We start from the raw sequence: 57252 nt of genomic DNA, 5'->3' as shown, positions 1-57252 counted from the left end.
AGTGCGCGGCTTCGCGCGCCTGCTCGCGCTGGTCCTCGGGCACGTCCTCGTGCACCGGGGTCGAGTGTCCGTCGATGTCGCTGAGTTCGAACAGCTTCGGGGCGATCATCGCGCACAGGGTGTGACCCTGGCAGCGGCTCTGGTCGACGTGGACCTTCACGATGGCTCCTCTGGCGGGGGGTGATGTCGGACGGCGCGAGCCGGGTCAGGTGTTGCGTCCGCCGTTGACGCCGAGGATCTGGCCGGTGATGTAGCCGGCCTCCTCGGAGATGAGGAACGCGCACGCGGCGGCGATGTCCTCCGGCCTGCCGATGCGGCGCACGGGGGTGCGCTGGATGTGGTCCTCGACCGAGCCGCCGAGCTTGCGGGCCTGCTCGGAGCGGCGCAGCATCGGGGTGTCGATGAAGCCCGGCGGCACCGCGTTGACGGTGATGCCCGACGGGCCCAGTTCCAGCGCAAGCGATTTGGTGAGTCCGTTGACCGCCGACTTGGCCGCGACATAGTGCGACATGAACGGCTGGCCGGAGTGCGTGCTCGACGAGGAGATATTGACGATGCGGCCCCACTCGGCGGCCAGCATGTCCGGCAGGACCGCCTGGATGGTGTGGAACACGCCGTCGAGATTGACGTCGATGACCCGGCGCCATTCGGTGTAGTCGATGTTCGCGAAGCGCTTGAAGCCGTCGACGCCCGCCGCGTTGACCAGCACCGTGACCGGACCGAGCGCGGCGCGCACCGACTCGAGCGCGGCGGCGACCTGCTCCGGGTCCGAGACGTCGGCGCGGTAGGCGAACTCTTCCTCCGACGGCGGCGCGAGATCCAGTGTGGCGACGTGATATCCGTCGCTGCGCAGGCGTTGGGCGATGCCGAGTCCGATGCCGGACGCGCCTCCGGTGACCAGTGCGGTTTTCACGGCGGGGATCCCCTCTCCGGCCGACGACAGCCCGGCCGCGTTCGCTCGCAAGAACACTATTTGCGGAATGAGAGAACCGTACTCTCATACGATTGCAGGATGCAAGAGATGTGGGCGCGCGGCGGGTCGGCGGATCGTCGGATTCGGGATTGACGATGCCCGGCGCCGTGCGTAAAGGTAGCATTCTCCGAAATCGAGAATGTAATTTCCATGAGGCGAGGGAGACGGGATGTCGACGCAGGAACGGGCGGTAGCGGTGGCACGGCGGCTGCTGATCGACGGCCGGCTGGTGGAAACCGGTGCGACGCTGGCCTCGATCAACCCCGCCACCGGCGAGGTGTACGGCTACGCACCGGAAGCCGGTGTCGCCGAAGTGGATTCCGCCGTCGCTGCCGCCAGGCGTGCGTTCGACAGCACCGGCTGGTCGCGTGATCACGCCCTGCGAGCACGCTGCCTGCAGCAGCTCTACAAAGCCTTGCGCGACAACGTCGAGGAACTGCGCGAACTGACCATCGCCGAGGTCGGCGCGACCCGGATCCTCACCCACGGCAATCAGCTGGAGACGCCGTTCGAGATCGTCCGGTACTACGCCGAGCTGCTCGAAGGCTACGAGTGGAGCGAGGATCTCGGCCCGGTGGAGATTCGCGGGCAGAAGCATCAGCGCTGGGTGGAGAAGGAGGCCGCGGGCGTGGTCGCGGCGATCTCGGCCTACAACTATCCGCATCAGCTGGCGCTGGCGAAGCTCGCCCCGGCACTGGCGGCCGGCTGCACGGTGGTGCTCAAGGGTGCTCCCGACACGCCGCTGTCGACGCTCGCGCTGGGCGAGATCATCGCCGAGCACACCGATATCCCCGCGGGCGTGGTGAACGTGCTGGCATCCTCGGATGTGGCGACCGGCAGGCGGATGACCACCCATCCCGATGTCGACGTCGTGTCGTTCACCGGCTCGACGCCGGTCGGCAAGCAGATCATGGCGGCGGCCGGGCAGAGCCTGAAGAGGGTGTTCCTGGAACTCGGCGGCAAGTCCGCGCTGATCCTGCTCGACGACGCCGACTACCGGACCTCCGCGCAGTTCGCGGCGTTCAGCGTGGTGACCCACGCCGGTCAGGGCTGTGCCCTCACCACTCGGCTGCTGGTGCCGCGCGCCGATCACGACGAGATCGCCGCGCTCGTCGCGGCGAACTTCGCGCACGTCTCCTACGGTGATCCGGGCGATCCCAAGACCTACATGGGCCCGCTGATCAGCGAGCGGCAGCGCGACAAGGTCGACGCACTCGTGCGCCGGGCGGTCGCCGATGGCGCGACGCTGGTCACCGGCGGCGAGAAGATCGACCCGGGCTTCTTCTACACCCCGACGCTGCTGGCGAATGTCGACCCCGACAGCGAGATCGCGCAGGAAGAGGTCTTCGGGCCGGTACTGGCGATGATCCCCTACGACGACGTGGACGACGCGGTGCGCATCGCCAACAACTCGATCTACGGACTCTCCGGCGGAGTGTTCGGTGCCGACGCCGAGCGCGCCAGGTCGGTGGCCCGGCGCATCCGCACCGGCACGTTCAGCATCAACGGCGGCAACTACTTCCACCCCGACGCGCCCTTCGGCGGCTACAAGCAGTCCGGCATCGGCCGGGAGATGGGCCGGGCCGGGCTCGAGGAGTTCCTCGAATCCAAGACGCTCGCCGAAGTCGTCGGCTGAGGCGGACCGGGCGAGGACAGGAGGCGGCCATGCCGTGCGTGATCTCGATGGGAACCTATCTGCCGTGCTGGGGCAGTGCGCGCAGCCGGGTGCTCGGCGACGACGAGGACGCGGTCACCCTCGCGGTGCAGGCGGGCCGAGCGGCGGTGGCGGCCGGTGAGCCGGTCGAGCGGGTGGTGCTGGTCAGCCGGGATCTGCCGCTGACGGAGAGCAGCAATGCCGCTGTCCTGCTGGCCGGGCTCGGACTGGATCCCGAGCTGGAGGTGATCGAACGGCTCGGTGGCGCGCCCGCGGCGCTCGACGCGCTGAGTTCGGCGCGCCCGCGCACGCTGGTGATCGGCGTCGACACCGAGCCCGCGGGCGCGGCGGCGGCTTACGTCAGCGATCACGGTGGGGCGCAGGTCCGCACGGCGGCCAGGGTGACGCGCAGCCTGCCGGTGCGGACCCGCAACGCGGTGGGCGCGGTGCACGACTACGGCGATCCGCGGCTGCTGCGCGAACGCGGGCTGGTGGCTTCTCTGTCGGCGGCCTGGGTGGACACCCCGGTCGCGGTGGCGGGGGTGGACGAGAAGCAGGCCGCGGGCCTGTGCCGTAGCGAACCGCCACGGCTGCCGACCCTCGGTGCGAGTGCGGGCCTGTTCGCCCTGGCGTCGATGTCGGAGTGGGGCGCGGCGGGGCTGCTGGTGGGCGTGGAACAGGCGAATCTGTCAGGGATCTCGGTGGTGCCCGGGCCGGTCGAGGTGCGCCGGGTGGAACCGCCCGCGCGTCCGCTCCCGGAGGGGGACTTCCTTCCCGCCGCCGACCTGCCGATCTCGCTGGCGGCCTACGATCGTGCTTTCGAGGCCAAGGTCCGCTGGGAGGCGGGGCGTCACGAGGGCCGCGAGGAGCTGGACTTTCCGCCGCGCTATCGCCTGGCCGAGGACGGCACGCTGAGTACCGGCTACAACCTGGTGCCGCTGCCGCGCACCGGCACCGTGTACACCACCACGACGGTGCGAATCCCGGTGCCCGGATTGAAGACTCCGTATTCACTCGTCCTCGTCGAACTGGACGACGTGGGAGTGCGGGCGCTGGCACGGGTCACCGGCGCGGACCCGGGCGCGGTCGGGATCGGTGACCGGGGCCGGATGGTGTTGCGGCGGGTGGCGGTGCGCTCCGGGGTGCCCGACTACGGATACGCGTTCGAACCGGAGACGGAGGCGTCATGAGACGTGTGGCTGTCGTCGGCGCCGGGATGACCCCGTTCGCCGAGCATTTCGCCCTGGGGATCAAGGATCTGCTGCCGATGGCGTTCGCGGATTGTGCGGCGTCGGTGGACAAGGGGTTCCGGCTCGCCGATCTGGAGGCCGCCTGGTTCGGGGCGATGGGCACCACCGACGGATTCCCGGCCGGTGTGCTCGCCGATGCCCTCGGCCTGCCCGACCTGCCGGTGACCCATATCGAGAACTCCTGCGCGACGGGCAACGACGCGGTGCGTAACGCGCTCTACGCCATCGCGTCCGGCGCGGTGGATGTCGCCCTGGTGATCGGCGCGGACAAGCTGCGCGAGACCGCGCAGAAGGATCTGCTGGGGGAGTGGGAGTCGCTCAACCGGGACAAGACCTGGGATGTGCAGCTGGGCATGTTCGCCCCCGCAGGCTTCGCCCTGCATGTCAACCGCTATCTCTACGAATCACACGCCACCCGTGAGCATCTGGCGATGGTCGCGGTGAAGAACCACCGGCACGGGGCGCGCAATCCCAAAGCCAGACTACGGTTCGAGATCACCGTGGAGCAGGCCTTGTCCGCGCCCGTGGTGGCCGATCCGTTCGGCGTCTACGACTGCGTGCCCCAGAGTGATGGTGCCGCGGCATTGATCCTGGCGTCCGAAGACGTGGCCGACCGGTACACCGATCGTCCGGTGTGGGTGCGCGGCGTCGGGCTGGGGCTGGATTCGGTGATGTATCAGCACAAGCGGGACATGACGAGCTTCCCCGCGACCGTGCGGGCCGCCCGGCGCGCCTTCGGCATGGCCGGGCTGCTGCCCTCGGACATCGATGTCGCCGAGGTGCACGACTATTTCACCGGCATCGAGCTGATGAGTTACGAGGACCTGGGCTTCGCCGATCGATTCGAAGCCCGCAAGTTGCTCGAGACCGGGGCGACCTCGGTGGGCGGTGCGCTGCCGGTGAACCCGAGCGGCGGGCTCAAGAGCAAAGGGCATCCGCCGGGGGCGACCGGCGTGGCGCAGTGCGTGGAGCTGTTCGAGCAGTTGCGCGGGCAGGCGTCGAATCAGGTCGACGGAGCGCGGATCGGTCTGGCGCACAATCTCGGCGGTCCGACAGCGGTGGCCGCCGTGACGATTCTCGAGGGGCCGGGCCGATGACACGGGCGAGAGCGCCGATCTGCGCCGGAGAACAGCGACGGGTCGCCCTGGTGACCGGTGCGGCCAGGGGCATCGGGGCCGCGACGGTGCTCGGGCTGGCCGCACGGGGCTGGTCGGTGCTCGCGGTGGACTGTGTCGCCGACGAGCCGGTGCTGCGCTACCCCATGGCCACACCCGCCGACCTCACCGAAGTGGCCACTCGCGCGGGTGGATCGGTGAGCAGACGCGGCGCGGTCCGGTCCTTCGTCGCCGATGTGCGCGATCCGGACGCCCTGCGCGCAGCGGTGGAGTTCGCCGTAGGCACTTGGGGTGGGCTCGACGCCGCGATATCGGCGGCAGGCGTCATCGCAGGCGGGATGCCGTTGTGGGAGATGCCGGCCGAACAGGAACGCGCCGTGCTCGATATCTGCCTGGGTGGGGTCTCGAATCTGGCGCGCGCCGCCATTCCCGCTCTGCTGGCCCGCCCGGTTCCGCGCTCCGGCCGCTTTCTCGCGGTCTCGTCCGCCGCGGCCATCGAGGGCGTGCCGATGCTGGCCTCCTATTGCGCGGCCAATGCGGGGATCGTCGGCATGGTCCGCGCGCTGGCCGCCGAGCTCGGCGGCACCGGCATCACCGCCAACGCGGTCGGCCCGGGTGCGACCGCGACGACCATCCTCACCGAATGCGCCAGGCTCTACCGGGAGTCCGGGGGCGATCGGCGTGGGCTTCCGCGTACCGGCCGGGTGCTCGATCCCGCCGAGGTCGCCGCGGTGCTGGCCTTCCTGGCCGGGCCCGACAGCGGCGCCGTCACCGGCAGCGTCATCGCCGCGGACGGCGGCCTGAGCGCCCCGATGCACAGTGTGGGCGCCGGGTACGGGCCCGGGGCGGGCGTTTCGGCCTGACGGCTCACGGCGAGCAGGCCGACGACCTCGCGCGAAGGCCCGCCGGTGTCGTGCGCGGAGGCTGCTCATGATGCGGAAAGCCATTGCACCACTTAACGTTCCACAGGAGACGTTGGGAGGTGAGCCGATATCGGATTCCGTGGCTCAGGTTTTCGGAGGGCCGGCTCCGGGCAGGAACCGCCCGCGGCCGCAGGGGAGGTCACCGCGGGCAGCCGCCCGGATCGCGGCACGCTGCTGGCGGTCCAACGCCGTACCGCGCGCCTGCAGCCGTTCACACTGTCGGAGTTCGGCCGCATCATCTCCGTGGTGAGCAAGGTTCCGATCCGCATCGCGGCCAGCGCCGAACTGCCGCCGGCCGTGGCGGGCAGATGGTTGCGCACCGAGTCGGGCGATGTCATCGAATACGATGCCGGGCTGCCGGAGATCGCTCGCATCAATACCGTGCTGCACGAGGCCGGTCATATCCTGTTCGGCCACGACACCGTCGAGCACAGGGTCGACAGCGGTCGGGCGTTGTGTTCGGTCATCGGTCCCGAAGCGATCGGCCACTTCGCCCACATCCGATATCGGTCGGCATACGACACGAGTTGTGAACGGGAGGCCGAGACCTTTGCCCGGCGGACCCTGCGCACCATTCTGTGGAGCGACATCGGGACCGGGGCATCCGCGGAACTGCGGGCTGGGTTGGGGTTTCCCCGGACCAGAATCGGATAGCCGATGGCGCAGTTCGTCGCGGTCGTGGCGGTCCTCATCCTGGCAGGGGTGTTCGCACTGTCGCGGCAACTCGCGTTGCAGGGCGCCCGCGCGCAGCGGACACCGCTGAGCATCCTGGTCATGATCGCGCTGAGCTACCTGCTGCTCACGCCGCCGGCCGAGGCCGCGTTCGCGGCGGTTCGGATGAATTCGGCCTACCTGCTCAGTCACCTGTGTGTGCTGGCCGCCGTCGCGACCACCACGCTGTACTGGAGGCGAACGCTTTCGCCCGTGGCGCCTGGTCATCTGCGGCCGATGGTGATCGTCGTGTTCTACTGTTCGGCCGCGGCCGTGCTGGTGGCGCTGTTCGTCGCATCGCCGCAGCAACCGTACGGGGCGGGGTTCGCCCGGGAGTTCGCCGGGAAGCCGTGGATGCAGCTCTACTGGATCATCCAAGCGGTGGTGATGATCCCCGCGTTGGTCACTCTGGCCGGGGTGGCGGTGCGCGCCCGGAGGCAGGAGCGCAAGTGGCGGCGGGGGCTGATGAGCGCACTCGCCGGTGCCGCCTCGATGCTGACCGCGTATGAGATGTGGGTGATCGTCGTCGCGGTCACCTGGCCCGCGATGCCGCCGCAGTGGGCGCAATATCTGACGACTGCGCTACAACTGGGGATGAGCACGCTGCTGGTCGTCGGGGCGACCGGTCCGGTCACGCTCGGCACGCTTCGCAGCACGCGTCTGGCCCGTTCGTATGCCGGGCAGCTCGCGCCGCTGCACGAATGGCTGACCGGGCGCTATCCGCAGGTGCGTTTCCGCGCGCCGATGAGCAGACGGGCCGAAACCCGTGTGACCGACATGTTGATCGAAGTCAGTGACGGTTTGCGCTTGCTGCAACGGGCGGATCCGGCGACGGCAGCGGTGCACGGACTCGATCACGACACGATCGTCGCCGCAGCCGGCGGCGATTTCCGGCACGCCGCCTATGAACTCGCCGCGGCGCGACTGTTCCGCACCCCTCCGGCCCGGATTCGGGCTCCCGATGTCGATGCGACCGATCGTGCGGTGTGGTCATCGGGCGCGGTGGTCGCGGAACCGGTACCAGGTTCGCAACAGCGGGGCGATGGATCGCTGGATCCGGATTCCGAATCGGAACAGCCGTCCTCGCGGATCGGGAAGCATTCCGAACTGCCTACCGAGGTCGAGAAGGTCGAAGGTGCTCGTCCATCGGCACAGCAGACCATCGCGTAGTTCGTAGAGATCGATGCCGTGGTTGTCGAATCGTCGTCCGGTCGGCGCGATGCCCAACGGCGAGCAACCGCCGCCCATGTCTCCGGCGAAGGTGCCGCGCATGCGCCAGGGAATCGCTACCCCGGTTCCGGCGATCGCCAGATGCGGGGTGCCCGCGATCTCCCATCGCACGTCGGGAAACGCGCGCAAAAGCGTTGTGACGGCTTCCCGCAGTTCGGATCTGCCGACGGCCGGCTGCCCGCACAGCCCGGGGTCCTCGAGCACGACGTCATCGGTCATGAGAGCGAGCACGGCTTCGATGTCGTAGTGGTCCCACGCGGTGATCCAGCGGCTGAGCCAGTCTCGCCACACCAGCGCTTGCGCCTGGGCGTCCTCGGTGAACGCCGTGGCCAGGGCGGGTAGTGCGCACGCCAGTTCGGCAGAAGTCATGCCCGAAACCAATGTCGGCTCGAGGTCGGCCGTCTCCGTGCTCATCGTCGGTCCCTCCGATTGCTTCATCGAACGCCGCCTATTGCGCCGTGCCACAGCATAATCTGTATGCTGTGGCACGGCAACGGGTTCATCGTGTGACAGCTGTCGCCAGCGTGAGAGATACCGCCAGGAGGAACAGTGTCGGACGAGCGCGGCAGGGCGGGCGTGATCGGCGGCGGAATCGCCGGATTGGGCTCGGCCATCGCGCTGCGAGCTGCGGGCTGGGATGTCACCGTCTACGAACAGGCGCAGCGGTTCACCGAGGTCGGCGCGGCCATCTTTCTGGCGGAGAACGCTTTACGTGCGATGGATGTGCTCGGTGTCGGGGATCGCGTGCGCGAATACGCGGTCGGTAGTCGTCCGTGCACGGTTCGCAACGAACGCGGACGAGTGCTGATCGAAGCGCACCTCGACGATTTCGTCGGCAACCTCGTCGCGATCCACCGTGCCGACCTGATCGCGATACTTCAGGCCGCCGTGCCCCCGGACTGCGTGCGCTTGGGCGCGCGCGTGGAATACGTGGACGCGGAGGGCTGGGTGCGCACCAGCTCCGGCGAGGCCTCCCGATACGACCTCGTCGTCGCCGCGGACGGTGTTCACAGTAGGGTTCGGCAGCTGTTGTGGCCGCGATCCGGCCCGGCCCGCACGACGCGGATCACCTCCTGGCGGTGGATACTCGACACTCCGGCATCGGAGGGCATCGGCTTCGTCTGGGGCACAGGCGCGGAGTGTGGCGTGATTCCGATGGCAGGCGACCGGACGGTCGTGTATGCCGCAGCCCGGGACGGTTTCGCCTCGCTGGAGTACTTCTCTGATTGGCCCGACCCCGTTCCTGCGCTGATCGCGGCAGGCCGTGACCGGATGGTCTGCCACGAATTGCTCGAGGTGGCCGTACCGCGTCGCCTCTGGCACGGGCGGGTGGCCTTGGTCGGGGACGCGGGGCACGCGATGATCCCGACTCTCGGGCAGGGGGCGTGTCAGGCACTCGAGGATGCGGTGGTGCTGGCCGGGTACGCGCCGGATCTACGCCGGTATTCGGTCGCCCGACGCAATCGCACCGTGGTCATGGGCGCGCTCGCCCGGCACGGGATGTTGCTGACAGGGCCGCATTCGGCCGCGGTAGCGGCGCTGCGGGACACCGTCCTGTCCGCGACGCCCGATGCTGTGACATTGCGCCTGCTGCGGCTCGGGAGCGCGCGGGCGATCGGTCGATGGCGGCCGCCTATCGAGGGGTCAGGACGGTCTTTCCGGTAGGTCGGGCGGGTCGGCGGGAAGGCCCTCCTGCACGCGAAGGAACTTGAGGTAGTCGATGAGGGAGGCCAGGGATTGCTGTGACAGGTCCATGGCGCGGAACGCGACGGCCTGGAGGTCCGGCGCCGTGCTCAGCCGCAGGTATTCGATCTCCTGCCTGCCTTGCTGCCAGGCCTGCTCGTCGGTGAAGAACCGGATGTCCACGCCGAAGGCTGCGGCCAGGCCTGCGGCGTGCTTGAGGGACGGGTTCTGCTTGAGCCCCGACCGCAGCTGGGATACGTAGACGGCGGAGATGGGATACCCGGCTTCTGTTGCGCGGCGCGCGATTTCGTCGGCGGTGTAGCGGCGGCCGTCGGGGTTCGGCATCGTGCGGAACAGGTACTCGAGCCGGTCGGAGAAGGCGCCGTCGGCCATATCGCACTCCTTGCTGACTCGGGTCGCGCTCCGCGGAGTTCGATGCTTCCAGGAGACCGAAATGCTACCGCGCAGCGATTTGTGAGCTGAAACACAGTGTAGGAAAACCTCCGCACATATGCTGTGGCATAAGAGCTATGCTGTGGCATAACAGATCGAGAGGCGGGACCGTGACATACGCGAAGTCCTGCGCCGGGGGTGCCACATGACTGTTCAGTTCCGGGACGAGACGCAAGGGGGCGTCGACAACGCCCACATCGCCGAGATCTGCCGCCACGATCCGATGCTGGCGCGCTCGGTGCACCACGGAATGGGCCGGATCGAGACCCTGCTGCTGGCATCGTTGTCCGAAGGCGAGGACTTCCTCGCCGAGCCGGCCATGCACCTGTTCAAGTCGGGAGGAAAGCGGTTCCGTCCCTTGGTGACCACGTTGGGTGCGCACTTCGGTGAGCGGCCGGCCGACGAGAGTGTGATCGCTGCGGCTGCCGCCGTCGAGATGCTGCATCTCGCGACGCTGCATCACGACGACGTCATGGACGAGAGTGTGACCCGCCGGGGCGTCCCGACCGTCAGTACCCGCTGGTCGAACACGGTCGCCATTCTCTCCGGCGACTATCTCATCGCCCGTGCCGGACACCTGCTGCTCGGTCACGCCGAACACGTCAGCGCGCTGGAGAAGATGTACGAGACGGTGACGATGCTGGTCACCGGGCAGATGCGGGAGGCATCGCGCGCGGACGGCTGCTACGACTCCCAGATATACCTACGCACAGTCCAGGAGAAGACCGCCTCGTTGATCAGCTTGTCGGCCTGGCTCGGCGCGACCTCGGCCGGAGCGCCGCCGGAGACCGTCGACACCCTCGAGCGCGTCGGTGATCTGCTCGGCGTTGTCTTCCAGATCGCCGACGACATCATCGATCTCACCGTCCCGACCCACCGGCTCGGCAAGCCCCAGGGCCTCGACTTGCGCCAAGGTGTCGCCACACTGCCGGTCATCTATGCGCTCGACGAGGACACGCCTGCTGCCCGCGATCTCGCCGCGCTGCTCGCCGAGCCTTTCGACGACGACGAAACGACGCGGCGCGCAATAGATCTGATCCGGCATACGGACGGCTTGGTGCGGGCCGAAGCGACTATGGCGGCACATATCGAGCAGGCACATGCGCTGCTGGAAGGCATGGCCCCCGGGCCTGTGCGCACCGCGCTCGGGCGCCTGTTCACATTCATCGCAACCCGAACCTGCTGACGAAAGCGGAGCGAATGAAGAAGTACGACATCGCGGTCGTCGGCGGCGGTCCCGCCGGAGCGGCGGCCGCCTGGCAAGCGGCGACCGCGGGCGCCTCGGTGATCTGCGTGGACAAGGCCGAGTTCCCGCGCGACAAGCCGTGCGGCGACGGGCTGACGCCACGTGGCCTGAGCATGCTCGAACGGATGGGCTTGCGCGACGAACTCGAACGCTTCTACGCCATCGAATACGTCAAGATCCGCGGGAACAGCAGTTGGCAGGTGCAGTGGCCGCACCGGGCGGGGATTCCCGACTTCGCCCGCACCGCTCGCAGGCTCGACCTGGACGCCATGCTCCTCGAGCACGCCGCAGGCGCGGGCGCACAGATCCGGCAGTGCTGCGAGGCGCTCGCACCGGTGGTCGATGCCGACCTCGTCACCGGAATCGAGGTCAGAAGCAGTGCGGGCACCGAGGTGATCCGCGCCGATGTCGTGATCGCCGCCGACGGCGCGTACTCGCCGATCAAGAAGAAACTCGGCCTGCGCACCAGGATCACCGGCACCACCGCGGTCGCCGTACGTGCGGAGATGCCCGCGCAGCGCCCGGCCGATCCGTGTTTCGAGGTGCACATGCCGTTACGGCCGAACGATCGTCCGATCCCGGGATACGGCTGGGTCTTCCCGCTCGGCGACGGCCGGATCAATGTCGGGGTCGGCTATCTGACCACCTTCCGGCAGTGGCGTCAGACCAATCTCGCCGCCGTCCTGGGCGAGTTCATGGCGACCCTGCCGCCGATGTGGCGTCTGCCGGAACTCGACGAACTGCGCCGCGCGAAAGCGATCCAGGCCTGGCGACTTCCGATGGGCTTCACCCAGTGGCCGCCGTGGCGACCGGGCCTGCTGCTCGCCGGCGATGCGGCCGGTGCGATCAAGCCCTCCAGCGGAGGCGGAATCTCCAAAGCGCTGGAGACCGGTATGGAGGCCTCGTTGTGTGCTGTCGAGGCGCTCGGCGGTAAGGGCCCCCGGGATCTGGCGAATTATCAGCGCGTTCTGCGTAGGCGGTACGGCGCGCAGTACGCGGCCGCCCGCCTCGGCTACCGGATCGGGGGGAATCCGTTCATGGTCGGTCTCGCCTTCGGGATGTTCGATCATTCGTGGTTCCGGAGGCTGGCGGTGGGTGCGCTGTACGGGCCGTCCGCGGTTGCGGGCTACACGGACGGTGACGTCGAGTTGCCCGCGGACGGCGCTGGTCCGGCCCGGCGGATCGCGGGGTGACATGGTCGGCGTAGCCCTTGCCCGCACCGCCGCCGGGATGCGATTCAATCTGTCGCGCAACGAGATTCCCTATCGGCCGCTGCCGGGCGTGCGGGCGGCGGTAGAAGCGCAGATAGACCACCTCGCCTGCTATCCGGATCCACTGGCCCGCGAGCTGGGTGCGGCGATCGCGGCGGATCTCGGTGTCGCCGAGACGTGCGTCCTGCCCGGGCACGGCAGTACGGGTGCGCTGATCACCGTGCTGCGCGCGGTCCGGCGGCCGGAGGCGACGGTGGCGTTCGCGACGCCAGGCTTCACCGGCTACGGCGCGATCGTCCGTGCCGCGGGAGCTGACCCGCGGCCGGTCGCGGGGCGCCGGGGCGGCTGGCAGCCGCTGGACGCGATGGCGGCTGCGGTGCGCGCGGACCGGAACACTGTCGCCGTCATTCTGACCTCGCCGCACAACCCCAGCGGGGAAGTGGTGCGGGCGGCCGAGCTGGAAGCGTTCGTGCGGATGGTGCCGCCGACGGTGCTGGTGATCCTGGACGAGGCATATCTGGACTTCGACGAGGGATACGAACCGGCCGCGATCCTGGCGGCGACCTCGCGCCACCCCAATCTCGTGCTGACCAGATCGTTCTCCAAGGCGCACGGTCTGGCCGCACTGCGCGTCGGATATGCCGTCGGGCAGCCGGACTTCCTGCGCACGGCGCGCGCGGAAATGGTCGCGTACGACATCGGGTCGTCGGCCTCCCTCGCCGCCATCGCATCACTGCGGCATCCACGGGAACTCGCCGAGCGAGTCGCCGAAGTGCGCGCGGTGCGCGACACGTTACTCACGGTGGTCCGGCGGTCGGGATATCCGGCGCCCGCCTCCTTCGGCAATTTCGTCTGGTTGCCGACCGTTGGCACGGCGCCCCTGTCGGCCGCCTTCGCCGCCCGGGGCGTCTCGGTCTGTGAGTACCCGGCCCTCGGTATCCGGATCACCGCGGCCACCGCGCAATCCGTCGCGGCGGTGTCGGGCGTACTGGAGGCGTTCGCCGCCGAACAAGGGGCAACCGGATGAGTGTGCCCGAATCCGTTGCCGCCGATGCACTCACCGAATATCAACTGCACCCGGCGCGGATGTCCTTCGACAACTTCCTGGCGTTGCCGCTGACCGAGCGGATCTGGCTTGCCCGTCGCTCCGGTGACGGCAGCTCGCGCATGCGCGCACGTGACCGCGCACGCATCTTCCTCGCCTTCTCCCGACCGCGCACCTGCGTCCCCATGGTCTTCGCCTTCCAGTTGGGTCTGCAGTTCGCCGGCATCGGCCAGAGCCTGCACGCCACGCTCGGGGCGACCGCCTTCTTCGCGATCGGAATGATCGCCAATCTGTTCAATATCTACTCCGACATCGGCGAGGACAGCGCGAATATGCCGATGCGGGTCTACCACCTGATCGGCTACGGCCGGACGCGTCTGCTGTGGCACACCACCGCGCTCTGTGTACTGACCTTGGCCACGGCGGCTTTTGCCGGTCCACTGTTCCTCGGCGTGATTGTCCTCGCGCTCGTCGGTGCGCACCAGTACTCGCTGCGGCCACTGCGGCTCAAGGAGCGGCCTGTGCTCGGAATCCTGTTGTTCGCCACCGTCGTCGCCTATCCCTTCGGTGCGATCGTGGCGTTGGCGCCGGATGTGTGGTCCCGGGTCACCGATCCGGCGTTCATTCTCGCCTGCCTGTACCTGCTGGTGTGGTTCTGCGCCAAGGGCCTGGTCAAGAACGTGCCCGACTTCGCAGGCGACGCCGATGTCCGGCTGGCCACCTCGGCGACGGTATGGGGCTCGAGAACCCGCGCGGCGCGGGGAGCGGCCGTCGTCACGGTGGCGGTGTACGCGGGCATCGCGCTACCGGTCATCGCGGGCGCCTTCCCGGTTCGGGTCCTGTTCGCGCTGTTGTGGCTGCCGCTGATCATCTGGCAGGGAGTGCGGCTGATCCGGGCCGAGTCCATGAGCGAAGGCAACGAAGTCCTGCGCACGGACATGCTGATATCCACCGGATTCCTCGCCTCGCTGATCCTGCTCGTCGAGCCGACGCCTGCCGGCCTCGTGGTCGTCGCACTAGGGGCCGCGTTGACCGTGGCCGCGGACCTGCTGCGGCTGGACAGTCGCACCGAGGAGGACTCCATCTCATGAGAAGGCTCGACCACATTCCCGGGCCACCGGGTCCGCCCCTGGTCGGTTCCCTGATTTCGTACTCGCGCGACCGCGGCACGTTCCTGCGGGAGACGCTGCACCGGTACGGCGATGTCTGCCGGGTCCGGCTGCCCGTGCGCGACGCCGTGTTGGTCGGCCATCCCGAGGACGCCGCGACGTATCTCAACGACACCTCCGGCCGCTTCCAGAAGATCGGCTACCGGCTGCCCCTGCACAACCTCGTCGGTGGTGTGGCCTTTCAGGAGGGCGCGCGTTTCCGGGAAAAGCGCAGCTCGATGGCCTCTCTGTTCGCCGGCGCCGCCCTCACCCGGACGTTCGGCCGGATAGCCGACACCGTCGACGCGCGCGTGGATGCCGAGATCGACGCGGCCCGCGACAAGGACATCGTCGATCTGCAACAGGTGATGGCCCGGTTGCTGCTGACCGGCATGCTGGCGGCGTTGTTCACCGACCCGCTGCCGCCCGCACAGGTCGCGGTGGTCGATCAGGGTCTGCGGCAGGCGACATCGGTGTTCGGCTTCATCCGGTTGACCGGTGACCTCCCGAATCTGCTGCGCGGTCCGAATCGCACCCGGCCCGATGCCTTCCTGCGGCTCTACCGCATCGTCTCGGCCCGGGTGCGCCGCCGTCGTACCGAGCGGGGCGACTACGACGACCTGCTGTCGGCGACGCTGAACGCGCACTCGCGCGACGGTTCACGCGCCGATGACCTGAACATCACCAACGAGCTCGTACTGTTGCTGTCTACCTCGTACGGCGCGATGACCGCGGCCATGGCACACACCTTCGCCCGGGTGCTGGCCGACCGAGAAGCGTTGTCGCGGTTGTACGACGAGTGTGCGGTTCTCGACTTCACCGACCGGACCCTGGCGTCGGTGCGCGCGATGCGCTGGGCCAGGGCATGTTTCGAGGAGTCACTGCGTCTGCAGGGCAGCGCGCCCCTGGTCCGCATCGCCGCCGAGCCGTCCACGGCCCGTGGATACCTGGTTCCGGCGGGAGTGCCGCTGGTTTTCCCGGTCGCGGTCATTCACCGTGATCCTCGCTGGTGGCCGGAGCCCGATCGGTTCGACCCCGCGCGCTTCCACGATCCGGCGTCGACGGGTGGGCGGTCCGCGTTGGTCTACCTGCCTTTCGGGGCAGGGCCGCACCGATGCCTGGCATCCCAGCTCGTCTACGCGCTGGCGCCGTACCTGCTGGCGACCGTCCTGCGACGCTTCCGGCCCGAGCTGCCCGGCGGCTGGTCGATGCGCGAGCGATCGGCCTTGGCGCCGGTCCTCGAAGGCGGTCTGCCGGTGCGGATCCCATGACAGAATCTCGCAGGAGGAACACGACTGTGCGCGATGCTTCCGACGCGCTCGCGGTGCGGCTGCTCATCTACGGCCGATTGATCTCCGAGGCCGTCTGCACATTCGCCGCTCTCGGTCTGCCCGAGCAGATCGCCGAGTCGCCATGCCGAGTAGATGATCTCGCGGTCCGCTGCGGGCTCGTCGCGCCTCGGCTCACGGACTTGCTGCGCCTGCTGGCTTCCTGCGGATTGGTGAGTCTCGAGGGCGACCAGGTCGAACTCACCGATCGCGGGCGCTACCTGTGTGCCGACCGGCCCGGTTCGGCGCTGCCCACCGCACTGCTGGTGCGCGAACGCGTCGGCCGCGCGTGGGACGGGCTCGAAGGTACCCTCCGCACCGGCCGACCGGCCTTCGACTCCCGATACGGCCGAACCTTTTTCGAGGAGATCGACGGCGACATACGGCTGCGCGCGATCTTCGATGATTCCCAGGCGCGCGGCCTCGAGCTCGAACTCGACGGTATCGCCGATCTGGTGGCCACGCGTGGTTGCACCCGCGTCATCGACATCGGCGGCGGCGACGGATTCCTGCTCGCCCAGCTGCTGCGGCGCCTGCCCACCCTGACCGGGGTGCTGCTGGATCGCCCGGTGGCGGTCCAGCGGGCGCGAACACGCTTTGCCGGGCACGGGCTGGATTCGCGGTGCGAATGCGTCGTCGGGGACTTCTTCGATCCGCTGGACCTGACGCTCGGTCCGGATGACCTGGTGGTCATGCGGCACATCTGCCACGACTGGGATGACGCGGCCTGTACCACTGTCCTCACCCGCTGTCGAGAAGTCCTGGTGCCGGGTGCGCGCCTGGCTTTGATCGAGCACGGCTTCGACGGACCCGAGCCGGAGTCCGATACAGCGGAGCAGCTGATGTCGTCGGTCATGAACCTCTACATGGCGACAGTGACCTCCGGCCGTGAACGCACTCTCGCCGACTTCGAGAAGTTGCATGCCGCCGCCGGTCTGACCGTCGCCGGCGTCACCCGCATCGGCGGCAGCTGTGTCATCGAGTCGACGGCGGGCGGACTGGAGAGCGGCGGATGAGCTACCGGCTGTGTGAACCCGACCCCGAGGTGGCCGCCCGGATCTCGCGCTGGCTTGTCGAGCGGATCGGCAGTCCCCACCCTGAACTCGGCCGCGAAGGACCGATCTGCCCGTTCGCCGTCGCGGCTCACAGGTCCGGAACTCTGATGGTCCTCGAACATCGATGGCAGGGCCCGCACGAGCTCGGCCGGATGGTGGATCTCGTTCTCGAGATTTCCGATCGGTTCCGTGCCTGGCAGGCTCGCTCACACGATGAGCTCGGCGCCTTGGTGGTGGTGGTCACCGGGCTGCCCAGCACCCACTGGCGGCTGATCGACGAGGCCCACCGGCAGGCCAAACCTCGCGTCGTCGCGACGGGAATCATGGTGGGGCAGTTCCACCCGGAGTGCCCGGAGCCGTCGGTGCACAATCGTCGCCTCGCGGTCAACACCGCACCACTCCCACTCTTCGCGGTCCGGCACATGGCACTGCACGACATCCTGTTCCTGCGCGAGGACCCGGACTGGTTCGCGCAATACCGGCGACGGTTCGGCCATCGCTTCGACGGTGATCGGCGCACCACCGCAGCTCTGCGCGAGGTATACGAGCAAGCCCGCGTGCGATACAGCCCACCGCCGCCCCGAGCGCGCGAGTTCGTCCAGAAGGAGGCGTCGTGGAAGTCGAGCTGATCGATGTGGTCCGCGAATACCGGATCGGCGGCCAGACGGTGCGTGCCCTCGATGGTGTGAACCTGCGATTGCCTGCCTCGGAATTCGTCGCGCTCGTCGGCCCGTCCGGCGCGGGGAAGAGCACCTTGCTGCATATTCTGGGCGCACTCGATTCACCGACATCGGGGCAAGTGCTGGTCGGCGGCGCCGATATCAGCTATCGCACCGATGCCCAGCAGGCCGACTTCCGTTTGCGCACCGTCGGATTCGTCTTCCAGGACTTCAACCTGATGCCGACGCTGTCGGCCTGGGAGAATGTCGCGCTACCGAAGATGCTGGCAGGCAGGCGGATCAGCCGCGCCCGCACCGAGGCGGTCAGGCTGCTCGAGCTGGTGGGACTCGGCGAGCGTGCCGCCCACCGACCGGCCGAATTGTCCGGCGGACAGATGCAGCGCGTGGCGATCGCCCGCGCCCTCATGATGGACCCGCCGCTGATCCTCGCCGACGAGCCGACCGGAAATCTCGACAGCCGAACCGGTGCGGCGATTCTGGACCTGCTCGGCGACCTGGCCCACAGCGGTGAGTCGGCCCGACTGGTCGTTCTCGTCACTCACGACCACGCCGCTGCGGCGCGTACCGACCGGATCATCACGCTCATGGACGGCAGGGTCACCTCCGATACCGGAGCGCCTGCCGCGGAGGCACGATGATCGGCGGGGGCATCAGCCGTCTGCGGGTACTCACCTGGCGTGATGTCACCGCGCACGGTGGGCGCACTGTAGCGCTCGTCGGAGTACTCGGGGTGGCCGCGGCATTGGTGGTGGCCGTGGTCGCCACCTATTCGTCGCTGATCGGTTCGGCGCGCGCGCTCGATCGCAGTATCGCGGGCGACTCGGACCTGGCGGTGCTCGGCTTCGCCGACACCGGCTTCGACATGCGGCTGCGCGACGAGATCGCCGGTGTGCCGGGTGTGCGGGCGGCGGTGCCGTTGTTGCAACGCACCGTCGCCGAACCCGACCCGGTCACGATCATCGGCGTCGATCCCTCGCTGGCGCAGTTGAGGTCCCCTTTGCAGGCCGCGCTGATGTCGCAGTTGCGGTTGGCCCCGGGGCTGCTGACTGCCGGTGACGCCGTCGTCGTCGGCGCCCAGATGAATGTGGCGGTAGGACAGCGCTTCCGGTTCCAGGATCACGAAGCGACCGTCGCGGCGGTCGTGCCCGCGCAATTCGCCGCCCGCGTCAACGGGGGCCATTTCGTCATCGCTCCGTTGCTGTCGGCGCAAAAGATCTCCGGCCGTACCGGTCAGGTCGACGCGGTATACGTCGTCGCCGACGACGGCGCCGACCTCGACGATCTCCGGACTCGAATCGCCGCGGCGATCGACAACCGAGCGCTCGTCACCTCCGGCGATCTGCACTCCGAACAGGTGCGCAACGCGCTCATCCTCACCCGCAGCGTCACGCTGCTGGTGGCCGCCGTGTCGTTCGTCGTGGCAGCGTTCCTGATGTTCAACGCCACGACGATGGCCGTGTCGCAACGCCGCCCCATGATCGCCATGCTGCGGGCAGTCGGGGCCCGGCGCCGGCTGGTGGTCTCGGATCTACTGGTGGAGGCGACGCTGACGGGAGTGGCCGCCGCCGTGATCGGCATACCGCTGGGGCTGCTGCTCGCACACTGGGCCATCGATCGGACGCCCGCCTTCCTGCTGCAGATCGTCTCGGCGCGATTGGAGTTCGAGTTCTCGCCGTGGATGTATCCGGCCGTGGCGGCGATCTGCATCGTGACTTCGGTGGCAGCCTCGTTGATCGCCGCCCATCAAGTCGCGCGGACAGCGCCGAGCGAGGCGCTGAGGACCGCGTCCATCGCTCCCGGCGAGCCGATCCCGGTTCGCCTGCGATGCTGGGCATTTCTCGTGGCGCTGGTCTGCATGGCGCTCACGCCCGTGATAGCGACGCGGGTCGGCGATCTGTTCGTTGTCTCGGCCGTCGCCGTGCTCACCTGCGGATTGCTCGCGCTGGGGTTGGCCGCGGCGGGGCCGATCGTCGCGATCGCGGGCTGGTTCGGCCGTTGGGCCGGACCGTCGGGACGGATGGCCGCCGCATCGATCCATCGTGCGCCCCGGCGCACCTGGGCCACGGCGATGACCGTCGGGATCGCGGTCACCATCGGCATCGCTGTCAACGGAGCTCTCGGGGATCTGGTGCAGTCGGCGAGCGGCACCTTCGATCCGTTGCGCCGCACCGACCTGCTGATAACCGTCGCTGGTCAGGAGGGATTCCCGACCACGATCCTGCCCCGGACCTGGGAAGAACGGGTACGTGCCGGCCAGGGAGTCGCGGAGGTGGCGGGCGGTCAGTGGGCGTACGTCACCCTCGGCGAGCATCGGGTGCAGGTGGCCGGGCTCACCGAAGGTACCGCCAATATCGCCGACTTGTTGCCCCCGCAGGTACGTGCCGACGTGCTGGCCGGACGCGGCGTGGTCGTTTCCCGCCTACTGGCCGACCGGCTCGGTGTCTCGGTCGGCTCGGAGATCACCGTCGGTACGCCGACCGGCACACGCGAGTCCGTCGTGCTCGGCGAATTCGGATACCTGTCGGTCGATGCGGGTGTGATCGCCATGGATCTCGACGCCATGCGGGAGTGGTTCGACCGGCCCGGCTCCAGCTACTTGTCGGTGACGCTCGCGTCCGGCACGGACAGTTCCGCCGTACGCGCCGGCCTACAGAGCGCACTGGGGACCGAGGCGAAAATCTCCACAGGAGAGGACGCCTACGCCTACAGCTTGTTCAACATCGATCAGGCCGGAATCTTCGCGGTCGGTCTGCAATGGATAGTCGCCTTGCTCGCTTCGTTCGCGGTGATGAACACACTGCTGCTCGCGGTCGTCCAGCGTCGCAGGGAGATCGGTGTGCTTCGGGCGATGGGCGCCGGTCGGCCGTTCATCGGCCGACTGATTCTTGTCGAGGCCCTCGCCGTGGCCGTTGTCGGTGGTGGCATGGGGCTGATCGGTGGTGCGGTCGTGCACCTGCTGGCCGATCGGGTGCTGAGCGTGCTGACCGGGATCGAGGTGCTCTACGAACTCGACCTGGTCGCGTTGTGGTCGACGGTGATCGCGGTGCTGGTGTGTATCGCGGGCGCGGTTCCGCCCGCGATCCGTGCCGCCCGTCTCGATGTCATCGCGGCTGTCGCCGCGGAGTGAGTGCCGTTCGGAAGGAAAGCCGAGGAACTCGGGGTCGCGATGCCGATCGGGCGAGTGCCGGCAGGAAGGTTGGTCCACATGCGAGCAGGACCGGAGTCTGTCGCTCAACGGCTCTCGGTGCTGTGCCGGGTCGGCGGTCCACATGATCTGCGGACGCTGCGGTCTGACGAACTCGGCCTGCTGGCGGCCGAGATCAGGCAGTTCCTGGTCGAGAAGATGTCGGCGAGCGGAGGCCATCTCGGGCCGAATCTGGGCGTGGTCGAACTGACGATCGCCCTCCACAGGGTCTTCGAATCACCCACGGATCCGATGATCTTCGACACCGGGCACCAGTCCTGTGTACACAAGATCGTGACCGGGCGCCGCGAGGGTTTCGACCGATTGCGCGCCCGCGGCGGACTTTCCGGGTACCCGTGCCGGGCCGAGAGCGAGCACGACTGGACCGAATCCTCGCACGCTTCGGCCGCGTTGTCCTATGCCGACGGACTGGCCAAGTCGTTCGCGCTGCGGGGCGAACACGACAGGTGCGTGGTGGCGGTGGTGGGGGATGGGGCATTGACCGGCGGAATGTGCTGGGAGGCGTTGAACAACATCGCCACCGGAGTGAAGCGACGCATCGTTGTCGTCGTCAACGACAACGGACGCTCATACGGGCCCACCGTCGGCGGGCCCACCGAGCCCTTGTTCACCGCGCTCGGACTGGATTACCTCGGCCCCGTCGACGGCCACGACATCAGCGCGCTGGAAGCCGCTCTGTCGCAAGCGAAAGCGGCCTACCGCCCGGTCGTCGTCCATACGATCACCGAGAAGGGCCGCGGATTCCCGCCCGCGGAAGCCGACGACTCCGATCGGATGCATGGGCGCGGACCATTCGATCCACACACCGGTGAGCCGGTCGGCTCCACCGTCGCGCAGACCTGGACGACACTGTTCGCCGAAGAACTCGTCGTGCACGCCGAGCGACGAACGGAGATCGTCGCGATCTCCGCGGCGATGGCCGGGCCGACCGGGCTGGCCGCTCTCGCCGCCCGATTCCCCGACCGCGTGTTCGATGTGGGTATCGCAGAGCAGCATGCGTTGACCTCTGCCGCGGGCCTTGCGCTCGGCGGATTGCACCCGGTGGTGGCGCTGTACTCGACCTTCCTCAACCGTGCCTTCGACCAGTTGCTCATGGATGTCGCCTTGCTGAACCTACCGGTGACGATCGTGCTCGACCGCGCGGGAATCACCGGGCCGGACGGTCCCAGTCATCACGGAGTCTGGGATCTGGCATTGCTTGCGATCGTCCCGCGTATTCGGGTAGCCGCTCCCCGGGATGCCGCATCGCTGCGTAGCGAGTTCGCCGAAGCCCTCGCGATCTCCGACGGCCCCACCGCGATCCGATACCCGACCGGAGCGGTGGGGGCCCCGATCCCGGCGGTTCGGCACTACAACGGGATCGATGTCCTGTACCAGCCGGAGCGAGCCGAATCCGATTCCCCGGCCGGTGCGGTGCTGCTCGTCGCGGTGGGTTCGGTGGCCGCCGTTGCCGTCGCCGCGGCACTACAGTCGGCGCGGAACGGGGTCGATGTGACGGTGGTCGATCCTCGATGGGTATTGCCGGTTCCGGATGCGCTGGTGGCACTCGGCCGTGCGTACCGGCTCGTCGTCACGGTCGAAGACGGTCTGGCCCACAGCGGGGTCGGCGCGGCGGTGGCGGCGAAGTTTCGTGCGGCCGATCTGGATGTGCCGGTGCGTGGCATCGGCGTCCCCGCCGGATTTCTCGAGCACGGAACCCGCGCGGAGATGCTCGCAGATGTCGGCTTGGAGCCGACGGCGATCGCCGGCGACATCGCGACCTGGCTGGCAGCCGTCGACTGGCGTCTCGGCCGAGGGTGAACACTGTGGGCCGGTTCGGTGACTCGGTCGTCACGCCGGCAATCGATCCTTCTGCACCTTGCCGGTGGCGTTGAGCGGCAACCGGTCCAGGAACCGCACCGAGCGCGGCACTTTGTACCCGGCCATCCGCTGCTTGGCCCACGCGAGCAGATCCTCCTCGCGCACCGTCGTATTCGACACCACGTACGCACGGCCCACTTGGCCGAGCCGCTCGTCGGGCACACCGATGACGGCGACCTGTTCCACCGCCGGGTGTTCGAGGAGGTAGCCCTCGATCTCGGCGGGGTAGGCGTTGAAACCGCCGACGATGAACATGTCCTTCTTGCGGCCGAGGATGCGCAGCCTGCCGTCGGGATCGAGTTCGCCGAGGTCGCCGGTGCGCAGCCAGCCGTCGGGGTCGATGGTGGCGGCGGTGGCCTCGGGATCGTCGAGATAGCCCTGCATGACGCTGTATCCGCGGACCAGGACCTCGCCGTCGTCGGCGATGCGCACTTCCAGTCCGTCGCAGGGGGTGCCGACCGTTGTCGCGATCTGTTCGAAGGTGTCGCCGGGGCGCGAGGCGGTGGCGGTGCCCGCCTCGGTGAGTCCGTAGCCGGTCATGATCGTCTCGAACGGCAGCTCCTCGCGCACCCGGCGGATCAGCTCCACCGGGATGTCGGCCGCGCCGGTGACCGCGGCGCGCAGGGAGGACAGGTCGTGGCCCGGTCCCGCCTCGAGCAGAGAGTGGTAGAGCGTGGGCGGACCGGGCAGCATGGTGATCTTCTCCTTCGCCACCAGTTCCAGGACCCGATCCACGTCGAACACCGGCAGCGGAAGGATGGTCGCGCCGCGGATGAGCGAGGCGATGAGTCCGGCCCGGTAGCCGAAGGTGTGGAAGAACGGATTGACGATCAGGTAGCGGTCGCCCCGGCGGAGATCGGCCAGATCGCACCATTCGGCGTACATGCGCAGGGACTGCCGGTGGTTCATCATCACGCCCTTGGACCGGCCGGTGGTCCCGGAGGTGAAGATGATGTCGGCGATGTCGTCGCCGGAGACCTGGCGTTCGAAAGGCTCTCCGCCGGACAGGAAATCGGACTTCAGGTCGATCACCGGGATGCCGTCCGGTGCGGAATGGTCCATTCCGAGAAAACCTTGCTGCACCAGCACGGCCTTCGCCCGGCTGCGGGTGATGACATCGGCGGCCTCGGCCGGCTTGAACCGGCTGTTCACCGGCACCAGCACGCCGCCCGCGGTGAGCAGGCCGAAGGCGGCGATGATCCATTCGGCGGAGTTCGGCGCCCAGATCGCGACCCGGTCGCCCTTGCCGACCCCCGATTCGGCGAACGCGCCTGCGGCCCGGCGCACCCGATCGACCAGTTCGACGTAGCTCAGCCGGAGATCCCCGTCCACGACCGCTTCGGCGTCACCGAAGCGGTCGGCGGTGGACAGGACCATCTCCGGGATGGTCTCCCAGCTCACAGTCCGAGCAACCTCGCGAGATTGCCGCCCATGATGAGCGCCTGATCCTGCGGCGACATGTTCTTGATCTCGTTGATGTAGCGGGCCGGCTCGGCCAGCCCCTCCGGATGCGGGTAGTCCGAACCGAAGAGCACTCGCTCCACGCCGATCAGGTCGGCCAGCGCCTCGAGATCCTCTTCCCAGAAGGGGCTGACGTGGATCATCCTCTTGACCGCCTCGACCGGATCGCCGTCGAAGCCCTCCGGCGCCTTCTTGTAGACGTCGGCGAGGTTCTCCAGCAGCGGCGGCAGCCAGGAGGCGCCGTTCTCGATGACGGCGATCTTGAGGGTCGGATGGCGGAACAAGGCGCCGTGGCAGACCCAGGAGGCGACCGCGTCCTCGATGGCCCGCCATTCGCTGACCATTCGGAAGGTGTTGGTCTTGAACGGCAGCATCTCCGCGCGGGCGCCCTCCCAGTCCGAGGTGTAGCGGGCGTAGCCGCTGTCGGAGGAGTGCATGGTGACCAGCAGGTCGAGTTCGGTGACCCGCTCCCAGAACGGATCGAACTCCGGCAGCGCGAACGAGCGCGAGCCGCCCCAGCCCGGGACGGGGGCCGGGCGCACCAGGATGGCGCGGGCGCCGCGCTCGGCGACCCACTCCAGTTCGGCCAGCGCCTTGTCGAGGATGGGCAGGCTGATCACCGGCACCGTGTAGATGCGGTTCTCGTAGTTGAATCCCCAGGTCTCGTAGAGCCATTCGTTGAGGGCGTGCACGACGATGTGGATCAGCTCCGGATCGTCGCGCATCCGCTCCTCGACGAGGCTGGCCAGGGTCGGGAACATCAGGGTCCGGTGGATCTTCAGCTTGTTCATCAGCTCCAGGCGCGGGCCCGGCTCGCGGAACGCCGGGATGGAGCGCATCGGCTCGCCGAAGATCTCGCGCCTGCTCTTGCCCTCGGGATTGCCGTTCTTGAAGTAGTCCTCCATCGCGCCGGGGCGCGCGACCACGTCGAAGGTCGGGTTGGGGATGTACTCGCTGATCTGGCCCCGGATGGCGATCTTGGTACGTCCGTTGACCTCGACGTACTGGATGACGCCTCGGTACTGCTTCGGCAGGAACTTCGTCAGCGCGTCCTGTGTCTCGTACAGGTGGTTGTCGGCGTCGAAGAGCTGGTAGGGCAAGCCGAAGTCGCTCATGGAATCCTCCTTGTTCGTTTGAGAGAATCGTATTCTCATTCGGTGTGAGCCGCAATATCCTCGGTGCCGCGGGGACCGCTGGTGACCAAAGACCGCCGGACGGCGAACTTCTGGACTTTGCCGCTGGCGGTGCGCGGGAAGTCGTCGACGATGTGCAGCTGCTCGGGCCACTTCTGTTTGGCCACGCCCGCCTCGGCGAAATGTGTTCGCAAGGTGGACATCTCGGGAACCGATGCGCCGGGCTGGATCCGGACGACGGCGGCGGTGCGCTCGCCGAGCCGTTCGTCGGGCACCGCGACGGCCACCGCCTCGGCCACCCCGGGCAGGCGCAGCAGGATCTCCTCGACTTCGAGCGCGCTGATGTTCTCCCCGCCACGGATGATCAGATCCGCCTTGCGGTCGGTGATGGTGAGGTAGCCGTCGGCGTCGAGCACGCCGATATCGCCGGTGTGGTACCAGCCCTGCTCGTCGAAGGCGCGAGCGGTGAGTTCGGGGTCGGTGTAGCCCAGGCACAGATCCGGTCCGCGACTGAGGATTTCGCCGTCGTCGGCCAGGCGGATCTCCACCCCGGGCAACGGCGCGCCGTCGGTGAACAGGCGCTTGTCCTCGGGCGCGGTGGGATGGGAGCCGGTGATGGACGGGTGCTCGGTGCTGCCGTAGGAGCGATAGACCGTGATGCCGAGGCCGGCCAGGCGGGTGGTGACCGCGGCGGGGACCGCCGCGCCGCCGAGTCCGGCGTAACGCAGATAGGGCAGGTGCTCGGGGGTGCACTCCGGATGGTCCAGGAGGCTTGTCATGTAATAGGCGACGCCGCCGCCGACGGTGAGCTCGCGTTCGGTCATGAGGGCGAGCACGCGGGCGGGATCCCAGACGTCGGTCAGGTTGATCGGCAGGCGGTCGAGTACCGGGATCAGGAAGGCGTTGACCATGCCGATGAAGTGGCCGACCGGCGCCGCTGTGAGCTGGTGCCCGCGGTCGCGGGGATACATGCCGGCGAGCTGACGGGTCTCGTGACCGAGGGTCTGGTGGCTGTGCATCACCCCCTTCGGGTCGCTGGTGGTGCCCGAGGTGAACGCGATGAGCGCCGGGCCTGCGGGGTCGACGGGCAGCGTGCCCGCCATCGGCTCGGGATCGAGCAGCTCCTCGAAGTTCTCGCCGACCATCGCGACCACCGGGATATCGGCGAGCATGTCCTCGTCGATGCCGTTGTCGCCGAACAGCTTCGTGCCGAGGAAGACGCGCGGCGCGACGGCGCGCAGGATGTAGCCGACTTCCTTGCGGCCGTAGAAGTGCACGATCGGCACCACGGTCGCGCCGAGGAAGGCCGAGGCCCAGAACACCGCGGCCGCTTCCATCCAGTTCGGTAGCTGGAAGGCCACCACGTCGCCGGGGCCGACGCCCCGCCTGCGCAGTCCCGCGGCGAGCCTGCGCGCTGTGCTCTCTACTTCGTGCCAGGTGCCGCTCCACGGCCTGATCGCGGAGTGGATGTGGAACTCGGTGTCCGGCGCGGCCGCCAGTTCGCGGGTCAGGAGATCGCCGATGGTTTCCGAGGTCCACCAGCCCTGGTCGTGGTACCGGCGGAGCAGCTCGTCCGGGATGGTGCGCATGGGATTCTCCCCTTCTCGCTCCTGTCCAGGTCACGAGTAAGTATATGATTCTCAAGAAGAGAGAATCATATTTTCGCAAGGGAGAACAAGAGATGGTGGAGCTCGAGGTGGGCGATGGGCTCGCGGTCGTCACGATCAACCGGCCGCAGGCGCGCAACGCCATCGCGCCGGAGACGATGGATCAGCTGGGGCAGGTCCTCGACGAGGTCGAGAAGGCCGAGGGGGTGCGCGCGCTGGTGCTCACCGGCGCGGGTGATCGCAGCTTCGTCTCCGGTGGGGATCTCAAGGAATTGGCCCGGCTGCGCACCGAGGAACAGGCCGCCGAAATGGCCTGGCACATGCGCGGGATCTGCGACCGGCTGGCCGGCTTCCCCGGTCCGGTGATCGCGGCGCTGAACGGGCACGCGCTCGGCGGCGGCGCCGAAGTGGCGGTCGCCGCCGATATCCGGATCGCGGCCGCCGACATCAGGATCGGCTTCAATCAGGTGTCGCTGGCGATCATGCCGGCCTGGGGTGGCGCCGAGCGGCTCGGTGAGTTGGTCGGTCGTGGGCGGGCGCTGATGCTGGCGGGGTCGGGAACCGTTCTGGATGCCGCCGAGGCGCAACGACTCGGCTTGATCGACCGGGTGCTGCCGCGTGGCGAATTCGACCGCGGCTGGCGGGATCTCGCGAAATCGCTGGCCAACGGGCCCGCTGTGGAGATCAAACGGGTGCTGGCCGGTGTTCCCGCGGGCGAGGCGGTCGCCGCGTTCGCCCGCCTCTGGGTGGCCGAGGAGCACTGGGAAGCCGCCGATCGCGTACTCAAACGCGCGGCGGCAGTCAAGTGAGGTACATCACATATGACGAAATATGAGATGGCCATCACCGATCCGAGAATGACCTTACTGTGTGTTCGGCGGCACCGTCCGGAGCAGGCTCCGATCTCAGGCCCGAGCTCGAGTTCCAGCCCGAACTCACCGTGGGTTCCGGGCCGGGTGGTTGGTTCGAATCCGGTTCGCCCGTCGCGCGTTTCCCCGTCCACGTGTCGAGGTCTCCGATCCAGCCGGGTCGGTGTCGTGGGCGGCGTCCTGCCGGGGCGCGGTGATGGTGCGGCCGCCACATCTTGCTGTTCGACGAACGGGGATGGAACCCATGGCTGTACGAACCGTCGACCCCCTCACCCCCCGCGCCGCGGGACTGAACTCGGTGTCCCGCTGGCGTGCGCACGCGCGCAGGCATCCGCTGCGCTACCGCGTGGCGATGGTCGCACCCCGTCCGATCGATATCGTCCGCTGCGCCGGTGGCTGGTTGTTCGACCGCTCGACCGCGGGATGGGAGGTGACGGTGCTGGTGCGCGATCACTCGCACGCCCGGTCGCTGCAGATCCTCGGTGCCACCGTGCTGGACTTCGAACAGGCGCTGGCGGTGCCCACGCACGACATCTGGCCACAGACGCTCGCGATCGATCCGTCGATGTACACCAGCGACCCTCGGGTCCGCGAGGGTGTGCTCGGCTGTCTGGACGGTGGCGAGATCGAGGTCGGGGTCTGGGGCGAATTGCCTGCCGAGCTGGAGACGCGGGTGTCGCCGATGGCGTACCGGATCAGCGTGGCCGCGCGGGCGTTCAAGGCGTGTGCGCTGCGGGCCGCGGGCTGCGCCGGCGAAGCGGTCACCGCCGAGGAGTGGCTGCAGTTCTCCGATACGCCCGCGCCGGGCACGCAGTGGGGGACTCGCCTGGTCGCGGTGCGTTAGGCGCGGGGGACCGCCGGCCACGAACGGCCGGTGCGAGGGGTGACGGCCGGGCCGGACGAGGCCCGCCTTCTCGGGGGGCGTGCGGCATGCTTCCGGAACGGCGGGCGCGAATCGCCCGGTGCCGGATCCGTGGTGTTCCGCGAGCGGAATCGATAGGCGATTTCGCGTTCGCCGTAATTAATTTTTCGCGCGATGCTCCTGAGCGGGCGCGCGGAATCGATCGCAGTTCCGCGATATTCGGATCGTCGGTGTCTTCGGTCCGTAGAAATCGTTCGCCACCCCTGTCGACAGGGCTCAATTTTATTCGATAATTCCTGGAAAAATTATTCTCGGCACAACCTGTAGTGAGTTCTTTTCGGGTTGTCCCCGCTGGAAGGGGTTCCGACATGCAGTGCTTCTGAGCTGCCTGGATGTGAATAGAAGACATTTCCGGTCCAGCTCGGTCGCGGAATCCGGGAGAGGTGTGCGGCACCCCCGGAATTTTGTCGACGACTGGATCGGGCGAGCGCGGAACGGGGTGCTGTACATTTTCCGGAAGTTATTGACTACCGATGCGATGGCCCCCACAATATCGGGGAAGGCAATGTGGCCGGATCGGCCGGCTGCCTCGCGGTAATCGACGAAACCATTTCTCCGGTTTGTTCTGTCGTGCGCGCGAATTTCCCGGAAACGGGTGACGGGATCGCTTGCGGCGCGCAGTGCGCCGGAGGCCGGATGTGAGAGCTGATCGCTATGACGCAGCAGGTCGCGACGCGAGAGATCGCGCAGTGGTGGCGCGGGTACCTGCGCCGCCACCCCGTGACCGCGCTGTCGACCGTGGGTGGTCAGTTCGTCCTCGGTGTGCGGGCGGTGCAGTATCTGGTGGTCGATGTGCTGACCGGCCGGTTCGCCTTCGCCGAGTTCGTCAGGCAGTCGGCGTTCATGTCCTCGGCCGCGGTGCTGCCGACGATCTTCGTCTCGCTGCCGATCGGGGTGACGCTGTCCATCCAGTTCGGTCTGCTGGCCGGGCAGGTGGGTGCGTCCTCATTGGCGGGTGCGGCCAGCGGGCTCGCGGTGATCCGGCAGGGCGCGCCGATGGTGGCCGCCCTGCTGATGGCCGCGGCGGTGGGCTCGGCGATCTGCGCGGACCTCGGCTCGCGCAAGATCCGCGACGAGATCGACGCCATGGAGGTCATGGGGGTCTCGGTGGTGCGCCGGCTGGTGGTGCCGCGCCTGGCCGCGGCGGTGCTGGTCGGTCTTTCCCTGACCGGGGTGGTGTGCTTCGTCGGCTTCCTGGCCGGCTATCTGTTCAACGTCTTCGTGCAGAACGGCGCGCCGGGCAGTTTCGTGACCACCTTCGCCTCCTTCGCCACCGTGGGCGATCTGGTGCTGACTCTGGTCAAAGCCGTTGTCTACGGCGCGATCGTGGCGGTGGTGGCCTGCGAGAAGGGGCTGTCCACCCAGGGCGGGCCCGCCGGGGTGGCCAATGCGGTGAATTCGACCGTGGTCTCGTCGATCCTGCTGCTGATGGTGGTCAATGTCGTCTTCACCCAGCTGTCGATGATCCTGTTCCCCCGGCAGGGGTTGTGATGGCTGCTCCCTACTACCCTCCGGGCACCAAGCTGCTGCGTCTCGGCGCGGGCCGGGCGGGCGTCGTGATGATGCGGCTCGGGCACATGAGCACCTTCGCCATGCGGTCGCTCTTCTCGATTCCGTTGGCGCTGCGGCACTATCGCGCGGAGTTCCTGCGGATACTGGCCGATGTCACCTGGGGCAACGGGTCGCTGGTGGTCGGCGGCGGCACGGCCGGGGTCATCATCGTCCTCGGCGCGGCAGGCGGCGCGATCGTCGGGCTCGAAGGCTACAACGCGCTGCACCTGCTCGGGATGGAGCCGACCGTCGGGCTGGTCGCCTCGACGGCCTCCACCCGCGAGCTCGCGCCGATCATGGCGGGCCTGGCCTTCGCCTCCCAGGCGGGCTGCCGGTTCACCGCCCAGCTGGGCGCCATGCGGATCTCCGAAGAGATCGAGGCGATGGAGTCCATGGCGATCCGCTCGATCCCGTATCTGGTGAGCACCCGGCTGATGGCCTCGATGCTGGCGATCGTTCCGCTGTACCTGATGTGCCTGGCGGCGAACTATCTGGCGGTGCAGATGGTCGTGGGAATGACCGGCAGTCTGTCGGCGGGCACCTACCAGCACTACTTCCAGTTGGTGCTCAACGGGCCCGACATCGTGTACTCGCTGATCAAAGCGCTGCTGTTCGTGATCATCACCTCGACGGTGCAGTGCTACTACGGCTTCTACGCCGCGGGCGGTCCGCAGGGGGTCGGGATCGCGGCAGGCCGCGCCATGCGTTCGGCGATCTCGCTGATGATCGTCGTCAATCTGCTGCTGACCATCGCCCTGTGGGGCATCGGCGCGAGCGCTCGGCTCGGGGGGTGAGCATGTCGATTCTGTTCGAGAAGGACGGCCGCGGGCCCTCCGGTTTCGCACTGGTGGCACGCGGGCTGGTACTGGTCCTGGTGACCGGCGTGGTGGTCTCGGTGCTGCTGATGAAGTCGACCGGTCGCTTCGACGAGAAGGTCGACGTGGTCGCCGTGCTCGACCAGCTCGGCGACGGGCTGCCGCCGCGTTCAGATGTGAAGTTCCGCGGACTGCTCGTCGGCACGGTCGGGCGGGTCACGCCCTCGCTCGACGGTGGTCCCGCACGGGTGCAGCTGGCGCTGGAACCGGCTGCGGCACGGCGCATTCCGGCCACCGTCACCGCGCGGGTGGTGCCGAGCAATGTGTTCGCGGTGTCGTCGGTGCAACTGGTCGACAACGGACCGGGTCCGGCGCTGACCGAGCACGCCGAGATCACCCAGGACCGCAGTCTGTCGACGGTCCAGTTGCAGACAGCGCTCACCGAACTGCGCGAAATCCTCGCCGCCGCCACCCGGGTAGGCACCGACGCCGCTGTCGGCGCGCTCACGGCGGTCGCGCGCGCCACCGATCGGCGTGGCGCGGACATCGTCGCGGCCGGGGCGGCGACGGTGCGGATCACCAGGGAACTCGACGCGCTGCTCACCTCCGACGGCGGTGTGCCCACGCTGAGCCTGCTGGCCGAGGCCGTGCGTGGGCTCGAGCGATCCGCCCCGGAACTGGTCGACGCACTGCACGCGGCGGTGGTGCCCCTGCAGACCTTCGCCGAGCACCAGGCGGCGCTGGCCGATCTGATGGGCGCGGGCGGCGCCACCCTGGAGACCGTCGACGGCGCCCTGGAGCGACGTGTCGACCGGATCGACACCGTGCTCGAAGACTTCGGCCCCGTGCTCGACGTCTTCGCCGACGGCGCGCCGACCTTCGGCCCGATCGTGGCCCGGTTCAACAAACTGTCCGGGCTGTGGTTCTCGGAGTTCTACAACGCCGAACATCCGCGCGGCATCGGCAAATTCCAGTTCCGGCTGACCCCGCACACCATGTACACCCGCGCCGACTGCCCGCGCTACGGCGAGCTCGCCGGCCCGAGCTGCGCGACGGCGCCTACCGAGATCCCGGTCCAGGAGCTGCCCGCGACCATGGACCCGAGTACCTACGCGCCCGCGGGCCTGTCCGCGCAGGAACTGCCCGCCGAATTGCGCGAGCTGATCGAGCGCGTGCTCACCGGCGGCGGCAACGGCGCCGAATCCCTGCTCGCGCCGTTGCTGGCCGACGGGCCGTTCCCCACCGGAGGCGACCGATGAGTTACCGCAAGCCCCTGATCGGCGTGAGCCTGTTCGTGACGGTCGCCTTCGCGCTGTTGTGGATGACCTTCGTGACGCTGGATCGCCGCATCGACGGCGAAACGTACGGCTACAGCGCGGTGTTCAGCGATGTGAGCGGGTTGCGCGCCGGTGACGACGTGCGGATGGCGGGAGTGCGGGTCGGCCGTGTCGACCGCATCGAACTCGACGGCACGCTCGCGCGAGTGCGCTTCCGGGTGGGATCCGATCAGAAGCTCTACGGCGACACCCGGGCCTCGATCACCTATCAGAACGTCATCGGTCAGCGCTATCTCGGCCTGGCGAAGGTCGATCACGGCGATCCGGGCGAGCTGGCGCCCGGCGCGGAGATCCCGCTCGAGCGCACCGAGCCGTCCTTCGACATCTCGGCGCTGCTCAACGGATTCGAGCCGCTGTTCGCCGGCCTCGACCCGCACCAGGTCGACAACCTGACCGCCGCGCTGGTCACCGCGTTGCAGGGCGACAATGCCTCGCTGGTGCTGCTGATCGAGCAGGTCTCCGCGCTGGCGCAGGCACTGGCCGGCCCGGACGAGGTGCTGGGCGAGGTCATCACGAACTTGAACCGGGTGGTGGGCAACCTCGCCGGGCAGGCCGGCGAGCTGAGTTCGCTCATCGTCCGCTCTCGCGCCCTCGTCGACGGGCTCAGCGCGCACCGCGACGAACTGCTCGGCGCGCTCACCACCGTCTCGGTCACCACCGACCGGATGGCGCGGGTGGTCGACGGCATCGAGCCGGACCTGACCGAAATGCTCTACCGCGAGCCGGGTTTCACGCGCCACTTCCAGGAGAACAAGGAGAACTTCGCCTATCTCGGCTTCAACATGCCCGCCCTGATGAAGGGGCTGGCGCGGGTGAGCCAGGAAGGCGCGTACCTGAACACCTATCTGTGCAATTTCGGCGTGACGGTGCTGCCCGGATTGAGCAACCTCGTGCCGACCGTCGTCGGGCTCGCCACTCCGGGTGGGCAAGCCCAGTATTCGCCCGTCTGTAGGTGAGCCGTGATGTCGACACGATCCGCGCGGGGCAGGCTCCGGCTGCGCCCGCTCGAGGAATATCCCGGCCCCGTGCTCGGCGCGGTGGCGCTGGCCGTGCTGCTGATCGTCGTCGCGGGCGCGGTGGGGTTCGGTACGGGCGACCCGGGCCGGACCCGGTACGAGGCCGAATTCGCGCAGGCGGCGGGCATCGCCCCGGGTGACCTGATCAGCGTGGCCGGGGTGCCGGTCGGCGCGGTCGACGGTGTCCGGCTCGACGGTGACCGGGTGCGCGTGGACCTCGCCGTGGACGACGCGGTCCCCCTCGGCGCCGACACCGGCGCGGCGATCAAGCTGACCACTCTGCTCGGCGCCCGCTACGTCGAACTGCGCCCCGCCGGGTCCGGTTCGCTGCCGGACCGGCGAATTCCCCTGGAGCGCACCGAGGTTCCCTACGACCTGCAGCAGGCGCTGGAGAACGCGACGGTCACCTTCGAGGAGATCGACACCGCGGGTATCGCCGACTCCCTGGACAGCCTCGCCGGGCAACTCCAGGGGGTGCCCTCGGTGCTGCCCGGGCTGCTGGCCGACATGCGCACCCTGGCCGCCGTCGTCGGCGACCGCCGCGGCGAGCTGGGCGATCTGCTGGCAGGCACCCAGCGGTTGACCGAGACGTTCACCCGGCAGCGCGCGGACCTGGCGGCGATCATGGGCCAGGGCCGCGACCTGCTGGCCGAGATGCTGGCCCGCGGCGAAGCGATCCAGCGGTTGATGGACGCCACCCGCAGGCTGGCCGATCAGGTCGGCGCTCTCGTCGTCGAGGACCGGCCGCAGATCGACGAACTGCTCGACGGTCTCGGCGACCTGCTCGCCGGATTGGCGCACAACGACGAACTGTTGCGCAACATCCTCGAGATCCTGCCCGTCCCGATCCGCAATTTCGCCAATGCCTCCGGCACCGCCAACGAGGTCGACTTCACCGCGCCCGCCGGGCCGATGATCGACTCCTGGATGTGCGCGCTGAGCGGGCGTGCGGTCGAGGGCGGTCTCGCCGCCTACCACGAGGACTGCCGATGAACGGTTGCCGAATCATCTCGCGCCTGTCGCTCGCCGTGCGCACGGCCGCCGTGGTGCTGGTCGGCGCGGTCGCCGGGTGTGCGGGACCGATGGGGTCCGGTGGCGAGGGCATCACCGTGGTCGCCGAATTCGACAACGGCGCGGGGCTCTACGTCGGCAACGCCGTCGCCGTGCTCGGGATGGACGTGGGTGAGGTGACCGCCGTCGAGCCGAGAGGTAGCCGCGTCGAGGTGACCATGCGCATCGACGAGGGCGTGCGCATTCCCGCCGATGCCAGCGCGGTCACGCTGTCGACCTCGGTGCTCACCGATCGGCACGTCGAGTTCACGCCCGTCTACCGGGACGGGCCGGTGCTGGCCGACGGCGCTCGGCTCGGTCGGGACCGGACCAGGACCCCCGTCGAGTTCGAGCGGCTGCTCGGCGCGGCCGAGACGATGGCGGGCGAACTCGCCGAGGAGCAGCCCGGCGCCGGACCGGTGGCGCGGCTGCTCGGTGTCTCCGCCGAGATCGCCGCCCGCAGCGGACCCGACCTGCGCGCGACCATGGCCGAACTGGCCGAGGTGCTGCGGATGAGCGAGGACGGCGGCGCCGAATGGCAGGCCACCGTCACCCGGCTCGCCGACGAGCTGGCCGTGCTGGCGGGCTCGGCCGCCGACAACGATCAGCTGGTCCGGGACTTCGCCACGAACACCGGCATGCTCACCGACCTGCTCGCCGACCTGCGGATCGGCGAGGGGCGGACCGGCGCGCGGATCGAGGAACTCATGCGCGGCACCGAGGCGCTGCTCACCGACAACGCCGAAGCCCTGCGCAGCACCGTGGCCGATGCGAACACCGTGACCAGGGCGCTGGCCGACTACCGGCGCGAGCTGGCCGAATTCCTCGACGTCACCCCGCTGCTGCTCGACAATGCCTACGCCGCGGTCGATTTCGAGTACCGGGGCGTGCGGGTGCACGCGCTGCTGGACAAGGTCTTCTTCGACGGGCAGCTGGTCAAGGAGTTCTGCAATGTGCTCGGGCTGCGCCAACTGGGCTGCGCCACCGGCACATTGCAGGACTTCGGCCCCGACTTCGGGATCACCGACATGCTCACCGCGATGGCGGAGATGCCGCGATGAGGGCGCGTGACCGTCTGCTCCGCGCGAGCGCGCTGCTGATCGCGACGCTCGCCGGCACCACCGCCTGCTCGGCCGGCCTCGGCGAGCTGCCGTTGCCCGCCCCCGGCGGGGCCGACGGCTACACCGTGCGGGCCGAATTCGCCAACGCGCTGAACCTGCCCGCCAAGGCCAAGGTCCGGCTGCTCGGCGCCGATGTCGGCGAGGTCGCGGAGATGGCGGTGCGCGACTACACCGCCGTGGTCACCCTGCGCATCGAGCGCGCGGTGCAGCTGCCGCTGGGCACGCGCGCCGAACTGCGCACCGCCACGCCGCTGGGCGATGTGTTCGTCTCGCTGACCCCGCCCGGCGACGTCACCGCCGCGACCCCGTTGCTCGGTGACGGTGACAGTCTCGCCGAGGAGCAGACCGCCTCGGCGGCCACCATCGAGGAACTGCTGAGCACGGCCGCCCTGCTGGTCAACGGCGGAGCGATCCGCAATCTGACCACCCTCGTCAACGGGCTCGGCAATGCCGTGGGCGAGCGGGGCGAGGAACTCGCCGCGCTGATCGCGCAGTCCACGCACGTGGTGCAGACGCTGGCCGCCCGCTCCGACGACATCCGCGCCACCCTCGCGGGCATCGACGCCCTGGCCCGTACCCTCGATGCTCAGCGCGCCGGCATCGACGGGCTCATCGCCGCCGCGGGCCCCGCTCTGGACACACTGGACGCCAACGCCACCGAGGCCCTGGCGCTGGTCCGCCGGGTGGAATCGATCAGTACCCGGCTCGCGACCCTGCCCGGACTCGACGGCGAGCAGACCACCGGCATGGTCGCCGACCTCAACCGGGTCGCCGCCGGGCTCTCCGCCGCCGCGACCCACCCCGACGCGAACCTGGCCGCGCTGAACGCGATGCTCGGCCCGATCATCTCCGTCACCACCTCCACCTCGGCCAATGTGGACGCCGATTTCCAGGATCTCGCGCTCGGCTACCTGCCCGATCCCAACCATCCCGGTGATCCGGAAAGCCGGTTGCCCGACCTGAGCGACTGGGCGGCCTTCATCGGCACCTTCACCTACACCCTGCTGAAATTGCAGGACAAGATCACCGGGGGTGCGCGATGAACCCGCGCTCTCCGCTGGAATTCGCGGCGCGCCCGCTCGTGACGACCGTGCGCGCCGCACACAGGCGGCGCAACGCCCTGTCCACCGCGGCGCTGATCGGCGTATTGCTCTGCGGTGTCGCATATCTCGCGTTCGGCGCGCTCGGCGTGGATCCCACCGCCGCCACCATGCGGGTGCGGGTGTATCTCGCCGACTCCGGCGGGCTGCTGCCCGGGCAGAACGTGGCCTTGCGCGGCGTGCCGGTCGGCAAGGTCGAATCGGTCGAGCTGACCGACGAGGGTCTGGTGGCGGTCGCGGTCGTCGACGCCGCGGCGCGGATACCCGCGGGCGGCACGGTCCGGGTGGCGAGCCTGTCCATGGCGGGGGAGCAGTATCTCGACTTCCGCTCCGACAGTGACGACGGGCCCTACCTCGCCGACGGCGACGAGATCGCCCGGGAACGCACCAGCACGCCCGCACCGCTGTGGCGCACCCTCGCCGCGCTGGATTCCACGCTCGACCAGGTGGATCCGGAACAGATCGCGACCATCGTCGGCGAACTCGGAGTCGGACCGGAGGGGCCGGACAAGCTCGCCGACATCATCGACGGTGGCGTCTTCCTGATCTCCACCCTGGACTCGGTGCTGCCGCAGACCGTCGGCCTGTTGCGTGACAGCCGTGCGGTGCTGGCCACGGTGAGCGAGCTGCGCTACTCCGAATTCTCCGCCGACGCGGACTCCTTCCTCAGCGGGGTGGCCGCCAAATCCGGCGGCTATGTCGAGTTGCTCGGCGCGGCTCCCGGCACGCTGCGCGCGCTGGACGCCCTGCTCGCCGACAACTCCGCCGCCGGGGCGGAGCTGCTCGACCACCTGGGGGTGACCGCGCAGATGACCTCCACGCGTGTCCCCGCGCTCCAGGAGTTCTTCTTCCCCACCGGCCGGGACGGCTCCACGCTCGACGCGATCGCGGTCGCCTTCCACGACGGCGGCATCTGGGGCCTGGTCAATCTCTATCCCCGCTACGCCTGCGACTACGACCTCCCGCGCCGCCCGCCGTCGCTGCCGGATTTCCCCGAGCCGTACCGCTACACCTATTGCCCGAACACCGATCCCTCGGTGCTCATCCGCGGCGCCCGGAACGCGCCGCGCCCGCCCGGGGAGGAGATCCCCGAAGGTCCGCCGCCCGGTGTGTCCCCCGAATCGCAGACCACCCGCACCCCCATCGGCCCGCTGTCGATCCCGCTGAACTTCGGCGGCCCGCAACTGCCGCCACCACCGCCCGCGCCGGTGCGGTGACCCGATCGACCGCCCGCACTCGACAGCACAGGAGGAAAACCATGAGCCGCAAGACAACTGGATCGGTGCAGGAGCGGGCGTCCGCGAACGACGGTTCGGCCGCTGTCGCGGCTTCGGCCGTGGAGCCGGGCGCCACGGCCGACGAGCCTGCTGCTGAGCCCGACGAGCCTGCTACTGCGGCCGACGGGCCTGCCGCTGAGCCCGACGGGCCTGCCGCTGAGGCCGCCGAGGTGGCCGCTGAGCCCGAGGGGCCTGCCGCTGAGGCTGCCGAGGTGGCCGCCGAGCCCGACAAGCCCGCTCCCGAGGCTGCCGAGGTGGCCGCCGAGCCCGACAAGCCCGCTCCCGAGGCTGCCGAGCTGGCCGCCGAGCCCGACAAGCCCGCTCCCGAGGCTGCCGAGCTGGCTGCTGAGCCCGACAAGCGCGCGGGTGAGACCGGGAATCGGTCGCCCGCGCGGCGGTTGCTCGCCCGCGCGCGCCGAGGTCTGGTCCCCGCCGTGAGCGTGCTGGCGATCGTCGCGACGGTGGCCGCGGCGTACTTCGGCTGGAAGGTGAAGCAGCACGATGATCTGCAAGCGGCCTCCGATGCGGCCCTCGCGGCCGCCCGCGCCTATGCGGTCACCTTGACCAGCGTCGATTCCGACAACCTCGACCGTGATTTCGCCGCTGTGCTGGACGGCTCGACCGGTGAGTTCCGCGATATGTACACCCGCTCCAGCGGTCAGCTGCGCGAACTGCTGGTGGAGAACAAGGCGACGGGACAGGGCACCGTGCTCGACGCCGCCGTGAAATCCGCGGGCGAGACCGAGGTCGAGGTACTGCTGTTCATCGACCAGACGGTGACCAACGCGGCCTCGCCCGATCCGCGGATCGACCGCAGCCGAGTGGTGATGACCATGCAACTGGTCGACGGCCGCTGGCTGGCCGCCCGCGTGTACCTGCCCTGAAAACCCTTCCCCGTCCGTTCGTTCCAGGAGTTGCGCAATGACCGATTTCGACACCGTCGACTACTTCACCGATCCGGCGCTGGTCCCCGACCCGCACCCGTACTTCGATCACCTGCGCGCCAGGTGCCCGGTGACCCAGGAGCCCAATCACCAGGTCTACGCGGTGACGGGATACGAGGAGTCCGTCGAGGTGCTCAAGGACCCGGAGACCTTCTCCTCGGCCATCGCCGTCGGCGGTCCGTTCCCGCCGTTGCCGTTCGACGTGCAAGGCGACGACATCACCGGCCTGATCGCCGCGAACCGCGACAAGCTGCCCATGTTCGAGCACATGGTGACCATGGACCCGCCGCAGCACACCTACGCCCGCTCGCTGCTGAACCGCCTGCTCACCCCGGCGCGGCTGAAGGAGAACGAGGACTTCATGTGGCGGCTGGCCGACCGCCAGCTCGACGAATTCCTCGCCAACGGACGCTGCGAATTCCTCACCGAGTACGCCAAGCCGTTCTCGCTGCTGGTCGTCGCCGACATGCTCGGCGTGCCCGAGGAGGACCACCAGGCTTTCCGCGTCGCGCTGGGCGCCGAACGCCCGGGCGCCCGGCCCGGCGCGATGGACGACGACGTCATGTCCAGCAATCCGCTGGAGTGGCTGGACGAGAAGTTCTCCACCTACATCAGCGAACGGCGCGTCGAGCCCCGCGACGACGTGCTGACCTCGCTGGCGCTGGCGAAGTACCCGGACGGTTCCACTCCGGAGGTCATCGACGTGGTGCGGTCGGCGACCTTCCTGTTCGCCGCGGGCCAGGAGACCACGGCGAAACTGCTCGGCGCCGCGCTGCGCATCCTCGCCGACAACCCGGAGGTCCAGCAACAGTTGCGCGACGACCGCACCAGGATCCCGATCTTCATCGAGGAAACGCTGCGCCTGGACGCTCCCGTCAAGAGCGGATTCCGGCTGGCCACCCGCGCGACCACCGTCGGCGAGGTCCCGGTGCCGGTCGGCTCGACGATCATGTTCTGCCCCGGCGCGGCCAATCGCGATCCCCGCCGCTTCGAGAACCCGCACGAGTTCCGGCTCGACCGCCCGAACTTTCGTGAGCACATGGCTTTCGGGCGCGGCGTGCACAGCTGCCCCGGCGGTCCGCTCGCGCGCGTGGAAGGTCGCGTGTCCATCGAGCGGATCCTCGACCGGATGCTCGACATCGGCGTCGACGAGGAACGGCACGGACCGGCCGGCGACCGCCGCTACACTTACGAGCCCACCTACATCCTGCGCGGGCTCACCGACCTGCACCTGACGTTCACCCCCAACGGCTGATCCGTGGAAGCCGCCGTGGGCTCAGCGCAGGAACTTGCCGCCCAGCACGACGCCTGCGCCGAGCAGCACGAGCAGCAGGAACGCGATCCAGCCGTTGGTGAGCCACCAGACCACGGCCAGCACCGCCACGACCGGCGCGAGCGCGACCGCGGCGATGAACGGACTCTCCCTGATCGTCTCCAGTGCCGAGCGGGCCCGGACGCGGTCGACTTTCTTCCCTGTCATGACACCAGCGTAGGCGGCGATCCGGCCGGGGCGGCTCGATCGCCCCGGCCCGCCGCGCGTCCGGGTCTGCCGGGTCAGCCCATCGTCTTCTGACCGTCGATCGCCTCGCGCAGGATGTCGGCGTGGCCGGCGTGCTGGGCGGTCTCGGCGATGATGTGCATCAGCACCTCGCGGGTCGACCAGCTCTCCTCCTGGAACCAGGGCGCCTTCGGCAGCGGCCAGGCGCGGTCGAGGTCGACGGTGGCCACGATCTCGTCGGTGCGCGCGGCGACCTCGGCGTAGCGGGCCAGAACGCCCTCGACGGTCTCGCCGGGCAGCATGCGGAACTCGTCGTCACGCTTGCGGTAGTCGGCCTCGGTCATGTCGTCGAAGTCCTTCATCGCCGAGGTGCCATCGAGGATGAAGTTCACCCAGCCTTCCTCGCACCCGGCGACATGCTTGACCAGTCCGCCCAGGCACAGTTCGCTGACCGTGCTGCGCAGGCCGGCCTGCTCGTCGGTGAGTCCGTTCACCGTGTGCCGCAGGAAGAATCGCGCCTTGCCCAGCGCCTTCAGCAGCGCGGCGCGTTCGCCGGTCAGCGCGATGGCGGAGGTTGCGGAGTCGTTCATGGTGTCGCCCTTTCGGAGTTCGTGTTCGGTTCGAAACCCAAGGTAGGACCTATTGCGGTCACTTTCTGTCCGCAATAGCGGCCATAATTTCGACCATGGCCGCCACCAGCACCCGGACACTGCGACTGCTGTCCCTACTGCAGACCCACAAGTACTGGCCGGGGGACGAACTCGCCGCCCGGCTCGGCGTCTCCGCCCGTACGCTACGCCGCGATGTGGACCGGCTGCGCGATCTCGGCTATCCGGTCGAGGCCCATCGCGGCGTCGACGGCGGCTACCAGCTGGCACCGGGCGCCGCGCTGCCGCCGCTGATGATCGACGACGACGAGGCGGTCGCGCTGGTGGCCGGGATGCAGGCGGCCGTGCACGGCAGTGTGGACGGGATCGCCGAGTCCGCGATCAGCGTGCTGGCCAAGGTGATTCACGTGATGCCGCCTCGGCTGCGCAAACGCGTCGACGCGCTGCGCGCGATGACGGTCCCGGCGGCATGGGGTCCGGCGGGACAGAGTGCGATGGACCCCGCCGCGCTCACCACGGTCGCACTGGCCTGCCGTGACACCGAGCGACTGCGCTTCGACTACACCGCCGCCGACGGCAGGCGCAGCGAACGCCACACCGAACCCCATCGCCTCGTCGCGCTCGGGCGGCGCTGGTACCTGGTGGCCTACGACCTCGACCGGCACGACTGGCGCAGCTTCCGCGTGGACCGGCTCTCCGGCCCGCGCGCCGACGGCTCCCGGTTCCGGCCGCGCGAGCTCCCCGCGGCGGATGCGGCCGAATTCGTCCGTTCCGGACTCGAGCAGGCTCCGCGCCCGTACGCGATCGAAGTGGTGGTTCGGGCTTCCGCGGAAGCGGTGCGGGAACGCATCGGCCGGTGGAGCGTCGTGGAGGCGATCGACGCGCACAGTTGCCGGGTGCGCATGTCCGCCGATTCCCTGGAATGGCCGATCATGGGCCTGGGCATGCTGGACGCCGACTTCATGGTGGTGGAGCCGGAGATCCTGCGGGAGCGGCTGCGCGCGCTGTCCGGCAGGTTCGGCCGCGCGTGAGGAACTTTCCGGCTGCCCGCCGGGTTGTACCGGGTGCGCGATCAGTCGATCGCGCCGAGTGCACGAAGGCGCGAGGAGGAAATGTGACCGGCACGCGAAGGGCGATCCTGGCCGGCGGCTGCTTCTGGGGCATGCAGGACCTGATCCGCAGGCAACCCGGCGTGGTGTCGACCCGCGTCGGCTACACCGGCGGCCGCAACGATCACCCGACCTACCGCAACCATCCCGGCCACGCCGAGGCGGTCGAGATCGAGTACGACCCCGAGCGGACCGACTACCGGGCGCTGCTGGAGTTCTTCTTCCAGATCCACGATCCGACCACCAAGGATCGGCAGGGCAACGACATCGGAACCAGCTACCGATCGGCCATCTTCTACCTCGACGAGCAACAGCGGGCCGTCGCACGCGAGACCATCGCCGACGTGGAAGCCTCCGGACTGTGGCCGGGGCCGGTGGTCACCGAGGTCACCCCCGCGAGCGACTTCTGGGAGGCCGAGCCCGAACACCAGGACTACCTGGTGCGCATCCCCAACGGCTACACCTGCCACTACCCGCGTCCGGGCTGGAAGCTGCCCAGGCGTCAGGACACGGCGCGGTCCTGACCGGCAGCAGGGGCTCCGGTGTCAGCCGATCCGGAGCTCCGTGCCGCGCAGCGGATTCGCCACCGGCGATTTGATCGTCGCGGGCAGGGTCACCGACATCCGGACCCGGGTGCCGGTGTCGGAGTAGTCGATCTCGAGTTCCTCGGTCAGCGCGCGCATCATGTCGATGCCACGGCCCCGGTTGCCCGGGTCGGCCGAGCGCGGGCGCCACACACCGGTGTCGATCACCTCGATGACGAGTTTCTCGGCGCCGGACTGCGCGCCCGGCTCGTGCCGGGTATACGCGTTCAGCTCGACGCGCGGGGATTCGCCGCCGTCGCGGTAGGCGTGCTCGACGCTGTTGGTGCACGCCTCGTTGGCGGCCGCGATCAGGTCGGTGGCCATGTCGTGCGGGACCGCGGCGGCCGACAACCAGGTGCGCAGCGTGCGTCGCAGCCCGGACAGCAGTGCGGCCTCGGCGGGCAGATCCAGATGCAGCGGAGCGGGCGGCTGGCGGTAGACCACCATCGCGACGTCGTCGTCGTAGCCCGCGTCGGGGCTGAGCTCGCGCAGCACCGCATCGGCCACCTCGCGCGGCAGCTTCTCGCCCGCACCCGCGAGCACCCCGCAGATCCTGGCGAAGCTGTCGTCGATGTCCACACCGCGCTGCTCGACCAGGCCGTCGGTGAACAACACCAGCGTCGATCCCGGTGGCAGCGCGGTCGTGGCCTCGGGCCTGCGCGGCAGGTCGAAAGTCGCCAGGGGCACCGCCCGTCCGCCGTCCAGCCGCCTGCCCGGCTTGCCCGCCTCGGCCAGGATGAGCGGCATGTGGCCGGCATTGCTGTATCGCACCAGCCCGCGTGCCGGGTCGAGCACAGCCGCGCACGCCGTGGTGCACATGGCACCGGGTATGCGTTTCGCGACCGCGTCCAGTTCGGCGAGCAGCTGGGCCGGTCCGGCGCCGCGCAGCAGCAATGCCCTTCCGGCCGTGCGCAATTGGCCCATGACCACGGCCGCGGACAGGCCGCGGCCCACACAGTCGCCGACGATGATGCCGATCGTGCCGTCGTGCAGGGGCACCACGTCGTACCAGTCGCCGCCGATCTCCAGCGGCGGCAGCGCGGGCTCGTAGTGCACGGAGAACCTGGGCGGCAGTTCGATCGGGCCAAGCATCGCGCGCTGCAAGGTCAGCGAGGTCGCGCGCGCCTGATCGAAATTGCGAGCCCGCTGCACCGCGACGCTCAGATGCCCGATCAGCAGGGAGAACAGCGTCCAGTCGGCGCTGTTGACCGCGCGGGGGGTGGCGAAGCGCAGGTACAGCGCGGCGTCGCCGGTCTCGCCGAGCGGGGCGAGGATGCCCTCGGAGCTGTCGGCGCCTTCCGGCACGGCCGACAGGCTGCGCGGCGGTCGCTTGCGGGCACGCTCGAGCAGCCGCCTGGTCTCGGCGTCGCCGGAATCGGCCTCGCGGGCCTTGCCGGAGATGTAGACCTCCGGCGCGGAATTGCGGGCGGGCCACACCATGACCACCGCCGACTCCGCGTCGACGGTGTGGCGCAGTTCGTCCAGACCGACCGAGAGCACCTCCATCACGCTGGTCGCCGCGCCGACCGCGGTCACCAGCCGGGTGGCGGCCTGATCGCGTTCCTGCGCGGCGTGCTCGGCGGTGACATCGCGGACGGTGCCCACATAGATCAGCTCGTTGTTCTCCGGCTTGACCAGTGCGCTGGTGCTGACCGCCAGGAACAGCCGCCTGCCGTCGCGATGGCGGATCGGCAGCACGAATCGCGGCACGTCGGTGCTCAGACTGGGATAGCGCCCGCCTTCGGGCAGTGACCACGGATGCGGCAGGGGATAGGGCACACCCGCGGCGCCGTACCCGGTGAGCGCTCCGAAGGCGGCGTTGACCTCGACCACGGTGCCGTCGGCGGTGGCGACGAAGAAGCCGTCCTGCAAGGACTCCACCAGCGCGGTACGGAAGGCGTCGCGCCCGGCGAGATCGTCGGCGCGGGAACGTTGCTGCTCGTAGCGGCGGGTGCCGTCGAGGTAGCCGCGAGTGGCGATGTCGAGCGCGGCGAGCGTCTGGAGCAGGAATTCCAGTGCGCTCTCGGCGATCTTGGCGTCGGGCGCGCCCGTCGCCGCCGCGGTCCTCTCGGCCTCGGTGGCCACGCGGAAGTGGTGTTCGGTCAGGTCGAGCAGGCTGATGCCCTCGACCAGTGCCCGCCTGCCCAGTTCGTATCCCTCGGTGAGAGTGTCGTGGGTGGGCGAGTCCAGGTGCCGCCGTAGCGCTTCGGCGTAGGCGTCCAGGAAGGCGGGCAGCGGGCCGGTCATCGGAGCCCGCCGCCGAACCCGCCGGCCTCGGCGCTGGTGCGACGGCTGCGCGCGGCGAGGACCAGCGCGTCGTCGGTCTCCCTGGCGTGCTCGGCGATGATGCCCGCGGTGATCTCGGCCGTGGACTTGGACAGGTCGATCGAGTCGCAGGCCGACGCGAGCACGCCATCGGTGGACATCAGCAGCAGATCCCCCGCGCGCACCCGGATGGTCTGCGGTTTCAGCGTCTGGGGCAGCCGGTAGCCGACGATGCCGCCGGTCAGCAGTGCGGTGGCGCGCACGGTGATGCCGGCCGGACCGGCTGTGAGCACCCGTGTTTCGACATTGCCGACGCCGAGCCAGTGGATCGCGTCGTCGGCGAACAGCGCCAGCGACACCGCGGCGCCCCTGGTGTCGGTCATCGCGCGATGACACAGCACCATCAGCAGATCCAGTGGCTCGCCGCGGTTCTCCGAGAGCACCCGGGCGGCGCGGTCGGTCGCGTCGGCCGCGCCGCTGCCGTGGCCGAGACCGTCCAGCGCGGCGAGCAGCACGGCGCCGTCACCGGCGTCCAGCACCACGCCGCGGTCGCCGGAAAGGTGTTGCCCCGGCATCGCCCGGCCGGCGACCGCCCACTCGACAGGACCGATGAGCCCCTCCTCACGCACCGTTGGGCACCCACTTCCACATCTCCACCAAGGTCCCGCGGCCGGGCGCGGAGTCGATCGTCAGCCGATCCATCAGTCGCCGCGCGCCGGGCAGGCCGAGGCCGAGGCCGCGACCGGTCGAGTATCCGTCTTCGAGTGCGCGGGGAATGTCGCGGATACCCGGCCCCTGATCCTCGGCCTGCACCACCAGTGCCTTGCGGCCTTCCCGGTCGCCGACGAGTAGCCGGACCTCGCCGACTCCGGCGTAACTGGTGATATTGCGGGCGATTTCGGAGATGGCGGTCGAGATCATGGTGCGGTCGGTGAGGGAGAAGCCGAGTTCGGCCGCCAATTCCCGTCCGGCCTGCCTGGCGGTCACGATGTCCTCCGACACCTTGACCACGATCACCATGGTCTCAGCGGCCACTGTCACGACCATCTCGCTGGCGCCGTCTGGAGGATTTGCTCTCCAGCCAGGCGAGTCCTTCTTCGAGGTCGAGCGCGGTATGCATGTCCTCGAAGGTGAGCCCGAGTTGCACCATCGCGAAGGCGACCTCGGGTTGTAGCCCGACGATGACGGTCTCCGCGCCACGTAACTGGGTCATGTGCGCGATCGTGCGCAGCGAGCGCGCCGCGAAGGAGTCCATCACGTCGATGGCGGTGACATCGACGATGATGCCGTGCGCCCGGTATTTGCTGACCTGTTTCATCAGGTCGTCCTGCAGGCGCTCGGTATCGGCGTCGGTCAACGCGGACTGGACCGACGCGATCAGGTACGTGCCCTGCTTGAGAATGGGTACCGGCATAGGGGTGGCCCCGCTCAGCGCCCGTCTCGTTCGATGGAGCGGTCGGTCACGCGGGTCACTTCGTAGCCGAGCAGCCGCTCGGCCTCTTCGATGCCGCCCTGCAGGTCGCCGACGGCGTTCATCTTCGACAGGTCGAGGCCGATCGTCACGAGTGTCAGGGCGATTTCGGAGGACAGTCCGGTGATGATGACGCTGGCGCCCATGAGGCCGGAGGCGTCGACGGTCTGGACGAGGTGGTTGGCCACGGTGGAGTCGATGGTGGGTACGCCGGTGATGTCGATGACGACCACCTTGGCGCGGTTGGCGCGGATGGCGCGCAGGAGTTGCTCGGTGAGCTGGCGGGCGCGCTGGCTGTCGAGTACGCCGATGATCGGCAGGATGAGCAGCTGTTCGCGGACCTGCAGGACCGGGGTGGACAGCTCGCGGATGGCTTCCTGCTGCTGGCGGATGACGCGTTCGCGCTCCTGCACGAAGGAGATGGCCACAGTGCTGGCGATGCGGTTGGCGGCGGGCTCGTAGGCATCGAGCGCGTGATTGAGCAGCTTGAAGTTCGACTGGTACTTCTCGAACAGCGAGCGGGCGAGCACATCGCGCAGCAGCAGCACGATGCCGAGCACCTCGTCCGTCTCGACGCCCCGGGGGATGATGCGCTCGGACAGATCGCGGGCATAGGCCTGCAGTGCTTCGACGCTACCGGTCTCGAGGACCTCGACGTAGTTGTCGTAGATCGAGGTGGCCTCGGAGAAGATCTCCTCCGGTGTCATCGCCGTGAGCAGCTGGGCATCGGTGATGCGCCTGGCCCATTCCTCGCGCAGCGCGGTGCGGTTCTGCCGCAGATGTTCGACGAGCTGGGGCAGCAGGTTGTCGACCGGGCCCTCGGGAAGTGAGTCCGCCGAAAGGCTCATGGACACCTCGGACATGGATACTCCAGCCCCTTTCGACGACGAACGACATCGGAAACCACGCGTACACGGACGCAGCCGAGCACGAGCCTAGTCATACCCCATCCGGATCTGCGCCCAAACCTGGGGTTTGCTCGCACGGAAATCATCCCCTCGGGGGCGAAGCCGGTCGTCTCGCCGGGGCGAAGCCGGTCGTCTCGCGGGGAGCGAAGCCGGTCGTCTCACGGGGAGCGAAGCCGGTGGTCTCCCGGGGGCGAAGCCGATCATCACGCGGTTGCGAAACCGCGCTCCAATGCCGTGAGCGCGCGGTCCAGGTAGACGGTCAGATCGGCGTCGGCCTGACGCAACCAGGCGTCGAAGGCGGCGCGGGCCGCCGCCAGGGTGGTCCGGCCGACGGCCATCGGCAGCAGCGCGTCCGGCGGCTCGCCGAGCCGGTGCGCGGCGAAGTCGCCGACCGCGCGTTCCCAGGCGTCGTAGTGCGGGCCGGCGGTGGCGGCCAGTGCGGGCACCGACGCGATCAGGTGCATACGGGTGCGCAGCTCGCCGACGTCCTCGGCGCGATAGGTGTTGGCGCGCACGACCACCTGCCGCACCGCGGTCATCATCGGCACGTCGGCGGGCACGGTGGCGAAGGCCGCGCGCAGCGCCTCGACCTCGGCGTCGAACTGGTGCCAGAGCACTTCGGCCTTGCTGGGGAAGTAGCGGAAGAAGGTGCGGCCGCTGATGCCCGCGGCCGTGGCGATGTGCTCGACGGTCGTGTTGTCGAAGCCCTGATCGCTGAACAGGCGCATCGCGATCAGTTCGAGATCGCGCTTGGAGGTGCCGCGCGGGCGGCCCGGACGTGTGGTCGTCACCACTCGATTATGTCAGCGGCTGAAGGTATTGATTATGTCAGTGCGTGACGTTAATGTCGTGATCCATGATGGCCGATCTCACATCACCGGAGGCGGGCGCATGCTCCGGCTCCGGAGTGATCCTCGCCATCCCGGTCGGCGCGACCGAGCAGCACGGTCCGCACCTGCCGCTGTCCACCGACACCGATATCGCCGTGGCGCTGTGTTCCCGGCTGGCCGAGCGGCGGCCCGACGTGCTGATCGCCCCCGCCCTGCCCTACGGCTCGAGCGGAGAGCACGCGGGCTTCCCCGGCACCCTGTCGATCGGGCAGCGCGCGCTCGAGCTGGTGATCGTCGAGCTGTGCCGGTCGGCTACCGAGACCTTCGACCGGCTGCTGATCGTCAGCGGTCACGGCGGCAACCTCGAACCGCTGCGACGCGCGGAGTCGTTGCTGCGCTCGGAGTCACGTGACGTCCGGGTGCACCTGCCGAGCTGGGCGGGCGATCCGCACGCCGGACGGGCCGAGACCGCGCTGCAGCTGGCGCTGGACCCCGGCCGGGTGCGCCTCGAGCGCGCCGAACCCGGTGATACCAGGCCGCTGCGGGAGATCCTGCCGCTGCTGCGCGCGGGCGGGGTACGCGCGGTCAGCGACAACGGGGTGCTCGGCGACCCGACCGGCGCCGATGCCGACGAAGGACAGCGTCTGCTCGACGCGCTGACCGACGACTTGACGGACAAGGTCCGGCACTGGTGGCCGGAGAACGTGGAAAGGGCTTCCTGATGAACGCATGGTTCGAGACCGTCGCCGAGGCGCAGCGGCGCGCGAAGAAACGGCTGCCGAAGTCGGTGTACGGCGCGCTGATCGCCGGCTCCGAGCGCGGCCAGACCATCGGCGACAACGAGCGCGCCTTCACCGAACTCGGCTTCGCCCCGCATGCGGCGGGCCCGATCGGCGAGCGTGACCAGTCGACGACGGTACTGGGACAGCACATCTCGATGCCCGTGCTGATCTCGCCGACCGGCGTGCAGGCCGTGCACCCCGACGGTGAGGTCGCCGTGGCGCGCGCCGCCGCCAACCGGGGCATCGCGATGGGCCTGAGCTCGTTCGCGAGCAAGCCGGTCGAAGAGGTGGTGGCGGCCAACCCGGCCACCTTCTTCCAGCTCTACTGGTGCGGCAGCAAGGACGAGATCAGTGAGCGGATGGCGCGGGCGAAGGCGGCGGGTGCGGTCGGGCTGATCCTCACGCTCGACTGGTCCTTCTCGCACGGCCGGGACTGGGGCAGCCCGCAGATCCCGGAGAAGCTGGACTTCAAGGCCATGCTGAGCTTCGCGCCGCAGACCCTGGCGCGTCCGCGCTGGCTGGCCACCTACCTCAAGTCCGGCCACATTCCCGATCTCACCGCGCCGAACATGGCTGTCGGCGGCGGCGCGGCCCCGGCCTTCTTCGGCGCCTACGGCCAGTGGATGGGCACTCCCGCTCCGGACTGGGACGATGTGGCCTGGATCTGCGAGCAGTGGGACGGGCCGGTCATGCTCAAGGGCGTGATGCGGGTGGACGACGCGCACCGGGCGGTCGCCGCGGGCGTGGCCGCGATCTCGGTGTCCAACCACGGCGGCAACAATCTCGACGGGACCCCCGCGGCGATCCGCGCGCTCCCGGTCATCGCCGACGCCGTCGGTCACGAGATCGAGGTGCTGCTCGACGGCGGCATCCGGCGCGGCAGCGATGTGGTCAAGGCCGTCGCCCTCGGTGCGCGCGCGGTCATGATCGGGCGCGCCTACCTGTGGGGCCTGGCCGCCAACGGGCAGGCCGGTGTCGAGAACGTGCTCGACATCCTGCGCGGCGGTATCGATTCGGCGCTGCTCGGACTGCGCAAGACCGCTGTCACCGATCTCGATCGCAGCGACATCGTCGTGCCCGAGGGGTTCGAGCGCGCGCTCGGCGTGCCGGAGGCGCCTGCGGTCAGCCGGCCGGCGGCGGCCTCGGCCTGAGCCGGATCCCACTCGTCAGCGGCTGCCGGGATCGTTCGCGGCCCCGGCAGCGCTGTCGTGGCGGGCGCCCGGAGAGGCCGGAGCCGCCCGGGGCACGCGAAGTCGAGCCGGCCGAGGCGTCTTTCCGGCCTGTCGCCGTCGCCGTCGCACCGCCGCGGCTGGCCGCCGGGCTGTGCCGTCGCCGCGGGACGGGGTCAGTCGGCCTCGGGCGGACGGCGGTGGTGGGCGAGCAGTGTGTCGTATATATCGGCCAGCGCGGCGAGCTGCTCGCGGTCGAGGACATCGATGATGTGCCGTCGCACGCTGCGCAGATGCGCGGGCGCGGCGGCCGCGAGCACCTGTTCACCGAAGTCGGTGAGCCGGGCGGCGGTGCGTCTGGCGTCGGCGGGGATCGGCTCGCGCTCGACCAGACCGCGCTTGTTCATCCGGGTGATCTGGTGCGAGAGCCTGCTCTGCGACCATTCCAGTCTGGCGGCCAGTTCGGCGAAGGTCAGCCGGTTGTTCTCGGACTCGGCGAGATAGGCGAGCACCTGGTACTCGACGAAGGTGAGGTCGGAGTCGCGCACCGAGTCGCCGCCGACCGCCGCCGCGATGGTGTCGCGGCTGCGCACGAATCCCCGCCAGGCGCGCATCTCCAGGTCGTCGAGCCACCGGGGTTCGCTCACGGCACAGCCTCCACACTCCGACGCGTCATTGGAACGGTCACGGTGGCGCGCGTCAGGTGTCGAGAGGTAGCACCCGGCGGTGACACGTGCAACCGCACCCGACATAGGGTTGCCTAACCACAAAGCCGATTCAAGACCATGGATACGCTCATGATCGCTCGAGACCAGCCCGGCTCGGGTCCGGCGTACCTCGAGCCGAGCCGGACGCCAGTGCGCGAGCCGCCGTCCCACCTCGAAGGAGTGCGATCCGTGACCGCCCCGGAATTCCGCTATTCAGATCTGCTGCCGATCGGCGCCGACGACACCCCGTACCGGCTGCTGACCACCGAGGGTGTGAGCACGTTCGAACACAACGGCCGCACCTTCCTGCAGGTCGAGCCCGAAGTGCTGCGGATGCTGACCGCCGAGGCCATGCACGACATCAGCCATTACCTGCGCCCGGCGCATCTGGCCCAGCTGCGCCGGATCATCGATGACCCGGAATCCTCGGGCAACGACCGCTTCGTCGCGCTCGATCTGCTCAAGAACGTCAACATCTCCGCGGGCGGCATCCTGCCCATGTGCCAGGACACCGGCACCGCGATCGTCATGGGCAAGAAGTCCGAGGGCGTGCTCACCGGCGCCGACGACGCCGAATGGATCAGCCGTGGCGTGTTCGACGCCTACACGAAGCTGAACCTGCGCTACTCCCAGCTCGCGCCGATCAATATGTGGGACGAGAAGAACACCGGCACCAACCTGCCCGCGCAGATCGAGTTGTACTCGACCTCCGGTGAGGCCGCGCAGCCGTCCTACAAGTTCCTGTACATGGCCAAGGGCGGCGGTTCGGCCAACAAGTCGTTCCTGTACCAGGAGACGAAGGCGATCCTCAATCCCGAGCGGATGATCGAATTCCTGGACGAGAAGATCCGTTCGCTGGGCACCGCCGCCTGCCCGCCGTACCACCTGGCGGTGGTGATCGGCGGCACCAGCGCCGAATTCGCCCTCAAGACGGCCAAATACGCCTCCGCGCACTATCTGGACCACCTGCCCACCGAGGGCTCCATGGCGGCGCACGGCTTCCGCGATCTGGAGCTGGAGGAAGAGGTCTTCAAGCTGACCCAGTCCTTCGGCATCGGCGCGCAGTTCGGCGGCAAGTACTTCTGCCACGACGTGCGCGTGGTGCGCTTGCCCCGGCACGGCGCCAGCTGCCCGGTCGCGATCGCGGTGTCCTGCTCGGCCGACCGGCAGGCGCTGGCCAAGATCACTCCGGAGGGTGTCTTCCTCGAGCAGCTCGAGCGCGAGCCCGCGCAGTACCTGCCCGAGCAGACCGACGAGATCCTCGGCGGCGATGTGGTGCAGATCGACCTGAACCGGCCGATGTCGGAGATCCGCGCCGAGCTGTCGAAATACCCGGTGAAGACCCGCCTTTCGCTGACCGGCCCGCTGGTGGTGGCCCGCGACATCGCCCACGCCAAGATCAAGGAGCGGCTGGACGCGGGCGAGCCGATGCCCGAGTACCTGCGTGAGATGGCGGTGTACTACGCCGGTCCGGCCAAGACGCCCGAGGGCTATGCCTCCGGCTCGTTCGGCCCGACCACCGCGGGTCGCATGGACTCCTATGTCGACCAGTTCCAGGCGGCGGGCGGCTCGTTCGTCATGCTGGCCAAGGGCAACCGCTCGGCACAGGTCACCAAGGCGTGCAAGGAGCACGGCGGCTTCTACCTCGGCTCCATCGGCGGCCCGGCCGCGCGTCTGGCGCTGGACTGCATCAAGAACGTCGAGGTGCTCGAGTATCCCGAACTCGGCATGGAAGCGGTCTGGAAGATCGAGGTCGAGGACTTCCCCGCGTTCATCGTGGTCGACGACAAGGGCAACGACTTCTTCGCCGAGACCCAGAAGCCGATCGCGCTGCGGGTGCGCACCCGCTCGAAGGAACGCGTCTGACGGACACCTCCGGCGTCCTCCGGACAGCGGAATGTCCCTCGATTCACCGCAGCGGCAACGAGGTTCGGTGAGGCATCCTGGTGACCGGGATGTCACGCGTTCTCGTGCTGGGCATTCCGGTAAGAGGAGTTGGAAGGTCCCGCGGAACTGGGTCCGCGGTTGCTGATCGGATGACAGGTTCGATCCGTTCGATCCGGACGAGTTCGGCCGGTGGGAGCATCCGGGGATGGTGTTCCCTGGGCCGGGCGCGGACCGGCGCTCGTCGCTGAGCCCCGACGGCCGGGGTGGCTCCCTCCGGTCGTCGGCTCAGTGCGCGGTCTCGTCGAGTACCCATCGCAGGTACCCAGGGTGTGCGGCGCTCACGGGGAGGGCGAGCACCTGCGGGGTGTCGTAGGGGTGCTCGGCATCGGCGCGTTCGATGATCCGGGGCACCAGCGAGGCGCGGGTGTGCAGGACCAGCAGCGCCTCGGCCTCGTCGTCGATCTCGTCTTTCCAGCGGAAGATCGACCGGACGCCGGGAATGATGTTGCCGCAGGCGGCAAGTCGGTCCGCCACGAGTCCGCGGGCGAACTCGGCCAGCCATTCGGCGTCGTCGGCGGTGATGGTCACGTCTACGATCTGGTCGTCGGCCATGGCGAACAGTGTGGCCCAGGTCGGGCCGAATATCGCGCTGCCCGGACGCGATTCGCGTGTGTCCGGGGGGCCGCCGGGGGCCATGGCGTGTACTCGGGATCGGTAGCCGGCGGGGTGCGCGTGTGATCCACAGCACTGGATAACTTTGTGGATAGCATGATTTCCATCGGCTATGACCAATGCTCGTGACGCACTTCGCCGTTCGCGGCGGTCCGACACGCCATCCTGCGGCTGGGTCTACGCTGGGCGTGTCGGGCTGATCACGAGTCCGGGCCCGTGACCGATCCGCCACTACCATCGTCGGCATGCTTCGGACTCGCTCGCTCGGTAGAAGAGTCGTTCTGGCGGCGGTGGCCGCCCCGGTCGTCGTACTCGGCGGCACGCTCGGCACGGCCACCGCGACCGCGACCCCGGGCGATATCGCCGAAGGTCTCGGCTCGGCGGCAGGCACAGAGGGGCTGGACCCTTTGCTGGCGCTTGCCTACACCATGGCCGCCGACGCCGCCCGGGCCGAGGGCGTGCCGCTGTCGATCACATCCGGTTACCGCACCCCCGCCGAGCAGCAGGCGATGTGGGACGACGGGGTGGCCACCTACGGCAGCCCCGAGGAGGCCAGGCGCTGGGTGTTGCCGCCCGGCGAATCCACCCACGTCACCGGGCAGGCGATCGACGTCGGCCCACAGGCGGGCGCGCAATGGCTCGAGGCCAACGGCAACCGGTGGGGGCTGTGCCGGACATTCCTGAACGAGTGGTGGCACTTCGAGCTGGTCGGCCTGCCCGGCCTGCCGTGCCCGGCCATGCTGCCCGACGCGAGCGCGCGCTGACGCCGACCCGGCCGGTCGCCCGGCCGGGTCGATCAGGACGCCGCGTCGATCACGGTTCGTAGTTCAGGACACGGTGGCCGGGGCGCCCGGCATGTCGTCGAACGTCAGGCCGCCCTCGATGCCCGCGGGGACCCGGCGGCGGTCGGGAGAGCCGAGCGCGGCGGTGAGATCCGTCCCGTCGTGTTCGGCGAGCAGATCTCCGCTGTCCCACACCAGCAGGGTCGCGCTGACGGTGTGCTCGGCGGCGGAGTGGGCCAGGTCGTAGTGGGCGCAGCCGGGGACGTGCGGGTAGGTGATCCACAGGTCGTAGCCGGTCATGAACAGGTCGAGGTCGAATTGCACACTCAGGCCGAGCAATTCGCTGCGGCCGTTGTCGTCCACGCCGGCGAACGCCTCGTCCAGGGCGAGCAGGCGCGGCGCCTGCGGGTCGGCCGAGTCCAGCATGACGTGCGCGGCGGCGAACAACGGCAGATGCAGTGAGACCGACTGCTCGCCGCCGGAGAGCGCGCTGTGCCGGGCGACGGTCAGCTTGTCCTCGCTGCCGTCGGCCCCGATCAGCGTGAACGAGAAGACCCGCCAGCGACGGTAGTCGAGGGTGGTGGCCAGGATCTCCGGGTAGGACCGCTCCGGGTGGGCGGCCCGCGCGGCTCTGATCTCGGCGGCGAAATGCGCGCGGACGGCGGCCAGATCGGCCGGTTCCAGGGCGGCGGTCTCCCGGTCGAGCAGCTTGCACATCGCTCGTGCGCTGTCGGACAGATCGTCGGCGAGCAGCCAGTGCACGCCGAGGGTGTTGCCCGAGGACATGCGGCGCTTCTTCATCTCCGCACCCATCTTGGCGATGAGCTCGCGGGCGTCGCCGATGCGCTCGTGGATCTGCTGGGCGAGACCGGTCAGCAGGGCGTCCTCGAGGATGCGGCGCTCGGCGTCGGTGAGCAGCAGTTCCTGATCGCTGCGGGCGTTCGCGACCCGCGCGGCGAAATCCGCGAGTGGGCACAGCCCGTGCTCGTCCTGCACCTGCACGACGGTCAGGCCGTCGGCGGCGTCCCAGCGCAGCCGGTAGTCGCGTCCGGAGTCCGCCAGCGCGCCGTCGAACTCCTGCAGGGCCGCGGTGACCGCGCTGCGCGTGGACTTGCGGGCCGCCTCCCCGGCCCGCACCTGAGCCGTCGCCGTCCACAGCGCCTCGAAGAGTTCGGCGACCTCGGTCGGCAGCACCTGGGCGGTACCGTCCGGTCCGGCCTGGGCGATGCGGTAGAGCACCTGCTCCGGCGTCGACCATGCCGCCGGGCTGCTCGGCCAGCGGAGATCGGGGTCGGCGCCGAGCAGGGCGAGCAGATCGGGCTGGGCGTAGGGCGCGAGGGCGCGCGCCTGCGCAAGCACCTCGGTCAGCGCGGTGCCGAGCGCCTCATGGGCGGTCCGGTAGGCGGCCTCGGCGTCGCCGACCGCCGCGATGGCCTCGTTGGCGGCCGTGCGCGCGGACTTCTGTTCGGCCCGGCAGGCATCGATGCGTTGCCCGGCGCGCGCGAGTTCCGCGTCGATCTCGGCTGCCCCCGCGCCCAGAGCCTCCCGCAAGGTGGCCAGCTTGCGCTGCTGCTCCTCGAATCCCGCCCGCGCCGCCTCGGCTTCCTCCGCGAACGCCTCGGCCAGCGCCACCGCCTCCTCGTACCGATCGGCGCCCTCCCGCTCACGTTCGAGCGCTCGTTCGTGCTCGAGCCGCAACCGGGCCAGCCCGGCGCCGGTGTTCTCGAAATGCCGGATGGCCGCGGCGAGCGCGTCCAGTTCGGCGGCCTCGCGCGGCGTGGCGTGCTCGGCGGCGGTCGCGCGCAGCTTCTTCTCCTGCGCGGTCACCTCGGCGACGGCCTGGTCGAGGTCGCGTTCGGCGTGGGCCGCGGCCTCGGCGCCCGAACGTAATCCGCCCGCGGCCTCGGCCGCGGCACGCGAGGCCGTGGTCACCGCTGTGGGCCGGGGCAGCGCCTTGGCGGCCGCGGCCAGCTCGGCGAGCCCCGCCTCGGCGCGGCTCATCTCGTCCCGCGCGTCCCGCGCTTCTCGACGTACGGTCGCGATCTCGGCGTCGAGTTCGGCCAGGCGTTCCCGCCTGCGCCGGGCACGCGCCGCCGCCCCGATGAACTCGGCCCGTTGTTTGGCAGCGCGTCCCAGCCGGACACCGTGCCGGTAGCCGCCGCTCGCATCGACCGTCAGTGCCCTGAGGTCGGGCGTCCGCCCGCTCTCGTCCCCGTCCTCGCCCAGCGCGATGGAGGCGAGGAGATCGGCGACCACTGCTCGCTCGATGCCGAGTTCGGCGCAGTCCTGCTCGACGCCGAGTACATCGGCGAGGGTACGACCGGCCGGGCGGTGCTCGGGCGGAAGCGGGACGAGGACGTGAGCGGTCGCGCTGTTCGCGCCGCCGGACGCAAGGTCGCCGATCCGGCTGCTGTCGACCGCTGCCCGCCCGGCCGTGGCCGTCGCTGCCGCGCCCGAGCCGGATGTGCCGGATTCCGTCATCGGGAGTCGTGCCGCACGTCTGGCAGAGAGGGTGCCGACCCGTGCGTCGAGGATGCCCGCGGCTTGGAGGGCGGCTTCGATACCGGCCGCGGTTTCCTCGCCGACGTGCTCGGCGAACTGGACCAGCCGCCACAGAGGCGCTCCGCTGTGGCCGGACAGCCCGGTGTCCCCGGCCGTGGGCGAGGTGGGGGACTCGTCGAGTTCCTCTCGGAGGCCGGCGGATTCGTCGGTGAGCGCGGTGAGCCGGGACTCGGCGGCCGCGGCCCGGGCCCGGGCGGTGAGCCGGCGCTCCCGGAGTTCCTCGGACAGCGGGGCGGTGCGCTCGGCGAGGAGTTCGGCCGGCGATGCGGAATCCCCGGATTCGGCCGAGGCGGCTGTCAGGGCATCGACGAGACCGGGGCCGAGCGGTGCGTAGAGCTCGTGGTGCCGGGACTGCCAGTCCCGCAGGGCGGCGGCGTGGCGGCTGCGGGCCAGCTCGACTTCGGCTTCGGCGCGGGCGAGTTCGGCGGTGGCGGTGTCGCGGGCG

52 protein-coding genes (1 of these 52 only partly in view) are annotated in these 57252 nt (G+C 69.3%); 34 read left to right on the top strand and 18 right to left on the bottom strand.

The features are described from left to right. Together ON26_RS15740 and ON26_RS15735 are read right to left on the bottom strand one after the other, a co-directional pair. A protein-coding gene (locus tag ON26_RS15740; protein ID WP_040796897.1) for a ferredoxin crosses the window boundary here: on the bottom strand, positions 1-160 show its 5' portion. The gene continues 35 nt to the left of window position 1, outside the view; 160 of the gene's 195 nt are visible here — the first part of the coding sequence; its start codon is at positions 158-160; the stop codon falls past the left edge of the window. A gap of 45 nt (positions 161-205) precedes the next feature. Then, positions 206-913: an SDR family NAD(P)-dependent oxidoreductase gene (locus ON26_RS15735; protein WP_040796911.1), complete on the bottom strand. Its 708-nt coding sequence runs from the start codon at positions 911-913 to the stop codon at positions 206-208. A 229-nt stretch (positions 914-1142) separates the two neighbouring features. Between ON26_RS15735 and ON26_RS15730 the strand changes: the two genes are divergently transcribed. The 5 genes from ON26_RS15730 (at position 1143) to ON26_RS15710 (ending at position 6569) form a co-directional block, all read left to right on the top strand. After that, complete coding sequence (locus ON26_RS15730) at positions 1143-2609, top strand: aldehyde dehydrogenase family protein (protein ID WP_040796896.1); 1467 nt, start codon at positions 1143-1145, stop codon at positions 2607-2609. Between the two features lie 29 nt (positions 2610-2638). Continuing rightward, positions 2639-3817 carry an OB-fold domain-containing protein gene (locus ON26_RS15725; RefSeq protein WP_040796895.1) on the top strand — a complete coding sequence of 393 codons (1179 nt, stop codon included), beginning with the start codon at positions 2639-2641 and terminating at the stop codon, positions 3815-3817. After that, positions 3814-4974 carry a thiolase family protein gene (locus ON26_RS15720; protein ID WP_040796894.1) on the top strand — a complete coding sequence of 387 codons (1161 nt, stop codon included), beginning with the start codon at positions 3814-3816 and terminating at the stop codon, positions 4972-4974. The genes ON26_RS15725 and ON26_RS15720 overlap by 4 nt, the downstream gene beginning before the upstream one ends. Further along, entirely contained in the window at positions 4971-5855 is an 885-nt protein-coding gene (locus ON26_RS15715; RefSeq protein WP_051027113.1) for a mycofactocin-coupled SDR family oxidoreductase, read from the top strand. The genes ON26_RS15720 and ON26_RS15715 overlap by 4 nt, the downstream gene beginning before the upstream one ends. 306 nt (positions 5856-6161) lie before the next feature. After that, entirely contained in the window at positions 6162-6569 is a 408-nt protein-coding gene (locus ON26_RS15710; protein WP_157171915.1) for a hypothetical protein, read from the top strand. 1047 nt (positions 6570-7616) lie between these two features. Here the strand turns inward: ON26_RS15710 and ON26_RS32320 are convergent. Next, on the bottom strand, positions 7617-8270 hold the full coding sequence (locus ON26_RS32320; protein ID WP_157171914.1) for an ester cyclase: 654 nt from the start codon (positions 8268-8270) through the stop codon (positions 7617-7619). 135 nt (positions 8271-8405) lie between these two features. Here ON26_RS32320 and ON26_RS15700 point away from each other — a divergent pair, with 135 nt between their 5' ends. After that, complete coding sequence (locus ON26_RS15700) at positions 8406-9521, top strand: FAD-dependent monooxygenase (protein ID WP_157171913.1); 1116 nt, start codon at positions 8406-8408, stop codon at positions 9519-9521. On the opposite strand, the gene ON26_RS15695 is transcribed toward ON26_RS15700, so the two are convergent. Further along, on the bottom strand, positions 9501-9932 hold the full coding sequence (locus ON26_RS15695) for a helix-turn-helix domain-containing protein (RefSeq protein ID WP_040796890.1): 432 nt from the start codon (positions 9930-9932) through the stop codon (positions 9501-9503). The two genes, ON26_RS15700 and ON26_RS15695, sit on opposite strands and share 21 nt — an antisense overlap. Positions 9933-10137: 205 nt before the next feature. On the opposite strand from ON26_RS15695, the gene ON26_RS15690 reads away from it, so the two are divergent. The 10 genes from ON26_RS15690 (at position 10138) to ON26_RS15645 (ending at position 22710) form a co-directional block, all read left to right on the top strand. Beyond that, a complete protein-coding gene (locus ON26_RS15690; protein ID WP_040796889.1) occupies positions 10138-11178 on the top strand; it encodes a polyprenyl synthetase family protein in 1041 nt (346 codons plus the stop codon). 14 nt (positions 11179-11192) lie between these two features. Then, positions 11193-12431, top strand: coding sequence for an NAD(P)/FAD-dependent oxidoreductase (locus tag ON26_RS15685; protein WP_051027112.1), 1239 nt, complete (start codon positions 11193-11195; stop codon positions 12429-12431). A 1-nt stretch (position 12432) separates the two neighbouring features. Further along, entirely contained in the window at positions 12433-13476 is a 1044-nt protein-coding gene (locus ON26_RS15680) for a pyridoxal phosphate-dependent aminotransferase (RefSeq protein ID WP_051027111.1), read from the top strand. After that, positions 13473-14585, top strand: coding sequence for a UbiA family prenyltransferase (locus ON26_RS15675; protein WP_040796888.1), 1113 nt, complete (start codon positions 13473-13475; stop codon positions 14583-14585). Before ON26_RS15680 ends, ON26_RS15675 begins: the two co-directional genes overlap by 4 nt. Continuing rightward, positions 14582-15913 carry a cytochrome P450 gene (locus tag ON26_RS15670; RefSeq protein ID WP_040796887.1) on the top strand — a complete coding sequence of 444 codons (1332 nt, stop codon included), beginning with the start codon at positions 14582-14584 and terminating at the stop codon, positions 15911-15913. The genes ON26_RS15675 and ON26_RS15670 overlap by 4 nt, the downstream gene beginning before the upstream one ends. A gap of 26 nt (positions 15914-15939) precedes the next feature. Beyond that, positions 15940-16986, top strand: coding sequence for a methyltransferase (locus ON26_RS15665; RefSeq protein WP_051027110.1), 1047 nt, complete (start codon positions 15940-15942; stop codon positions 16984-16986). Next, positions 16983-17654: a DUF6875 domain-containing protein gene (locus tag ON26_RS31650; protein WP_051027109.1), complete on the top strand. Its 672-nt coding sequence runs from the start codon at positions 16983-16985 to the stop codon at positions 17652-17654. Before ON26_RS15665 ends, ON26_RS31650 begins: the two co-directional genes overlap by 4 nt. Beyond that, positions 17639-18343, top strand: a complete 705-nt coding sequence (locus tag ON26_RS15655; RefSeq protein ID WP_040796886.1) for an ABC transporter ATP-binding protein — start codon at positions 17639-17641, stop codon at positions 18341-18343. The genes ON26_RS31650 and ON26_RS15655 overlap by 16 nt, the downstream gene beginning before the upstream one ends. Continuing rightward, positions 18340-20832, top strand: a complete 2493-nt coding sequence (locus ON26_RS15650) for an ABC transporter permease (RefSeq protein WP_040796885.1) — start codon at positions 18340-18342, stop codon at positions 20830-20832. The genes ON26_RS15655 and ON26_RS15650 overlap by 4 nt, the downstream gene beginning before the upstream one ends. 78 nt (positions 20833-20910) lie before the next feature. Continuing rightward, positions 20911-22710 (top strand): 1-deoxy-D-xylulose-5-phosphate synthase, encoded by a 1800-nt coding sequence (locus ON26_RS15645; RefSeq protein WP_051027118.1) that lies wholly within the window; start codon positions 20911-20913, stop codon positions 22708-22710. Between the two features lie 30 nt (positions 22711-22740). Here the strand turns inward: ON26_RS15645 and ON26_RS15640 are convergent, their stop codons facing one another. From ON26_RS15640 to ON26_RS15630, 3 genes are read right to left on the bottom strand one after another with little or no spacing between them, the layout of a single operon-like run. After that, the gene (locus ON26_RS15640) at positions 22741-24171 is read right to left on the bottom strand and encodes a FadD3 family acyl-CoA ligase (RefSeq protein WP_040796883.1); all 1431 of its coding nucleotides are present in this window, start codon (positions 24169-24171) and stop codon (positions 22741-22743) included. Beyond that, entirely contained in the window at positions 24168-25346 is a 1179-nt protein-coding gene (locus tag ON26_RS34205) for an amidohydrolase family protein (RefSeq protein ID WP_040796882.1), read from the bottom strand. The genes ON26_RS15640 and ON26_RS34205 overlap by 4 nt, the downstream gene beginning before the upstream one ends. A 35-nt stretch (positions 25347-25381) precedes the next feature. Then, positions 25382-26953: an AMP-binding protein gene (locus tag ON26_RS15630; protein WP_051027108.1), complete on the bottom strand. Its 1572-nt coding sequence runs from the start codon at positions 26951-26953 to the stop codon at positions 25382-25384. A gap of 92 nt (positions 26954-27045) precedes the next feature. On the opposite strand from ON26_RS15630, the gene ON26_RS15625 reads away from it, so the two are divergent. The 12 genes from ON26_RS15625 to ON26_RS15570 all read left to right on the top strand — a co-directional run bounded on the left by ON26_RS15625 (position 27046) and on the right by ON26_RS15570 (position 40228). Next, a complete protein-coding gene (locus tag ON26_RS15625; RefSeq protein WP_040796881.1) occupies positions 27046-27780 on the top strand; it encodes an enoyl-CoA hydratase/isomerase family protein in 735 nt (244 codons plus the stop codon). A 304-nt stretch (positions 27781-28084) separates the two neighbouring features. Next, positions 28085-28684, top strand: a complete 600-nt coding sequence (locus tag ON26_RS15620; RefSeq protein WP_157171912.1) for a hypothetical protein — start codon at positions 28085-28087, stop codon at positions 28682-28684. 732 nt (positions 28685-29416) lie between these two features. After that, on the top strand, positions 29417-30253 hold the full coding sequence (locus ON26_RS15615; RefSeq protein ID WP_085999021.1) for an MlaE family ABC transporter permease: 837 nt from the start codon (positions 29417-29419) through the stop codon (positions 30251-30253). Next, positions 30253-31107 carry an ABC transporter permease gene (locus tag ON26_RS15610; RefSeq protein WP_040796879.1) on the top strand — a complete coding sequence of 285 codons (855 nt, stop codon included), beginning with the start codon at positions 30253-30255 and terminating at the stop codon, positions 31105-31107. Before ON26_RS15615 ends, ON26_RS15610 begins: the two co-directional genes overlap by 1 nt. A gap of 2 nt (positions 31108-31109) precedes the next feature. Beyond that, positions 31110-32387, top strand: a complete 1278-nt coding sequence (locus ON26_RS15605) for an MlaD family protein (protein ID WP_040796878.1) — start codon at positions 31110-31112, stop codon at positions 32385-32387. Next, the gene (locus ON26_RS15600; RefSeq protein WP_040796877.1) at positions 32384-33421 is read left to right on the top strand and encodes an MCE family protein; all 1038 of its coding nucleotides are present in this window, start codon (positions 32384-32386) and stop codon (positions 33419-33421) included. The genes ON26_RS15605 and ON26_RS15600 overlap by 4 nt, the downstream gene beginning before the upstream one ends. 6 nt (positions 33422-33427) lie before the next feature. Continuing rightward, on the top strand, positions 33428-34474 hold the full coding sequence (locus ON26_RS15595; RefSeq protein ID WP_040796876.1) for an MCE family protein: 1047 nt from the start codon (positions 33428-33430) through the stop codon (positions 34472-34474). Next, complete coding sequence (locus ON26_RS15590) at positions 34471-35592, top strand: MCE family protein (RefSeq protein WP_051027106.1); 1122 nt, start codon at positions 34471-34473, stop codon at positions 35590-35592. Before ON26_RS15595 ends, ON26_RS15590 begins: the two co-directional genes overlap by 4 nt. Further along, positions 35589-36695, top strand: coding sequence for an MlaD family protein (locus ON26_RS15585; RefSeq protein WP_040796875.1), 1107 nt, complete (start codon positions 35589-35591; stop codon positions 36693-36695). The genes ON26_RS15590 and ON26_RS15585 overlap by 4 nt, the downstream gene beginning before the upstream one ends. Further along, positions 36692-37969: an MlaD family protein gene (locus ON26_RS15580; RefSeq protein ID WP_040796874.1), complete on the top strand. Its 1278-nt coding sequence runs from the start codon at positions 36692-36694 to the stop codon at positions 37967-37969. The genes ON26_RS15585 and ON26_RS15580 overlap by 4 nt, the downstream gene beginning before the upstream one ends. Before the next feature lie 41 nt (positions 37970-38010). Continuing rightward, complete coding sequence (locus ON26_RS15575) at positions 38011-38913, top strand: Rv1363c family protein (protein ID WP_373280944.1); 903 nt, start codon at positions 38011-38013, stop codon at positions 38911-38913. A 37-nt stretch (positions 38914-38950) separates the two neighbouring features. Further along, positions 38951-40228, top strand: coding sequence for a cytochrome P450 (locus tag ON26_RS15570; RefSeq protein WP_040796873.1), 1278 nt, complete (start codon positions 38951-38953; stop codon positions 40226-40228). Between the two features lie 21 nt (positions 40229-40249). Here the strand turns inward: ON26_RS15570 and ON26_RS15565 are convergent, their stop codons facing one another. Together ON26_RS15565 and ON26_RS15560 are read right to left on the bottom strand one after the other, a co-directional pair. Then, positions 40250-40453 carry a hypothetical protein gene (locus tag ON26_RS15565; RefSeq protein ID WP_040796872.1) on the bottom strand — a complete coding sequence of 68 codons (204 nt, stop codon included), beginning with the start codon at positions 40451-40453 and terminating at the stop codon, positions 40250-40252. A 74-nt stretch (positions 40454-40527) separates the two neighbouring features. Next, positions 40528-41061: a DinB family protein gene (locus ON26_RS15560; RefSeq protein WP_040796871.1), complete on the bottom strand. Its 534-nt coding sequence runs from the start codon at positions 41059-41061 to the stop codon at positions 40528-40530. 95 nt (positions 41062-41156) lie between these two features. Here ON26_RS15560 and ON26_RS15555 point away from each other — a divergent pair, with 95 nt between their 5' ends. Both ON26_RS15555 and msrA read left to right on the top strand, forming a co-directional pair. Beyond that, the gene (locus ON26_RS15555; RefSeq protein WP_040796870.1) at positions 41157-42110 is read left to right on the top strand and encodes a helix-turn-helix transcriptional regulator; all 954 of its coding nucleotides are present in this window, start codon (positions 41157-41159) and stop codon (positions 42108-42110) included. An 83-nt stretch (positions 42111-42193) separates the two neighbouring features. After that, positions 42194-42712, top strand: a complete 519-nt coding sequence (gene msrA, locus ON26_RS15550) for a peptide-methionine (S)-S-oxide reductase MsrA (protein ID WP_040796869.1) — start codon at positions 42194-42196, stop codon at positions 42710-42712. A 21-nt stretch (positions 42713-42733) separates the two neighbouring features. Here msrA and ON26_RS15545 read toward each other — a convergent pair whose 3' ends face one another. The 6 genes from ON26_RS15545 to mftR all read right to left on the bottom strand — a co-directional run bounded on the left by ON26_RS15545 (position 42734) and on the right by mftR (position 48207). Further along, entirely contained in the window at positions 42734-45019 is a 2286-nt protein-coding gene (locus ON26_RS15545; RefSeq protein ID WP_040796868.1) for a SpoIIE family protein phosphatase, read from the bottom strand. Beyond that, positions 45016-45666 carry a PP2C family serine/threonine-protein phosphatase gene (locus ON26_RS15540; RefSeq protein ID WP_051027105.1) on the bottom strand — a complete coding sequence of 217 codons (651 nt, stop codon included), beginning with the start codon at positions 45664-45666 and terminating at the stop codon, positions 45016-45018. The genes ON26_RS15545 and ON26_RS15540 overlap by 4 nt, the downstream gene beginning before the upstream one ends. Further along, positions 45659-46084 (bottom strand): ATP-binding protein, encoded by a 426-nt coding sequence (locus ON26_RS15535; protein ID WP_245545866.1) that lies wholly within the window; start codon positions 46082-46084, stop codon positions 45659-45661. The genes ON26_RS15540 and ON26_RS15535 overlap by 8 nt, the downstream gene beginning before the upstream one ends. After that, a complete protein-coding gene (locus tag ON26_RS15530; protein ID WP_040796867.1) occupies positions 46062-46451 on the bottom strand; it encodes an STAS domain-containing protein in 390 nt (129 codons plus the stop codon). The genes ON26_RS15535 and ON26_RS15530 overlap by 23 nt, the downstream gene beginning before the upstream one ends. A gap of 14 nt (positions 46452-46465) precedes the next feature. Next, positions 46466-47371, bottom strand: coding sequence for an STAS domain-containing protein (locus ON26_RS15525; RefSeq protein WP_040796866.1), 906 nt, complete (start codon positions 47369-47371; stop codon positions 46466-46468). 248 nt (positions 47372-47619) lie between these two features. After that, positions 47620-48207, bottom strand: coding sequence for a mycofactocin system transcriptional regulator MftR (gene mftR, locus ON26_RS15520; RefSeq protein WP_040796865.1), 588 nt, complete (start codon positions 48205-48207; stop codon positions 47620-47622). 65 nt (positions 48208-48272) lie between these two features. On the opposite strand from mftR, the gene mftE reads away from it, so the two are divergent. Both mftE and mftD read left to right on the top strand, forming a co-directional pair. Next, positions 48273-48968 (top strand): mycofactocin biosynthesis peptidyl-dipeptidase MftE, encoded by a 696-nt coding sequence (mftE, locus tag ON26_RS15515; protein ID WP_040796864.1) that lies wholly within the window; start codon positions 48273-48275, stop codon positions 48966-48968. After that, on the top strand, positions 48968-50179 hold the full coding sequence (gene mftD, locus ON26_RS15510; RefSeq protein ID WP_040796863.1) for a pre-mycofactocin synthase MftD: 1212 nt from the start codon (positions 48968-48970) through the stop codon (positions 50177-50179). Before mftE ends, mftD begins: the two co-directional genes overlap by 1 nt. 194 nt (positions 50180-50373) lie before the next feature. On the opposite strand, the gene ON26_RS15505 is transcribed toward mftD, so the two are convergent. After that, positions 50374-50844 carry a MarR family winged helix-turn-helix transcriptional regulator gene (locus ON26_RS15505; protein ID WP_040796862.1) on the bottom strand — a complete coding sequence of 157 codons (471 nt, stop codon included), beginning with the start codon at positions 50842-50844 and terminating at the stop codon, positions 50374-50376. A gap of 249 nt (positions 50845-51093) precedes the next feature. Between ON26_RS15505 and ON26_RS15500 the strand changes: the two genes are divergently transcribed. Further along, complete coding sequence (locus ON26_RS15500; protein ID WP_051027104.1) at positions 51094-52770, top strand: fumarate hydratase; 1677 nt, start codon at positions 51094-51096, stop codon at positions 52768-52770. A 306-nt stretch (positions 52771-53076) separates the two neighbouring features. Here ON26_RS15500 and cutA read toward each other — a convergent pair whose 3' ends face one another. Then, positions 53077-53403 carry a divalent-cation tolerance protein CutA gene (gene cutA, locus ON26_RS15495; protein ID WP_040796899.1) on the bottom strand — a complete coding sequence of 109 codons (327 nt, stop codon included), beginning with the start codon at positions 53401-53403 and terminating at the stop codon, positions 53077-53079. A gap of 305 nt (positions 53404-53708) precedes the next feature. Between cutA and ON26_RS15490 the strand changes: the two genes are divergently transcribed. After that, the gene (locus ON26_RS15490) at positions 53709-54227 is read left to right on the top strand and encodes a M15 family metallopeptidase (RefSeq protein ID WP_040796860.1); all 519 of its coding nucleotides are present in this window, start codon (positions 53709-53711) and stop codon (positions 54225-54227) included. 63 nt (positions 54228-54290) lie between these two features. On the opposite strand, the gene ON26_RS15485 is transcribed toward ON26_RS15490, so the two are convergent. After that, on the bottom strand, positions 54291-57252 hold a 2962-nt coding region (locus ON26_RS15485), incomplete at its 5' end, for an SbcC/MukB-like Walker B domain-containing protein (protein ID WP_040796859.1).

This window comes from Nocardia higoensis NBRC 100133 (genome assembly GCF_000308595.1).
GTDB lineage: Bacteria > Actinomycetota > Actinomycetes > Mycobacteriales > Mycobacteriaceae > Nocardia > Nocardia higoensis.
The sequence above is the reverse complement of the archived record's forward strand: the minus strand, read 5'-3'. Positions and strand labels throughout refer to the sequence as shown.

Bases quoted from the DNA above. Each gene is read 5' to 3' on its own strand.
- ON26_RS32320 (WP_157171914.1), bottom strand. From the start codon at position 8,270: ATGAGCACGGAGACGGCCGACCTCGAGCCGACATTGGTTTCGGGCATG.
- ON26_RS15630 (WP_051027108.1), bottom strand. From the start codon at position 26,953: ATGCGCACCATCCCGGACGAGCTGCTCCGCCGGTACCACGACCAGGGC.
- ON26_RS15530 (WP_040796867.1), bottom strand. From the start codon at position 46,451: ATGCCGGTACCCATTCTCAAGCAGGGCACGTACCTGATCGCGTCGGTC.
- ON26_RS15590 (WP_051027106.1), top strand. From the start codon at position 34,471: ATGAACGGTTGCCGAATCATCTCGCGCCTGTCGCTCGCCGTGCGCACG.
- ON26_RS15490 (WP_040796860.1), top strand. From the start codon at position 53,709: ATGCTTCGGACTCGCTCGCTCGGTAGAAGAGTCGTTCTGGCGGCGGTG.
- ON26_RS15695 (WP_040796890.1), bottom strand. From the start codon at position 9,932: ATGGCCGACGGCGCCTTCTCCGACCGGCTCGAGTACCTGTTCCGCACG.
- ON26_RS15670 (WP_040796887.1), top strand. From the start codon at position 14,582: ATGAGAAGGCTCGACCACATTCCCGGGCCACCGGGTCCGCCCCTGGTC.
- ON26_RS15675 (WP_040796888.1), top strand. From the start codon at position 13,473: ATGAGTGTGCCCGAATCCGTTGCCGCCGATGCACTCACCGAATATCAA.
- ON26_RS15560 (WP_040796871.1), bottom strand. From the start codon at position 41,061: ATGAACGACTCCGCAACCTCCGCCATCGCGCTGACCGGCGAACGCGCC.
- ON26_RS15615 (WP_085999021.1), top strand. From the start codon at position 29,417: ATGACGCAGCAGGTCGCGACGCGAGAGATCGCGCAGTGGTGGCGCGGG.
- ON26_RS15690 (WP_040796889.1), top strand. From the start codon at position 10,138: ATGACTGTTCAGTTCCGGGACGAGACGCAAGGGGGCGTCGACAACGCC.
- ON26_RS15650 (WP_040796885.1), top strand. From the start codon at position 18,340: ATGATCGGCGGGGGCATCAGCCGTCTGCGGGTACTCACCTGGCGTGAT.
- ON26_RS15715 (WP_051027113.1), top strand. From the start codon at position 4,971: ATGACACGGGCGAGAGCGCCGATCTGCGCCGGAGAACAGCGACGGGTC.
- ON26_RS15645 (WP_051027118.1), top strand. From the start codon at position 20,911: ATGCGAGCAGGACCGGAGTCTGTCGCTCAACGGCTCTCGGTGCTGTGC.
- ON26_RS15555 (WP_040796870.1), top strand. From the start codon at position 41,157: ATGGCCGCCACCAGCACCCGGACACTGCGACTGCTGTCCCTACTGCAG.
- ON26_RS15595 (WP_040796876.1), top strand. From the start codon at position 33,428: ATGTCGACACGATCCGCGCGGGGCAGGCTCCGGCTGCGCCCGCTCGAG.
- ON26_RS15565 (WP_040796872.1), bottom strand. From the start codon at position 40,453: ATGACAGGGAAGAAAGTCGACCGCGTCCGGGCCCGCTCGGCACTGGAG.
- ON26_RS15575 (WP_373280944.1), top strand. From the start codon at position 38,011: ATGAGCCGCAAGACAACTGGATCGGTGCAGGAGCGGGCGTCCGCGAAC.
- ON26_RS15685 (WP_051027112.1), top strand. From the start codon at position 11,193: ATGAAGAAGTACGACATCGCGGTCGTCGGCGGCGGTCCCGCCGGAGCG.
- ON26_RS15545 (WP_040796868.1), bottom strand. From the start codon at position 45,019: ATGACCGGCCCGCTGCCCGCCTTCCTGGACGCCTACGCCGAAGCGCTA.
- ON26_RS15730 (WP_040796896.1), top strand. From the start codon at position 1,143: ATGTCGACGCAGGAACGGGCGGTAGCGGTGGCACGGCGGCTGCTGATC.
- ON26_RS31650 (WP_051027109.1), top strand. From the start codon at position 16,983: ATGAGCTACCGGCTGTGTGAACCCGACCCCGAGGTGGCCGCCCGGATC.
- mftE (WP_040796864.1), top strand. From the start codon at position 48,273: ATGATGGCCGATCTCACATCACCGGAGGCGGGCGCATGCTCCGGCTCC.
- ON26_RS15725 (WP_040796895.1), top strand. From the start codon at position 2,639: ATGCCGTGCGTGATCTCGATGGGAACCTATCTGCCGTGCTGGGGCAGT.
- ON26_RS15610 (WP_040796879.1), top strand. From the start codon at position 30,253: ATGGCTGCTCCCTACTACCCTCCGGGCACCAAGCTGCTGCGTCTCGGC.
- ON26_RS15585 (WP_040796875.1), top strand. From the start codon at position 35,589: ATGAGGGCGCGTGACCGTCTGCTCCGCGCGAGCGCGCTGCTGATCGCG.
- ON26_RS15620 (WP_157171912.1), top strand. From the start codon at position 28,085: ATGGCTGTACGAACCGTCGACCCCCTCACCCCCCGCGCCGCGGGACTG.
- ON26_RS15525 (WP_040796866.1), bottom strand. From the start codon at position 47,371: ATGTCCGAGGTGTCCATGAGCCTTTCGGCGGACTCACTTCCCGAGGGC.
- ON26_RS15720 (WP_040796894.1), top strand. From the start codon at position 3,814: ATGAGACGTGTGGCTGTCGTCGGCGCCGGGATGACCCCGTTCGCCGAG.
- mftD (WP_040796863.1), top strand. From the start codon at position 48,968: ATGAACGCATGGTTCGAGACCGTCGCCGAGGCGCAGCGGCGCGCGAAG.
- ON26_RS15535 (WP_245545866.1), bottom strand. From the start codon at position 46,084: ATGGTCGTGACAGTGGCCGCTGAGACCATGGTGATCGTGGTCAAGGTG.
- ON26_RS34205 (WP_040796882.1), bottom strand. From the start codon at position 25,346: ATGAGCGACTTCGGCTTGCCCTACCAGCTCTTCGACGCCGACAACCAC.
- ON26_RS15625 (WP_040796881.1), top strand. From the start codon at position 27,046: ATGGTGGAGCTCGAGGTGGGCGATGGGCTCGCGGTCGTCACGATCAAC.
- ON26_RS15570 (WP_040796873.1), top strand. From the start codon at position 38,951: ATGACCGATTTCGACACCGTCGACTACTTCACCGATCCGGCGCTGGTC.
- cutA (WP_040796899.1), bottom strand. From the start codon at position 53,403: ATGGCCGACGACCAGATCGTAGACGTGACCATCACCGCCGACGACGCC.
- ON26_RS15680 (WP_051027111.1), top strand. From the start codon at position 12,433: ATGGTCGGCGTAGCCCTTGCCCGCACCGCCGCCGGGATGCGATTCAAT.
- ON26_RS15600 (WP_040796877.1), top strand. From the start codon at position 32,384: ATGAGTTACCGCAAGCCCCTGATCGGCGTGAGCCTGTTCGTGACGGTC.
- ON26_RS15605 (WP_040796878.1), top strand. From the start codon at position 31,110: ATGTCGATTCTGTTCGAGAAGGACGGCCGCGGGCCCTCCGGTTTCGCA.
- ON26_RS15580 (WP_040796874.1), top strand. From the start codon at position 36,692: ATGAACCCGCGCTCTCCGCTGGAATTCGCGGCGCGCCCGCTCGTGACG.